The sequence below is a fragment of the Pseudomonas sp. GW821-FHT01D09 genome (assembly GCF_059422465.1).
Genome location: NZ_JBWKWY010000001.1, coordinates 371,543 through 429,213, shown reverse-complemented (window position 1 = coordinate 429,213; position 57,671 = coordinate 371,543). Strand labels below are relative to the sequence as shown.

General features: G+C 61.6%; 44 protein-coding genes and 2 riboswitches (2 of these 46 running past the window's edge). Of the genes, 15 read left to right on the top strand and 29 right to left on the bottom strand.

All coding sequences use genetic code 11. The features are described from left to right. A protein-coding gene (gene nhaB, locus AC07W7_RS02045) for a sodium/proton antiporter NhaB (RefSeq protein ID WP_169864062.1) crosses the window boundary here: on the top strand, window positions 1–1,443 show its 3' portion. Its footprint begins 60 nt before the window's first position; 1,443 of the gene's 1,503 nt are visible here — the last part of the coding sequence; its start codon lies beyond the left edge, outside the window; it ends in the stop codon at window positions 1,441–1,443. Here the strand turns inward: nhaB and AC07W7_RS02040 are convergent. The 3 genes from AC07W7_RS02040 to gnd are packed head-to-tail and all read right to left on the bottom strand — an operon-like array spanning window position 1,431 to window position 4,752. Continuing rightward, window positions 1,431–2,255 carry an HAD family hydrolase gene (locus tag AC07W7_RS02040; protein ID WP_495038532.1) on the bottom strand — a complete coding sequence of 275 codons (825 nt, stop codon included), beginning with the start codon at window positions 2,253–2,255 and terminating at the stop codon, window positions 1,431–1,433. The genes nhaB and AC07W7_RS02040 overlap by 13 nt on opposite strands. After that, a complete protein-coding gene (gene zwf / locus AC07W7_RS02035; protein WP_495038531.1) occupies window positions 2,252–3,775 on the bottom strand; it encodes a glucose-6-phosphate dehydrogenase in 1,524 nt (507 codons plus the stop codon). The genes AC07W7_RS02040 and zwf overlap by 4 nt, the downstream gene beginning before the upstream one ends. Next, window positions 3,772–4,752, bottom strand: coding sequence for a phosphogluconate dehydrogenase (NAD(+)-dependent, decarboxylating) (gene gnd / locus AC07W7_RS02030; protein ID WP_076961063.1), 981 nt, complete (start codon window positions 4,750–4,752; stop codon window positions 3,772–3,774). The genes zwf and gnd overlap by 4 nt, the downstream gene beginning before the upstream one ends. 279 nt (window positions 4,753–5,031) lie before the next feature. Here gnd and AC07W7_RS02025 point away from each other — a divergent pair, with 279 nt between their 5' ends. The 3 genes from AC07W7_RS02025 to AC07W7_RS02015 all read left to right on the top strand — a co-directional run bounded on the left by AC07W7_RS02025 (window position 5,032) and on the right by AC07W7_RS02015 (window position 7,436). Continuing rightward, window positions 5,032–5,181 (top strand): DUF6026 family protein, encoded by a 150-nt coding sequence (locus AC07W7_RS02025; protein WP_222936214.1) that lies wholly within the window; start codon window positions 5,032–5,034, stop codon window positions 5,179–5,181. A 114-nt stretch (window positions 5,182–5,295) separates the two neighbouring features. Beyond that, the gene (locus AC07W7_RS02020; protein WP_076961064.1) at window positions 5,296–7,041 is read left to right on the top strand and encodes a phosphoethanolamine transferase CptA; all 1,746 of its coding nucleotides are present in this window, start codon (window positions 5,296–5,298) and stop codon (window positions 7,039–7,041) included. A gap of 173 nt (window positions 7,042–7,214) precedes the next feature. Further along, on the top strand, window positions 7,215–7,436 hold the full coding sequence (locus tag AC07W7_RS02015; protein ID WP_495038530.1) for a hypothetical protein: 222 nt from the start codon (window positions 7,215–7,217) through the stop codon (window positions 7,434–7,436). A gap of 140 nt (window positions 7,437–7,576) precedes the next feature. Here the strand turns inward: AC07W7_RS02015 and AC07W7_RS02010 are convergent, their stop codons facing one another. The 8 genes from AC07W7_RS02010 to AC07W7_RS01975 all read right to left on the bottom strand — a co-directional run bounded on the left by AC07W7_RS02010 (window position 7,577) and on the right by AC07W7_RS01975 (window position 15,838). Continuing rightward, window positions 7,577–8,068: a GNAT family N-acetyltransferase gene (locus AC07W7_RS02010; RefSeq protein WP_076961066.1), complete on the bottom strand. Its 492-nt coding sequence runs from the start codon at window positions 8,066–8,068 to the stop codon at window positions 7,577–7,579. A 147-nt stretch (window positions 8,069–8,215) separates the two neighbouring features. Next, window positions 8,216–9,325 carry a cell division protein ZapE gene (gene zapE, locus AC07W7_RS02005; protein WP_495038529.1) on the bottom strand — a complete coding sequence of 370 codons (1,110 nt, stop codon included), beginning with the start codon at window positions 9,323–9,325 and terminating at the stop codon, window positions 8,216–8,218. Continuing rightward, complete coding sequence (gene pepN / locus AC07W7_RS02000) at window positions 9,322–11,979, bottom strand: aminopeptidase N (RefSeq protein WP_495038528.1); 2,658 nt, start codon at window positions 11,977–11,979, stop codon at window positions 9,322–9,324. The genes zapE and pepN overlap by 4 nt, the downstream gene beginning before the upstream one ends. Before the next feature lie 13 nt (window positions 11,980–11,992). Beyond that, a complete protein-coding gene (locus AC07W7_RS01995; protein WP_186353227.1) occupies window positions 11,993–12,823 on the bottom strand; it encodes a DUF2797 domain-containing protein in 831 nt (276 codons plus the stop codon). After that, window positions 12,820–13,080, bottom strand: coding sequence for a YeaC family protein (locus AC07W7_RS01990; protein WP_029291449.1), 261 nt, complete (start codon window positions 13,078–13,080; stop codon window positions 12,820–12,822). The genes AC07W7_RS01995 and AC07W7_RS01990 overlap by 4 nt, the downstream gene beginning before the upstream one ends. Before the next feature lie 30 nt (window positions 13,081–13,110). Continuing rightward, window positions 13,111–13,980, bottom strand: a complete 870-nt coding sequence (locus AC07W7_RS01985; protein WP_495038527.1) for a rhomboid family intramembrane serine protease — start codon at window positions 13,978–13,980, stop codon at window positions 13,111–13,113. Continuing rightward, the gene (locus AC07W7_RS01980) at window positions 13,977–14,951 is read right to left on the bottom strand and encodes a metallophosphoesterase (RefSeq protein WP_495038618.1); all 975 of its coding nucleotides are present in this window, start codon (window positions 14,949–14,951) and stop codon (window positions 13,977–13,979) included. Before AC07W7_RS01980 ends, AC07W7_RS01985 begins: the two co-directional genes overlap by 4 nt. Beyond that, window positions 14,948–15,838: an NAD(+) kinase gene (locus tag AC07W7_RS01975; RefSeq protein WP_010210870.1), complete on the bottom strand. Its 891-nt coding sequence runs from the start codon at window positions 15,836–15,838 to the stop codon at window positions 14,948–14,950. Before AC07W7_RS01975 ends, AC07W7_RS01980 begins: the two co-directional genes overlap by 4 nt. Window positions 15,839–15,992: 154 nt before the next feature. Between AC07W7_RS01975 and AC07W7_RS01970 the strand changes: the two genes are divergently transcribed. Beyond that, window positions 15,993–16,940 (top strand): DUF1853 family protein, encoded by a 948-nt coding sequence (locus AC07W7_RS01970; RefSeq protein WP_495038526.1) that lies wholly within the window; start codon window positions 15,993–15,995, stop codon window positions 16,938–16,940. A gap of 125 nt (window positions 16,941–17,065) precedes the next feature. Here the strand turns inward: AC07W7_RS01970 and AC07W7_RS01965 are convergent, their stop codons facing one another. The 4 genes from AC07W7_RS01965 to cobW all read right to left on the bottom strand — a co-directional run bounded on the left by AC07W7_RS01965 (window position 17,066) and on the right by cobW (window position 23,674). Next, the gene (locus tag AC07W7_RS01965; RefSeq protein WP_495038617.1) at window positions 17,066–17,668 is read right to left on the bottom strand and encodes a vWA domain-containing protein; all 603 of its coding nucleotides are present in this window, start codon (window positions 17,666–17,668) and stop codon (window positions 17,066–17,068) included. A 53-nt stretch (window positions 17,669–17,721) separates the two neighbouring features. Next, a complete protein-coding gene (locus AC07W7_RS01960) occupies window positions 17,722–18,720 on the bottom strand; it encodes a magnesium chelatase ATPase subunit I (protein WP_495038525.1) in 999 nt (332 codons plus the stop codon). Between the two features lie 127 nt (window positions 18,721–18,847). After that, on the bottom strand, window positions 18,848–22,609 hold the full coding sequence (gene cobN / locus AC07W7_RS01955; RefSeq protein WP_495038524.1) for a cobaltochelatase subunit CobN: 3,762 nt from the start codon (window positions 22,607–22,609) through the stop codon (window positions 18,848–18,850). Between the two features lie 3 nt (window positions 22,610–22,612). Further along, window positions 22,613–23,674, bottom strand: a complete 1,062-nt coding sequence (cobW, locus tag AC07W7_RS01950; protein WP_169864075.1) for a cobalamin biosynthesis protein CobW — start codon at window positions 23,672–23,674, stop codon at window positions 22,613–22,615. 93 nt (window positions 23,675–23,767) lie between these two features. Then, a riboswitch (cobalamin riboswitch) is annotated at window positions 23,768–23,967 on the bottom strand. A 200-nt stretch (window positions 23,968–24,167) separates the two neighbouring features. On the opposite strand from cobW, the gene AC07W7_RS01945 reads away from it, so the two are divergent. The 5 genes from AC07W7_RS01945 (at window position 24,168) to cobM (ending at window position 27,175) form a co-directional block, all read left to right on the top strand. Further along, a complete protein-coding gene (locus tag AC07W7_RS01945) occupies window positions 24,168–24,635 on the top strand; it encodes a hypothetical protein (protein ID WP_495038523.1) in 468 nt (155 codons plus the stop codon). A 131-nt stretch (window positions 24,636–24,766) separates the two neighbouring features. Further along, window positions 24,767–24,972, top strand: a riboswitch (cobalamin riboswitch). A gap of 96 nt (window positions 24,973–25,068) precedes the next feature. Next, window positions 25,069–25,257: a CbtB domain-containing protein gene (locus AC07W7_RS01940; protein WP_495038522.1), complete on the top strand. Its 189-nt coding sequence runs from the start codon at window positions 25,069–25,071 to the stop codon at window positions 25,255–25,257. Window positions 25,258–25,268: 11 nt separating this feature from the next. Beyond that, window positions 25,269–25,970 carry a CbtA family protein gene (locus AC07W7_RS01935; protein ID WP_099169756.1) on the top strand — a complete coding sequence of 234 codons (702 nt, stop codon included), beginning with the start codon at window positions 25,269–25,271 and terminating at the stop codon, window positions 25,968–25,970. Then, a complete protein-coding gene (locus tag AC07W7_RS01930; protein ID WP_169901480.1) occupies window positions 25,967–26,359 on the top strand; it encodes a cobalamin biosynthesis protein in 393 nt (130 codons plus the stop codon). Before AC07W7_RS01935 ends, AC07W7_RS01930 begins: the two co-directional genes overlap by 4 nt. A 69-nt stretch (window positions 26,360–26,428) precedes the next feature. Further along, entirely contained in the window at window positions 26,429–27,175 is a 747-nt protein-coding gene (gene cobM / locus AC07W7_RS01925) for a precorrin-4 C(11)-methyltransferase (protein ID WP_076961080.1), read from the top strand. A 203-nt stretch (window positions 27,176–27,378) separates the two neighbouring features. On the opposite strand, the gene nfuA is transcribed toward cobM, so the two are convergent. Further along, entirely contained in the window at window positions 27,379–27,963 is a 585-nt protein-coding gene (gene nfuA, locus AC07W7_RS01920; protein WP_003190728.1) for a Fe-S biogenesis protein NfuA, read from the bottom strand. Between the two features lie 86 nt (window positions 27,964–28,049). Next, complete coding sequence (locus tag AC07W7_RS01915; RefSeq protein WP_495038521.1) at window positions 28,050–30,341, bottom strand: fatty acid cis/trans isomerase; 2,292 nt, start codon at window positions 30,339–30,341, stop codon at window positions 28,050–28,052. 165 nt (window positions 30,342–30,506) lie between these two features. Here AC07W7_RS01915 and metH point away from each other — a divergent pair, with 165 nt between their 5' ends. Then, the gene (metH, locus tag AC07W7_RS01910; protein ID WP_495038520.1) at window positions 30,507–34,217 is read left to right on the top strand and encodes a methionine synthase; all 3,711 of its coding nucleotides are present in this window, start codon (window positions 30,507–30,509) and stop codon (window positions 34,215–34,217) included. A 34-nt stretch (window positions 34,218–34,251) separates the two neighbouring features. On the opposite strand, the gene AC07W7_RS01905 is transcribed toward metH, so the two are convergent. Next, entirely contained in the window at window positions 34,252–38,895 is a 4,644-nt protein-coding gene (locus tag AC07W7_RS01905; RefSeq protein ID WP_495038519.1) for an NEL-type E3 ubiquitin ligase domain-containing protein, read from the bottom strand. Between the two features lie 62 nt (window positions 38,896–38,957). Further along, window positions 38,958–41,318 (bottom strand): dermonecrotic toxin domain-containing protein, encoded by a 2,361-nt coding sequence (locus AC07W7_RS01900; RefSeq protein WP_495038518.1) that lies wholly within the window; start codon window positions 41,316–41,318, stop codon window positions 38,958–38,960. A gap of 113 nt (window positions 41,319–41,431) precedes the next feature. Here AC07W7_RS01900 and AC07W7_RS01895 point away from each other — a divergent pair, with 113 nt between their 5' ends. Then, complete coding sequence (locus tag AC07W7_RS01895; protein WP_076961084.1) at window positions 41,432–41,647, top strand: DUF2970 domain-containing protein; 216 nt, start codon at window positions 41,432–41,434, stop codon at window positions 41,645–41,647. 6 nt (window positions 41,648–41,653) lie between these two features. Here AC07W7_RS01895 and AC07W7_RS01890 read toward each other — a convergent pair whose 3' ends face one another. Further along, window positions 41,654–42,733: an ABC transporter substrate-binding protein gene (locus AC07W7_RS01890; protein WP_495038517.1), complete on the bottom strand. Its 1,080-nt coding sequence runs from the start codon at window positions 42,731–42,733 to the stop codon at window positions 41,654–41,656. Window positions 42,734–43,185: 452 nt separating this feature from the next. Here AC07W7_RS01890 and AC07W7_RS01885 point away from each other — a divergent pair, with 452 nt between their 5' ends. Next, window positions 43,186–44,844 carry a nitrite/sulfite reductase gene (locus tag AC07W7_RS01885; RefSeq protein ID WP_495038516.1) on the top strand — a complete coding sequence of 553 codons (1,659 nt, stop codon included), beginning with the start codon at window positions 43,186–43,188 and terminating at the stop codon, window positions 44,842–44,844. Next, the gene (locus tag AC07W7_RS01880; RefSeq protein ID WP_076961087.1) at window positions 44,828–45,322 is read left to right on the top strand and encodes a DUF934 domain-containing protein; all 495 of its coding nucleotides are present in this window, start codon (window positions 44,828–44,830) and stop codon (window positions 45,320–45,322) included. The genes AC07W7_RS01885 and AC07W7_RS01880 overlap by 17 nt, the downstream gene beginning before the upstream one ends. 112 nt (window positions 45,323–45,434) lie before the next feature. Here AC07W7_RS01880 and AC07W7_RS01875 read toward each other — a convergent pair whose 3' ends face one another. The 9 genes from AC07W7_RS01875 to AC07W7_RS01835 all read right to left on the bottom strand — a co-directional run bounded on the left by AC07W7_RS01875 (window position 45,435) and on the right by AC07W7_RS01835 (window position 56,667). Next, window positions 45,435–46,127 carry an outer membrane protein gene (locus AC07W7_RS01875; protein ID WP_099169749.1) on the bottom strand — a complete coding sequence of 231 codons (693 nt, stop codon included), beginning with the start codon at window positions 46,125–46,127 and terminating at the stop codon, window positions 45,435–45,437. Beyond that, window positions 46,124–46,600 carry an SRPBCC family protein gene (locus AC07W7_RS01870; RefSeq protein ID WP_495038515.1) on the bottom strand — a complete coding sequence of 159 codons (477 nt, stop codon included), beginning with the start codon at window positions 46,598–46,600 and terminating at the stop codon, window positions 46,124–46,126. The genes AC07W7_RS01875 and AC07W7_RS01870 overlap by 4 nt, the downstream gene beginning before the upstream one ends. Before the next feature lie 29 nt (window positions 46,601–46,629). After that, window positions 46,630–50,043, bottom strand: coding sequence for a beta-ketoacyl synthase N-terminal-like domain-containing protein (locus AC07W7_RS01865; RefSeq protein WP_495038514.1), 3,414 nt, complete (start codon window positions 50,041–50,043; stop codon window positions 46,630–46,632). Between the two features lie 66 nt (window positions 50,044–50,109). Next, complete coding sequence (locus AC07W7_RS01860) at window positions 50,110–50,826, bottom strand: hypothetical protein (protein WP_495038616.1); 717 nt, start codon at window positions 50,824–50,826, stop codon at window positions 50,110–50,112. Window positions 50,827–51,073: 247 nt separating this feature from the next. Continuing rightward, complete coding sequence (locus tag AC07W7_RS01855) at window positions 51,074–52,828, bottom strand: FAD-dependent monooxygenase (RefSeq protein ID WP_197881153.1); 1,755 nt, start codon at window positions 52,826–52,828, stop codon at window positions 51,074–51,076. Between the two features lie 3 nt (window positions 52,829–52,831). Further along, window positions 52,832–53,443, bottom strand: coding sequence for an HAD-IB family hydrolase (locus AC07W7_RS01850; RefSeq protein ID WP_099169744.1), 612 nt, complete (start codon window positions 53,441–53,443; stop codon window positions 52,832–52,834). Continuing rightward, window positions 53,433–54,950, bottom strand: a complete 1,518-nt coding sequence (locus AC07W7_RS01845; RefSeq protein WP_495038513.1) for a class I adenylate-forming enzyme family protein — start codon at window positions 54,948–54,950, stop codon at window positions 53,433–53,435. The genes AC07W7_RS01850 and AC07W7_RS01845 overlap by 11 nt, the downstream gene beginning before the upstream one ends. 76 nt (window positions 54,951–55,026) lie before the next feature. After that, window positions 55,027–56,040: an SDR family oxidoreductase gene (locus AC07W7_RS01840; protein WP_495038512.1), complete on the bottom strand. Its 1,014-nt coding sequence runs from the start codon at window positions 56,038–56,040 to the stop codon at window positions 55,027–55,029. A gap of 225 nt (window positions 56,041–56,265) precedes the next feature. After that, entirely contained in the window at window positions 56,266–56,667 is a 402-nt protein-coding gene (locus AC07W7_RS01835) for a MerR family transcriptional regulator (protein WP_099169741.1), read from the bottom strand. A 72-nt stretch (window positions 56,668–56,739) separates the two neighbouring features. On the opposite strand from AC07W7_RS01835, the gene AC07W7_RS01830 reads away from it, so the two are divergent. Further along, a protein-coding gene (locus AC07W7_RS01830; protein WP_495038511.1) for an NADH:flavin oxidoreductase/NADH oxidase family protein crosses the window boundary here: on the top strand, window positions 56,740–57,671 show its 5' portion. The gene runs 292 nt beyond the window's last position; 932 of the gene's 1,224 nt are visible here — the first part of the coding sequence; the start codon lies at window positions 56,740–56,742; its stop codon lies off the right edge, out of view.

Below are 57,671 nucleotides of genomic sequence, written 5' to 3'. Positions count from 1 at the left end.
TACAAGGCCAGCATCCTCGCGTTCCTGATCCTCAACCCCCTGGTGCTCTGGGCTTTCGGCCCGGTCGCGGCCGGCTGGCTGCTGGTGGCGCAGTTTATTTTCACCCTGGCCATGGCGCTGCACTGCTACCCACTGATGCCCGGCGGCCTGTTGATGGTCGAAGCGCTGTTGCTGCGCATGACCACGCCCCAGGCACTGTACGACGAGCTGCTGCATAACTTCCCGGTGATCCTGTTGCTGATGTTTATGGTGGCCGGCATCTACTTTATGAAGGACTTGCTGCTATTTCTGTTTTCACGCCTGCTGCTGGGCGTACGCTCCAAGGCGCTGTTGGGGCTGATGTTCTGCTTCTTGTCGGCTTTCCTGTCGGCCTTTCTCGATGCCTTGACCGTCACTGCGGTGATTATCAGTGCCGCCGTGGGCTTCTATTCGGTGTATCACCGGGTGGCTTCAGGCAATGATCCACGCCAGGACAGCGCGTACAGCGACGACCATCACCTGCCCACCTTGCACCACGCCGACCTGGAGCAATTTCGCGCCTTCCTGCGCAGCCTGTTGATGCACGGCGCCGTCGGCACTGCCCTGGGGGGCGTGTGTACCCTGGTGGGCGAACCGCAGAACCTGTTGATCGGCCACGAAATGGGCTGGAACTTCAGCCAGTTCTTCCAACAGATTGCCCCGGTCTCGCTGCCAGTGCTGGCGGCGGGCCTGGTTACCTGCGTGCTGCTGGAAAAGCTGCGCTGGTTTGGCTACGGCACCCTGCTGCCGGACAACGTGCGCCAGGTACTGGCCAACTACGCCCGTGAAGACAACGCCGAGCGTACCCCGCGCCAGCGGGCGGCGCTGATTGTCCAAGGCCTGGCCGCACTGATCCTGATCGCCGGCCTGGCCTTTCATATCGCCGAGGTGGGCTTGATCGGCCTGCTGGTGATCGTGCTGATCACCGCCTTCACCGGGATTACCGAAGAGCACCGCATCGGCAACGCCTTCAAGGACGCCCTGCCCTTTACCGCCTTGCTGGTGGTGTTTTTTGCGGTGGTCGCGGTGATTCATGACCAACAGCTATTTACCCCGCTGATCCAGTGGGTGCTGGCCCTGCCCGCCGAACAGCAACCGGGCATGCTGTTTATTGCCAACGGCCTGCTGTCAGCCATCAGCGATAACGTGTTCGTGGCAACGATCTATATCACCGAAGTCAAGCAGGCGTTTGTATCCGGCCATATGAGCCGCGAGCATTTCGAGACCCTGGCCATTGCGATCAACACCGGGACCAACCTGCCCAGCGTGGCGACACCCAATGGCCAGGCGGCGTTCCTGTTTTTGCTGACGTCGGCGATTGCGCCGCTGATCCGCCTGTCCTACGGGCGCATGGTGTGGATGGCGCTGCCGTACACCGTGGTGATGGGCGTACTGGGCTGGTACGCGGTCAGTTACTGGCTGTGAAGGATAAACCGCTCAATCGCTTGGGCCGCGCCGTCCTCGACATTGCTGGCGGTAACCACATCGGCCTGACGCTTGACCACCTCTTCGGCCTGGCCCATGGCAATCGATAACCCGGCCACCTGGAACATCGCCGGGTCATTGCCGCCATCGCCGATAGCTGCCGTCTGCTCCAGCGCCACCCCAAGGTGAGCGGCCAGGGTTTTCAGGGCATCGCCCTTGTTGGCCTGCATCGCCGTGATATCGAGATAGACCGGCTGCGACCGCGACACCTGGGCCAGACCCGCGACCTTGGGCTGCAACTGGGCCTCCAGCTCAACCAGCAACGCCGCATTGGTGCTGGCCGCGACGATCTTGTCGATCCGCCCCAGGACCGGCTCGAAACTCTCCACCACCACTGGCGCATATCCCAAGCCGTGCTGCTCCCGGGGCACCATGGGGCCCGTGGGGTCTCGCAGCAGCCAGTCGCCATCGGCAAACACCCAGATTTCCACCTCTGGCTGATCGCTTAACAGCGCCAAGGCGATCAACGCCGCCTCTGCGGGCAAATGGTGCGCAACCAGGATGCTGCCATCGGGGTTGACCAAGGTGCCGCCATTGAACCCTGCCGTGGGCACATCGACGCCCAGGGCTTCGATCTGCTGCAGCATGGCCCTGGGCGGCCGCCCGGTGGCCAGGCTGAAAAACACCCCGGCCTCGCGCAATGCCCGCACCGCATCAATAGTGCGCTGGCTCAAACTGTGATCGGGCAACAGCAAGGTGCCGTCCATATCACTCAATACAAAACGGATGGGTTGGATCGCGTCTTCACTCATCCGAGGCGATGCCAGGCGCGGCCATCGCGGGCCAGTAGCTCATCGGCCGCCGCCGGGCCGTCTTCGCCGGCCTTGTAGGCCTGGATCCCGTCGTCTGCCTGCCAGGCATCGAGAAACGGTTGCACCGCACGCCAGCCGTTTTCGATGTTGTCCGCGCGCTGGAACAGCGTCTGGTCACCGGTCAGGCAGTCGTAGATCAGGGTTTCGTAGCCGGTGGAAGGCTGCATCTCGAAGAAGTCCTTGTAGGCAAACCCCAGCTGGATGTTGGCCATGTCCAGGGTCGGCCCGGGCTTTTTCGCCAGCAGGTCGAACCACATGCCCTCATTGGGCTGGATCTGGATCTTCAGGTACGTCGGCTTGACTTCATCGACCTCGGTGTCGCGGAACTGCGCATAGGGCGCCGGCTTGAAGCAGATGACGATTTCGGTGTCGCGCACGCTCATGCGCTTGCCGGTGCGCAGGTAGAACGGCACGCCGACCCAGCGCCAGTTATCGATCATCACCTTCAGTGCCACAAAGGTCTCGGTGCTGCTGTCCGGGGCCACATTGGCTTCTTCCCGGTAGCCCGGCAGCGCCTTGCCGCCGATCTCGCCGGCGGTGTACTGGCCACGCACCGAGTTGGCCCGCGCATCTTCCGGCGACCAGGGGCGCACGGCCCCGATCACCTTGGCCTTCTCGCCACGCACCGCGTCGGCGCCAAAGGCCGCCGGCGGCTCCATGGCAATCATCGCCAGCAACTGGAACAGGTGGTTGGGCACCATATCGCGCAGGGTGCCGGTGTTTTCAAAGAAACTGCCCCGGGTTTCCACACCGACCGTTTCCGCAGCGGTGATCTGCACGTGGTCGATGTAGTGGTTGTTCCAGAACGCCTCGAACAACACGTTGGAGAAACGGCTGATCAGAATGTTCTGCACCGTTTCCTTGCCCAGGTAATGGTCGATCCGGTAGATCTGCTTCTCGCTCATGACCTTGAGCAGGCAGGCGTTCAGGGCCTCGGCCGTGGCCAGGTCGGAGCCAAATGGCTTTTCGATCACCACGCGGCGGAAAGCCTCGGGGCTTTCCTCCAGCAGGTTGGCCCGCCCCAGGCGCTGCACCACTTCACTGAAGAAGCGCGGCGCGGTAGCCAGGTAGAACACTGCGTTGCCGGTGCCGCTGTCGGCGATTTTGCGGGCGATGTCGGCATAAGTGCCGTCATCCAGAAAGTCGCCCTGCACGTAGCTGATGCCCTTGGCCAACTGGGCCCACAAGCGTGGGTCCAGTGCATGTTCGGCATTGCCCTTGACCTTGCTCGCTGCTTCGCTGCGGATGAAGTCTTCGAGTTTCTTGGCGAAGTCGGCATCGCTGATAGCGTTGTGATCCACCCCGACAATCCGCAGGCCCTCGCCCAGCAGGCCATCGCGACTGAGGTTGTACAGCGCCGGCATCAGCAGGCGCTTGACCAGGTCGCCATGGGCGCCAAACAGGAACAAGGTAGTGGGTGGAGCGGGTTCGGCCTTGGGTTTCTTGCCGTTGACCGTCATTTTTTGGAAGTCTCCACATGGCCGCCGAAGCCAAAGCGCATGGCCGACAGCAGTTTGTCACCGTAAGTGCTTTGCTGGCGCGAGCGGAAGCGGGCGAACAACGAGTTGGACAGCACCGGCACCGGCACCGATTGCTCCATGGCCGCTTCGATGGTCCAGCGCCCTTCGCCGCTGTCAGCCACGGAGCCTGAGTAACCGTCGAGCTTGGGGTCGGTCGCCAGGGCATCGGCGGTGAGGTCCAGCAGCCAGGAAGAGACGACGCTGCCGCGACGCCAGACTTCGGCGATATCCGCCACGTTCAGGTCGAAGCGCTGTTCTGGCGGCAGGTTTTCCGAATTCTTGGTCTTGAGGATGTCAAAACCTTCGGCAAAGGCCTGCATCATGCCGTATTCGATGCCGTTGTGGATCATCTTCACAAAATGCCCGGAGCCGGCCGGGCCCGCGTGGATGTAGCCACGCTCGGCACGGTCGTCGGTGGCGGTGCGGTCCTTGGTGCGCGGGATATCGCCCAGGCCCGGGGCCAGGGTGGCGAAGATCGGGTCCAGGTGCCTGACGGTCTCGGCGTCGCCGCCAATCATCATGCAGTAACCGCGTTCCAGGCCCCACACGCCACCGGAGGTGCCGACATCGATGTAGTGCAGGCCTTTTTCCGCCAGGGCCTTGCCGCGACGCACGTCATCCTTATAGAAGGTGTTGCCGCCGTCGATGATCACATCGCCGGGTTCCATCAGTTCGCTCAGGTCGTTGATCGTGGTTTCGGTGGGCTCGCCCGCCGGCAACATGACCCAGACGGCCCGTGGTTTTTGCAGGCCGGCGACCAGGGCGGCCAGATCGGTAACACCGGTCGCGCCCTCGTCGCTCAAGCCTTTGACGAATGCTTCATTGCGGTCGTAGACCACGGTGGTATGCCCATTGAGCATCAAGCGGCGCGCAATATTCCCGCCCATGCGGCCTAGTCCGATAATCCCCAGTTGCATGTATTGATGCTCCCAACTACAAAATAAAAAATGTGTGACACAGTTTATAGCGCAATGACCCATTAGTCCGGCGCCAATCGCACAAGTTTCATCACAAAAATGGCCATCGTTTCACCATTACTGGCTGAAAAGTCACAGCGACCTTGAAAAATAAAAAAGTTCCCTTGCACAGAAAAAGAAATCAGAATTGCCCCTGACTCCTGCCGAGGGCCTCGATTCAAGCGCTCTGGTACCGCGATACACCGGCTATTTGCGAGGTAAGCAATGCGCACTGCACAGATGACACGCCCGCCACAGACCCTTTACGTCACCGTCCGCCGCGACGAGCTGCGCCAGTTGAAAGACGAGCGTGAGCAGTTGCAGCAGGAAGTCATCCGCCTGCGTGCGCAATTGCAGGCCCAGCTCACGAATCAAGCCATCACCTGCTAAGCCCCTGGTCCAACTCACAAACTTTTCACCAGCCCTTCCCGATAATCCCCCGCCAGAACGCCGCCTCACGCATGGGCGTTGGCGACCGGGACAATTATTGGGTTGGAGCGCTGCATGGCGATGTTCAAACGCAGCACGAAGTCTGCAAAAGGGTTTGATTGGGCCGGCCTTGGCTGGATGTTCCTGTTTTTCTGGTATTTCTCCGGCATTACTCAACTGCTGATCCAACTGACCGGCACCTCCGGCTTCAGTGGGTTCCGCCAGGCGTTCTTCATGAGCGCGCTGTGGTTGGCGCCGATGCTCCTGTTCCCGCGCCGCGCCCGGCTGCTCGCCGCGTTGATCGGTGTGGTGCTGTGGGCCTGTTCCATGGCCAGCCTGGGCTATTTCTTTATCTACCAGCAGGAGTTTTCCCAGAGCGTCATCTTCATCATGTTCGAGTCGAACATCTCTGAAGCCGGCGAATACGCCACCCAATACTTTGCCTGGTGGATCGTGCTGGCCTTCATTGCCCACACCGCCCTGGCCATTTTCCTCTGGACCCGCGTGCGCCCGGTCTATCTGCCCAAGGCCCGGGCGATGGTCGCGGCGACGGTCATTGTGCTGGCGATTGTCGGCTACCCGCTGGTCAAGCAGATCGCCACCAACGACACCCTGGAGCGGGCCATCGATGGGTTTGAAACCCGTGTCGAACCTGCCGTGCCGTGGCAGATGATCGTCGCCTATCGCCGCTACACCCAACAGTTGAACAACATGCAGGGCATGCTCGACAACGTCAGCAAGATCCCGCCCCTGAGCAACTTCAAGGACAGCATGGCCGGCCAGCCGTCGACCCTGGTGCTGGTGATCGGCGAGTCTACCAACCGCCAGCGCATGAGCCTCTACGGCTACCCGCGCAAGACTACCCCGGAGCTGGACAAGCTGCGTGACCAACTGGACGTGTTCGACAACGTCATCACCCCGCGCCCCTACACCATCGAGGCGCTGCAACAGGTGCTGACCTTTGCCGACGAAGAGCACCCGGACCTGTATCTCAAGACCCCGTCCATCGTCAGCATGATGAAACAGGCCGGCTACAAGACCTTCTGGATCACCAACCAACAGACCATGACCAAGCGCAACACCATGCTCACCACGTTCTCCGAACAGGCCGACGAGCAGGTGTACCTCAACAACAACCGCAACCAGAACGCCCGCCAGTACGATGGCGACGTGCTGGAGCCGTTCACCAAGGCCCTCGCCGACAAGGCCGAGCGCAAGCTGATCGTGGTGCACCTGCTGGGTACCCACATGAGCTATCAGTACCGTTATCCACCAAGCTTCGACACCTTTACCGACCGCCAGGGTGTCCCGGACGGCGTGAACGACGACCAGTTGCCCACCTACAACAGCTATGACAATGCGGTGCTGTACAACGACTTCGTGGTGTCGAGCCTGATCAAGGACTACGCCAAGACCGACCCCAACGGTTTCCTGCTGTACCTCTCCGACCACGGCGAGGATGTGTTCGACTCGGCCGGCCACGGCACCCTGGGTCGTAACGAGGGCAAGCCGACGGCGCCGATGTACACCATCCCCTTCATGACTTGGGCCTCGCCGAAGTGGCGCGCCACCCACGACTGGAATATGCAGGGCGATGTGCAACGGCCTTACAGCAGCTCGCAGTTGATTCACACCTGGGCTGACCTCGCCGGCTTGAGCTTCGACGAGCTGGACCGCAGCCGCAGCTTGGTCAGCGACAGCTTCAAGCCACGGCCGCTGCTGATTGGCGATCCCTACCAGCGTCCGCAAAAGGCCCTGATCGACTTCAGCCTGATCAAGCCCAAGGCCAGCACTGTGCCGGCCAACGTCGTCGTGCAGTAGTGTTTGAAGGCTCGGATTTCAGGCGTGCAACGCGCTGGAATCCGAGCTCAATAGCCGCTTCAACCCTGCAAGCACCCCGTTAACGCCCATTTAATAAGCTTCCTACAGACTCTTCCCTTAAATCTGATCAGGGACGGTGCAGATACCGATCACTTTTAATGGGAGTACATGCAATGAAACTTTCAACCTTGATGCTTGCCGGCCTGATGAGCCTGACTTCCGTGGCCGCCTTCGCCGAAGGTGGCTCGGAGCGCGTGAAGGAGTATTTCAACGACTTCAGTTTCAGCCAGAAGCAAATCCACGACGATGCCGAACACACGGCGTCGGTCGATACCAAGGATGCCAAATCCGGTTCTGTCGAACAGGCGCAGGACACTGAACAACCCAAGAGCTGATGCCCTACTGATCGTTCCCACGCTCCGCGTGGGAATGGCTCCTGGGACGCTCCGCGTCCCGCTCTCAAGGGCAAACGCAGAGCGTCCAGGGCGGCATTCCCACGCGGAGCGTGGGAACGATCACGATCAGGCAGGCGTAATTAGAGGGCTTTGCTCCAGAACAACATGCGGCCATGGGCCGGGTCGAAGATCGAGTCATCAAACCCGAACTTGCGATACGACGCCTGCGCCACTGGATTACCCTCCAGCACTTCCAGGGTGATCTTGCAGCAACCCCGCTGGCGGGCGATTTCCTCGACCTTCTGCAGCATTTTCTGGCTCAGGCCCAGACCGCGGAACGGCTCCTTGACCACCACATCATGCACATTGACCAGCGGCCGGCAGGCGAAGGTCGAAAACCCCTCGAAACAGTTCACCAGCCCGGCCGGCTCCCCGCCGACAAAGGCCAGCACACTGAAGGCATGGGCGCGCTTGGCCAGCTCTGCCGGCAATTGTTGCAGCAGGTCGGCGGACAAGCCGTGGCCGCCGCCCATGGGGTCTTGTGCATAGTGATTGAGCAACAGGCCAATGGCCTCGGCATGTACAGGGTTGCTGTAGCTGGCTTGCAGCACCAATATTTCTGCGGCTTCCATTTCCTTCCTCGATAACGGCCCGGCAGGGATGAGCTCCCCGCAAAAGCTCGATTGTAAGCGCGGTGTAGGCATTAGATGAAGGAGATTAGCTACAAGTTGGCGCGGGAAAAGGTCAACAGGCCGCCGGTTGCGCCCATGACCCGCCAGTCATCGTTGGTCAAAACGTTGCAACTGCATCTCCTGCAGGCGACTGAGGGTGCGGCGGAACGCAAAGGCCAGATAACCCTCGGTGTAGAGCGCGGCCAGAGGCACCTTGGCTTCGATGGATAATGGCACCTTACGGTCGTAACACTCATCGACCAGGGCGATAAAGCGCCGCACACTGTCATCGTGCACGGACAACGCCGGCAACTCACGGTCGCCCGCCTCCACGCGCCGGGCACCATCCTCGGTGCCGCGGGCAATCCGTCCGGGACGTGTCGAAGCACTCAAACCGGGCACTTCGCCGAGTAAAATGGCGCGATAACGATCACATAGCTGCATGAAATCCATGGCCGCCAGTGGCTGCTCGCACAGGTCGGCGTAGCGGCACCACAGGATGGTTTCGCTGGACTGCACCGTGACAATCACCCGCGAGCCGACGATCACCGGTTCACTGCTGCGGGCCTGGCCCTGGCTCAACTCCTCAAAGACCCTGGCCAGCGCCTCGGGTTGGTCCACCCAATAGCGCTGCACGGCGGTGCCCGGGTGCAAACGGTGATCCTCCCGGCCGTCGACCGCCACCACCTGCATATGCGCCTGGATCGCCGCGATGGCCGGCATAAAGCGCTCGCGGTTGAAACCATCGGCGTACAACTGCCCCGGCGGCTGGTTGGACGTGCAGACCATCACCACCCCTTCGTCGAACATCACCTGGAACAGGCGCCCGAGGATGATCGCATCGCCAATATCATTGACGAACAGTTCGTCGAAACACAGCACCCGCACCTCCCTGGCCAATTCACGGGCCAGGGCTCGCAACGGGTCGGGAGTGCCGGTCAGCTGGAACGAGCGCTGGTGGACCCAGCCCATGAAGTGATGAAAGTGCTGGCGTCGCGCAGGCACCCGCAGGCTCTGGTAGAACTGGTCCATCAGCCAGGTCTTGCCACGGCCCACCGGCCCCCAGAGATAAACCCCGGTGACCGGCGCACTGGCAGCTCGATGCAACGCCTCATGGCACACCTGCAAAGCGTTTACCGCCTGGCGTTGCGCAGCGTCGGCCACAAAACCATTGGCCAGGGCCTGTTGGTAGGCGACCAGTGGTGAGTCCGTCGTCATGCGAGGCTTTTGCTGACCACCTCGAACACATCGCTGGACAGCTCGCCCGAACCGCGGATGCGTTCCAGCTCAGCCTTCATCAATGCCTGACGGGCGCTGTCGTATTTGCGCCAGCGGGTCAGTGGCGCCAACTGCCGCGAGGCAATCTGCGGGTTGAAGGCATTCAGCTCGATGACCAGGTCCGCCAGGAAGCGATAACCCGAGCCATCGGCGGCGTGGAAGTTGATCAGGTTCTGCCCGGCGAAGGCCCCCACCAACGCACGCACCTTGTTCGGGTTCTTGATAGTGAACGCCGGGTGCTGCATCAGCGCCTTGACCCGCGCCAGCCCGCCCGGCAACACGCTGGCGGCCTGGACGCTGAACCATTGGTCCATGACCAGCGGGTTGTCCTTGAAGTTCTCGGCAAACACTTGCAGGGCCTTGGCCTTCTCGGCCTCGAACGGCGAGTTGACCAGCACCGCCAATGCCGTCAGGCGTTCGGTCATGTTGTCGCACGCGTCGAACTGTTCCAGGGTGGCGGCCAGCACTTCTGGCTTGCCGCTGAGCATCAAGTACGACAGCGCGATGTTCTGCAGGGCGCGACGGGCGAAGTGCTCGGCCGTGGCCACGTAAGGTGTGCGGCGCGACAGGTCGCGGTTGGCCTGGTAGCGCAGCCACAGGGCCTCGAACAACAGGTCGGCCAACTGCTTGCGCGCAAACTCGCGGGCGGCGTGGATCGCATCGACATCCGCCACTTCGCTGATTTCGGTGAGGTAGGCTTCGCCCGGCAACGACAACATTTCCGCGACCATGGCCTGGTCCAGGCTGTCGTCGCTCAACACGCTGCGCAATGCATTGACCAGCCGTTGATCCAGCACCAGGGCCTGGCCCTGCTGGTGTTGGCTGATCAGGTCCTGCAACACCTGCACCGCCAGTTGCTGGCCCGCCTCCCAGCGATTGAAACCGTCGCTGTCGTGCTGCATCAGGAACATCAACTGGTCACGGCTGTAGGGGAAGCTCAGCTTCACCGGCGCCGAGAAGCCCCGCAGCAGCGATGGCAATGGCTGTTCAGCGATATCAACGAAGGTGAACGTCTGCTCGGCTTCCGTCACCGACAATACCCGCGAGGTGCCCTGCGCCGCCGCTTCACCGGCCAGGCGCAACGGCAGGTCGGCACCATTGGCATCCAGCAGGCCCAGGGCCACGGGAATCACGAACGGCAGCTTTTCTACGTTGTCCGGGGTTTGCGGGCAGCTCTGACGGAAAGTCAGGCTGTAGGTCTTGGCCGCGGCATCGTAGGACTCGGTGACGGCCAACCGTGGCGTACCGGCCTGGCTGTACCAGCGCTTGAACTGGGTCAGGTCGGCGCCGTTGGCATCTTCCATGGCCTTGATAAAGTCGTCACAGGTCACGGCCTGGCCGTCGTGGCGCTCAAAGTACAGGTCGCTGCCTTTGCGGAAACCTTCGGCGCCGAGCAAGGTGTGGATCATGCCGACTACTTCCGAACCCTTTTCGTACACGGTCAGGGTGTAGAAATTGGAAATCTCGATAAAGCTGTCCGGGCGCACCGCGTGGGCCATGGGCCCGGCATCTTCGGCGAATTGGTGGGTGCGCAGGTAGGCCACATCCTGGATCCGCTTGACGGTAGCCGAGTTCATGTCGGCGGAGAAGTGTGAGTCACGGAATACCGTAAAGCCTTCCTTGAGCGACAGCTGGAACCAGTCGCGGCAGGTCACGCGGTTGCCCGACCAGTTGTGGAAGTACTCGTGGGCGACGATGGCCTCGACCCGCTGGTGCGCAGCGTCGGTCGCGGTCTCGGCGCGAGCCAGCACGGCGCTGGAGTTGAAGATATTCAGGCCCTTGTTTTCCATGGCGCCCATATTGAAGTCGTTGACCGCGACGATCATGAAGATATCCAGGTCGTATTCGCGACCGTAGACCTCTTCATCCCAACGCATGGACTTCTTCAGGCTGTTCATGGCGTGCTGGCACTTGTCGATGTTTTCCGGCTCGACATAGATGCGCAGCGCCACGGTGCGCTGGCTCATGGTGGTGAAGGTGTCTTCGACGCACCACAGGTCACCGGCCACCAGGGCAAACAGGTAGGCCGGCTTCTTGAACGGGTCTTCCCAAGTCGCCCAGTGCCGGCCATCTTCGCCGGGGCCGCTGGCAATCGGGTTGCCGTTGGACAGCAGTACCGGATAGCTGTGCTGCTCGGCGATCACCGTGGTGGTGAACGTGCTCATCACGTCCGGGCGGTCCAGGTAGTAGGTGATCTTGCGAAAGCCCTCGGCCTCGCATTGGGTGCAGAACATGCCGCCGGACTTGTACAGGCCTTCCAGGGCGGTGTTGGTTTGCGGGTGGATGCGCACGCTGGTATCGACCGTAAAGGTGTCGCTGGTCGGGTGCAGGGTCAGGTGGCTGTCAGTCAACTGGTAGTCGGCGACGCTCAGCTCCCGGTCGCCCAGGGTCACGCTCAACAGCTCCAGTTGCTGGCCGTCCAGTACCAATGGCGGCAAGCCGGCGCCGCGCTCGGGATTGCGGCGCATCACCAGCTGCGCGTGGACCAGGCTATGGTCCTCGAACAACTCGAAGGTCAGGTGGGTCTCGTCGATCAGGTACTCGGGCGCCTGATAGTCCTTCAGGTAAATCATCTTCGGTTGTTCGGTGCACATGCGTGAAATCCTTCTACTGATGCACGGCGAGCTGGTAAGCCGTGTATTTACGAATATTGATAACGCCGGTATCGAAGATCAGGTATTGGCCCTTGACCCCCAGCAGCGTGCCTTCGGCAATCGGGTTCTTGTCCAGGTTGAAACTGACGATCTTGGCCGGATAATGCTCCACCGGGTAGCGGATTTCGAGGGGCTCGATATCGGTTACCGGTTGGATGGCCTGCAAGCCAAAGCGTTCCTGCAATTGCAACAGGCCGTCGGCGCAGGAGACGAACAACTCGTCGCGCACCTGCGCAAGGTCCACCGCCACGGCATCGCCCTTGAGCAAGGCACGCCAGTTGGTCTTGTCGGCGACCTGGCTGCGCAGTACATCCTCGACGAAGCCCGATTGCTGGCGTGTGGCCACGCGCATGATCGGCAATGCCTGGCTCGCGCCCTGGTCCAGCCAGCGCGTGGGCAACTGGCTGGCGCGGGTGATGCCGACCTTGATCCCCGACGAGTTCGCCAGGTACACCACATGGTCGGTCATGCAGAATTTTTCGCCCCAGGCCGGGTCGCGGCAGGTGCCGGCATCGAAATGGCAGCGCTCGGGGCTCATGATGCACAGGTCACACTGGGCCAGCTTGGTCATGCACGGGTAGCAATAGCCCTGGCTGAAGCTGGTCTTGGTCTTGCGTCCGCAATGGGTGCAGTGGATCGCACCGAGGTATTCCAGGCGTATATGAGTGCCAATCAACGGGTTGACCGGCACCTCGCTGTCGCCCAGGCGAAAAGCGTATTGGACGGTCGGCGAACCCAGTTGCGCCGACATCTTGCTGACTGCACCACGGCCAATCTCAATCAATGGATGGCATCCGACTTGAACAGGATGTTTTCCACCGGGGTCGACTTCGATTGGCATTCCTGCGGGCCCATATAACCAGTGCGCTGGTCCTCCGGCAGGTTCTGCAGTTCCCAGGCGATCATCGCCTGCAACGACAGCTCGCGCTGTTCGGCAGTGAGCTTGCGGCCGTCGGACCATTTGCCGATTTCCACGGCGAGCTTGAGGCTCTGGTAGATATCCGGGGTGATGTTTTCGATCATTTCAGCAAAAGAGGACATAAGACTCTTCCTTAAAGAATGGGCAGAGATTCAAGCATGACGTTTATGGCGGCTGTACAACCCGCCGAGCAAACCGGTGATACAACCTGCCACCAGGCCGCCGACATGGGCCGCATTGGCGATTTCGCCGAAGCCGATCATCGAGACCAGGCCCGACAGGCACAGCACCAGCCACACCAGCATCATCACCAAGACGCCGCGCGGCAGGCGATACGTCGGGTTGGGCGCGAGCATCTGGTAGATCCAGCAATGGCCCAACAGGCCGTACAGCACGCCGGACAAACCACCGAACAGGCCCGGCCCGCCAAAGGTGTATTGCGCGTAATTGGATGCCAGGCTGAACAGCAGGGTCAGGCCCAGCAGGTTGATACTGCCCTGGCGCGCCTCGATCCGCCGCCCCAGCTCCCAGTACCACATGCCATTCATGGCCAGGTGCAGGATGCCGAAGTGGATCAGCATCGGCGTCACCAGCCGCCACCACTGCCCCGCCGCCAGACTATCGGCCAGGGGCGTGAAGTACAGGTATTCACCGGCCACATGGAAATTGAGGAACGTCAGCCAGCTCATGGCTTGCAGGTTGTCGCCGAGCATCGTAACCGCACCGACGATCAGGCTCAGCAGCAACACACCGGCGGTCAGCGGGCTGTGGCGCAATTGCTGGAGAAAACCTGCCCGCTTGGTGACCTGCGCCTGGGGAATCTCCAGCTGCTGGTCCGGGTCACCGGCCGGGAAACGCTGATACAGGCTGCGCACGTCCTCGCTGATGGCTTCGGGCGCCCACAGCACCTGCTCGCCGGCTTCCTCGCTGACACGATGGGGCACTTGCATGCGCTGCAACAGTTTGACGAAGCCCGCCAGGTCCACATTCAGCGGCAGGCGTAAAACGGCCACGCTACTCATGAAATCACCTCGGGGCGCTCGACATCGACCCACACGAACTTGTTCGGGTCGAGGCGGGTTTCCTGGTCCAAGCGATAGGCCACCAGCTTGCCATAGAGCACTGCGCTGTAGTCCAGGCAGGCCAGGTTCGGGCGCAGCGGCGCCGGTTTGCCGCTGCGCCAGTAGTGGCCGACAAACAGCAAGGGCTCATCGACGCCATAGCGCAGCAGGGCGTTTTTCTCGATCGAAGACAACGGCATGCGGGCCACCGGATCGGGCAAGGCATCGGGCTGGAACACGATATCGCCGTAGGTCTTCGGGTCGTCTTCCCAGAACTTGGTGCGGAAGAACGAACGGGTCAGGCCATCGCCACCGGTCAGCGTCAGGCCATCCGGCAGGCGCATATCGGTGCCGCGCAGCAGGCGGTCGAAGGCGTTGCAGGCAAAACTGCCGGGCACGGCGGCGGCCTGCAAGAAATGCTCGTCGATGCAGCCGTCGGGGAATTGCCCGCGCAACGGCTCGATCAGCCCCCCATCCCAGCAGGCATGCACCACGCGGAAACGCCCGGCATCGACAAACAACGGCATGTCGTAGAACCAGGCGAGGAAGTCGTGCCAGTCGCCAGGATGGTGCTCGAACTGGGTCAGGGTCTCGTGGAGCAACCGCGCATGGCGTGGCGTATGTTCGCGCACGTACTGCTTGCCACTGCCCGGCGGCGCCAGGGTGCTCCAGCCCAGGGCGTTGAACTCATGGTTGCCCATGATGCACAGCGCCTGGCCGGCCTCGACCATGTCATGGACGATATGCAGCGCCTCGCGGATCCGTGGCCCCCGGTCGATGATATCGCCAAGGAACACCGCCATGCGGGAAGGATGGCGCCAGGTGCCGCCCTGCTTGTGGTAACCCATCTGGTCGAGCAGGTGCTCAAGGGTATGAGCGCAACCGTGCACGTCCCCAATCAGGTCGTAGCTACGCGCGGGATCGAGCATCAGTCGCCTCCACCCCCCAAGCGGCTGCCCCAGCCCAGCTTGGTGCGACACACTTCGTAGTAGTTGTGATCCAGCGGGTGGATCAACCGCAGCTTCTGTGCCTTTTTACTCACGGTGATGGTGTCACCGGGGGCGCAAGTAAAGTGGTTCTGCCCGTCACAGGAGACTTGCGGGTAGATCTGCATGTCTTTGGAGACCACGATTTTCAGCTCACTGTTGCCATCGACCACAATCGGCCGGCTCGACAACATATGGGGGTACATCGGCACGATCACAATGGCATCGAGCTTGGGATGCATGATCGGCCCGCCCGCCGACAGCGCATAGGCCGTGGAGCCGGTGGGGGTGGCGACGATCAGGCCGTCGGCCTTCTGGCTACAGACGAACTGGCCGTCGATATACAGCTCGAACTCGATCATCCGTGTCGACTTGCCGGGGTGCAGCACCACATCGTTGAGGGCATCGCCCTGGCCAATGGCTTCGCCATGGCGGCGCACTTCGGCTTGCAGCAGGAAGCGGTTTTCCACCAGGTAGTGGCCGTCCAGCACCTTGGCCACTTCGACTTCCAGGTCATCGGGGCGGATATCGGTGAGGAACCCCAGGCTGCCCCGGTTGATCCCCAGCACCGGCACGTTATGCCGCGCCAGGGCCCGGGCCGCACCCAGCAGGCTGCCGTCGCCGCCGACCACAATCACCATGTCGCAGACTTCACCGAGCATTTTGCGCGATGAGGTTTGCAGGCCGTGGCCCGGCAGAATCTCGGCGATGGTGTCTTCGAGGATCACATGCAGGTGGCGCTCAAGCAGAAACTTTTTCAGCCGGCGGACCGTGTCCAGAACCTGGGTACTGCCCAGGCGACCGATGATGCCGATATTGCGAAATTGCTCCATGGGGCTCCTGCAGGGTTTGGGTCTGGCAAAAAAGAACGATTATGGGCGAAAGGCCGCATTAGACAAAATCCTTTGTCGCCGCAGGGCCAGACAACAACGGTTCTCAACACCCACCACGGTCCCGCAGCGAGTAGGAAACAGCTATGCTCGGACCATGAATCCGTTTCCCGACCTGCACCATTTGCCCCGTCAATTACGTCATCCCGAGGTGCGGGACCTGGCGTGGGTGATCCTCGCCCCGCCGATGCTGGAACAAACCCCTTGGCCGCAACGCCACCCCCTGGCCGGCAGCGACTGGGTGCAGCAACCTGCGGCACTGGAGCAATGGCTGCGGCAACTGGACCAGGACAGCAGCCCCCTGCTGCATTGGCTGAGCCTGGCGCGTACCCGGCGCCTGGGCCTGTATTACGAACGTCTGTGGCAGTTTGCCGTGCAGCATGCCCCGGGGGTGGAGTTGCTGGCGGCCAACCTGCCGATCCGCCAGGCCGGGCACACCCTGGGTGAGCTGGATATGCTGCTGCGCGACCGGGATGGCGTGCATCACCTGGAACTGGCGATCAAGCTCTACCTGGGCCCGCAAGAGGGCGACGGCCGTGATACCGCGCAATGGCTGGGCCCCGGTTGTCACGACCGCCTGGACCGCAAGCTGGCCCATCTGGCCGACCATCAACTGCCCATCTCGGCGAGCGCGCAAAGCCGGCAGATGCTGGCGGCCCTGGATATTAGGGATTTCACCGCCCATCTGTGGCTCGGCGGCTACCTGCTGTACCCCTGGCCCGGCGAGGCCGAACCGCCCCTCGGCGCCCATCCACAGCATTTGCGTGGGAGCTGGTTGCATCAGCGCGATTGGCTGGATTTTATCAATGCCAGCCCTCCGGGCCGCTGGCAACCCCTGCCCCGCCATGCCTGGCTCGCGCCGGCGCATTACCCGGCAGGGGAAATCTGGAGTGAGGAGCAGATGCAGCGCTGGCTGGCCGACCTTGATCCGATGGCGCCGGCGCAGTTGTTGGTGCGCATGATGCAGAGCGGTGGGGATTGGCAGGAAGCGGAGCGGCTGTTTCTGGTGGCGGATCTTTGGCCGAATGTACCGGGGGCTAGCTGATAGTTTTGCGGTGGGTTTGAGGGCCTTATCGCAGGCAAGCCAGCTCCCACATTCAAGCGCATTCCAAAGGACCTACTCGGTCAACTGTGGGGGCTGGCTTGCCTGCGATAGCGGTAGCAGCAGCGCTACAGGCTATCAATATGCCGATAATCCACCTGCAACCCGGCGGCCAGCTCCCGCGCCCGCCCCAGCCGGATCGGCCCACGTTCGATATCCACCAACAGCCCCAGGCAATCCAGCACCGGCAAGTGACCGATATCTTTGAGCCGGCCATCGGTAATCACCAGCAACCGCTGCTGCTCAGCCGGATACCGCTTGCGCCGCGCCGCCAGCCAATGCCCAGCCTCGGTCAACGCCGCCAGCAGTGGCGTACCACCGCCCGCGCCCAGCCCATCCAACCAACGCCCCAGGCCTTTCGCCGCTTTCAAGCCTTGGACCTGCCAGTTCGGCACCTGCCCGCTGGCCGTCAGCAGCGCCATGCGCGCCCGCTGCCGATAGGCGTCGTCGAACACCTGCGCGAGCAAGCCCTTGGCATCGCTCAAGGCCTGGTGCCGCCGAGTGGACGCTGACGCATCGACAACTACCAACCAAAGCTCATGGGCCGAGCGGCTGCGCAGGTGGTAGCGCAAGTCTTCACGGAATTGCGGCCGCCCCCCCAGCAGGGTGCCCGGCCAGTTGACCGAGCCCTGCTGCGCGCTGCGCGCCTTGCCCTGGCGGCCCCTGTCCAGTCGCCCTGCTTTGGGACGGGCATCCGCCCCCGTATCAGGTCGGGGGCGGATGCCTAGGGCTTTTTTGGCCAGCTAGGCACTTCTCGGCGAGCACCCGTGGGCAATGCGGGTGCGGGCATGTCGCCCCACTGGCCCTGGCCGGACGCGCTATCTGAAGGCTGGGGCGCCTGGCCCTGATCGGGCCTGCTGGCAGGCGGTGCTTGCTCCTGGCGACGATGGCGCAGGGCAAATTCGGCAACGGCCTCTATATCTTCTTCAGCGATGGCCGCAACCCCACGCCACGCCGCATGGGCCCGCGCACCGCGCAACCACACCAGATCGGCACGCAGGCCGTCGACACCGGCGGCAAAGCAGCGCTCGGTAATCTGCGCCAGGGCCTGGTCATCCAGGGCGATGCTTTCCAGGCGTGCACGGGCCTCGGTGCAACGCGCACGCAGCGCCGCTTGCTGGTCGGCCCATTGCGTGCAGAACGCGCTGGGGTCGCTGTCGAAATCCAGGCGCCGGCGGATGATCTGCCCGCGCTCGGTCGGCAAAGTCTGCCCGCTCAATGCCACGTTGAAACCAAACCGATCCAGCAACTGCGGGCGCAACTCGCCCTCTTCCGGGTTCATCGTGCCGATCAGCACAAAACGCGCCGAGTGCCGGTGGGAGATGCCATCGCGCTCGATCAGGTTGGTGCCACTGGCGGCGACGTCGAGCAACAAGTCCACCAGGTGATCGGGCAGCAGGTTGACTTCATCCACGTACAACACGCCGCCGTCAGCCTTGGCCAGCACGCCCGGGGAAAACTGCGCACGGCCTTCGGCCAGGGCGGCGTCCAGGTCCAGGGTGCCCACCAGGCGTTCTTCGGTGGCGCCCAGGGGCAAGGTGACGAACTGCCCGCTGGCCAACAGGTCCGCCAGGCCACGGGCCAGGGTGGACTTGGCCATGCCGCGCGGGCCTTCGATCAGCACGCCACCGATCTTCGGGTCGATGGCGGTCAGGCACAGCGCGAGTTTCAGGTGGTCGGCACCGACCACGGCCGACAGTGGGAAATGGGGGGTATCAGTCATAGTCAACTCTAAAGGGCTCGTTCCCACGCTCCCGCGTGGGAACGCCTCACTGGACGCTCTGCGTCCGCTCGTGTGACGCCGAGCGTCACGGGCTGCGTTACCACGCAGAGCGTGGGAACGATCAGCATCAACTGTCTTCTTCTATGTCCAGCAACAGGTTTTCCAATGCCTCGCGGTAGGCCCCCGGCTCCTGCCACATGCCACGCTGCTGGGCTTCCAGCATGCGCTCGGTCATGTCACGCAGGGCGGCGGGGTTGTGTTGTTGCACAAACGCCCGGGTGTCGGGGTCGAGCAGGTAGGCATCGGCCAGCAGTGCATATTGGTGATCGTCGATCAGCGCAGTAGTAGCGTCAAAGGCAAACAGATTGTCCACCGTTGCCGCCATCTCGAACGCGCCTTTGTAGCCGTGGCGCTTGACCCCTTCGATCCACTTGGGATTGGCCGCGCGGGAGCGGATCACCCGGTTCAGCTCTTCCTTCAGCGTGCGGATCTTCGGCAGGTCCGGCTGGCTGTGATCGCCATGATAGCTGGCAGCCTTGCTGCCACTGAGGGTTTCCACGGCGGCAAGCATGCCGCCCTGGAATTGGTAGTAGTCATTGGAGTCGAGCAAGTCGTGCTCGCGGTTGTCCTGGTTCTGCAACACGGCCTGCACCTGGCTCAGGCGCTGGGCGAACTGTTCACGGGCCGCAGTGCCTTCATCAGAGCCACCATAGGCGTAGCCGCCCCAATTGAGGTAGACCTCGGCCAGGTCTGCGCGGCTTTGCCACAGGCGACCGTCGATTGCGCCCTGCACCCCCGCGCCATAGGCCCCGGGCTTGGCCCCGAAAATACGCCAGCCGGCCTGCCTGGCCGCCGCCTCTTCATCCAGCCCAGCCTTGCGCAACGCCTCGCGCTCGCTACGCACCTTGGCGGCCAGCGGGTTCAGGTCGTCCGGTTCATCCAGCACCGCTACCGCTTGCACAGCGGCATCGAACAGGCGGATCAGGTTGGCAAAAGCATCGCGGAAGAACCCCGACACCCGCAGCGTGACGTCAACCCGTGGGCGGTCCAGCAGGCTGATGGGCAGGATTTCAAAGTCATCGACCCGCTGGCTGCCCGTGGCCCACACCGGGCGCACGCCCATCAGCGCCATGGCCTGGGCGATATCGTCACCGCCGGTGCGCATGGTCGCGGTGCCCCACACCGAAAGCCCGAGCTGGCGCAGATGGTCACCATGGTCCTGCAAGTGCCGCTCAAGCATCAGGTTGGCGGACTGGAAGCCGATCCGCCAGGCAGTGGTGGTGGGCAGGTTGCGCACATCGACGCTGAAGAAGTTACGCCCGGTCGGCAACACATCGAGGCGCCCACGGCTCGGTGCGCCGCTAGGTCCCGCCGGTACGAAACGACCGTCCAGAGCATCCAGCAAACCGCGCATTTCCGCCGGGCCGCAGGCATCCAGGCGTGGCGCGACGACGATGCGCAGGCTTTCGATCACTGATTTCACCTCCTCCCAGCCGGGCTCTTCAAGCTGTTCGAGCGGCCCTTCCAGCGCCTGCTCGATCAACCGTGCTGCATACAGCTCCAGGCGCTCGCGGGTATCGCCGGCGGTGCGCCACAGCTGCCCGTCGAGTTGTTGCAAGACCTCGGGGCGGCGCCCGGTCCAGGGTTCGGCCAGGGCGCAGTCCAGCGGGTCAAAGCCCAGCTCGAAGGCCTTGGCCAACACGCGCAGCAGGCTTGATTGCGGGCCGCGCCCGTCGCCACGCGGGATGCGCAGCAGGGCCAACAAGGTGTCGATACGCAGGCGGCCTTCGGGCGATTCGCCAAAGATATGCAGGCCGTCACGGATCTGCGATTCCTTCAAATCGCACAGGTAGGTGTCCAGGCGCGGCAGCCACACGGCCGCGTCGGCCTGGTTATCCAGTTCCAGCTCTTGGTCGATACGGGTTTCGCGCACCAGCTTGAGGATGTCCTTTTGCAGCTCCAGTGCGCGGCGCGGGTCGAGCAACTGCGCCTCGTAATACTCATCGGCCAACACCTCAAGGTTACGCAGCGGGCCATAGGTCTCGGCGCGGGTCAGCGGCGGCATCAAGTGGTCGATGATCACCGCTTGGGTGCGGCGCTTGGCCTGGGCCCCCTCGCCCGGGTCGTTGACGATAAACGGGTAGATATTGGGCAGCGGTCCCAGCAGCGCATCCGGCCAGCAGTTTTCGGACAGCCCGACGCCTTTGCCCGGCAGCCATTCCAGGTTGCCGTGCTTGCCCACATGGATCACGCCATGGGCGCCGTAGGTATGGCGCAGCCAGAAATAGAACGCCAGGTAGGCATGGGGCGGCACCAGGTCCGGGTCGTGGTACACCGCGCTGGCATCCACCTGGTAACCCCGTGCCGGCTGAATGCCGACAAAGGTCAGGCCCAGGCGCAGGCCGGCGATCATCATGCGCCCGTCGCGGCACATCGGATCGTTATGGGGCGTGCCCCAGCGTTCCAATACAGCCTGGCGGTTGGCCTCGGGCAGGCGATTGAACATCGCCTGGTAAGCGTCCAGGCCCAGGCTTTGGTGACAAGGGCGCAGGTCGAGGCTGTCGAGGTCGTTGGTCACACCGCCGAGCAGTTCGTGGATCAAGGCGGTGCCGCTGTCTGGCAGTGTTGGCGGCAGCGGATAACCTTCGGCTTGCAGGGCGCGCAGGATATTCAAGGCGGCGGCCGGGGTATCCAGGCCCACGCCGTTACCGATGCGCCCATCACGGGTCGGGTAGTTGGCGAGGATCAGGGCGATGCGCTTGTCGGCATTGGGCACCCGTGCCAGCTCGACCCAGCGCCGCGCCAGTTCGGCCACGAAGTCCATGCGTTCGGGGGCTGCGCGGTAGCACACCACATCCGACTGGCTGCGCTCGCTGCGCCAGGCCAGGTCCTTGAAGCTGATCGGGCGGCTGATGATGCGCCCGTCCAGTTCCGGCAAGGCGATATGCATCGCCAGGTCGCGCGGGCCCAGGCCCTGCTCGCTGGCTTCCCAGCCGGGCTGGTTGTCCTGGGCACAGATGGCCTGGATCACCGGGATATTGCGGCGAAACGGCCGCAGATGGGGCGCTTCGGGGCTGGATTGGGCAAAGCCGGTGGTGTTGAGAATCACCGCCGCCTGCACCTCATCCAGCAGGTCCTCGACCACCGTCAGGCAGCCGGGCTCCTTCAAACTGGCCACCGCCATTGGCAGTGGATTAAGGCCCGCCGCCTGCAAGCGCTGGCAGAACACATCGATAAAAGCGGTATTGGCCGCCTGCAAGTGCGAGCGATAGAACAGCACCGCCGCCACCGGCCACCCGGCGTTCCAGTCTGCCTGCCAGTCATTGAGGCGCGCATTGGCCTTGTGCGGGTGATAGATCGCCGTGCGCGGCAGGGTTTGCGGCTCGGCCCACGGGTAATCGCGGCCCAGGTAGCAGCTGGCCAGGCAGGCATAGAAATCCAGCGCATTCCCCAGCCCGCCCTGGCGCAGAAAGTGCCACAGGCGGTCGCGCTCTGCGGCGCTGACGCTGCTCAAGCTGCTGAGTTCGGGATCGGGGCGATCGTCCCCCGGCACCAAGATCAACTGCACGCCCTGCCCGGCCAGCTCCACCAGGCGCTGGATACCATAACGCCAATAAGCGATGCCGCCGTGCAGGGAAATCAGGATGACCTTGGCGTGGCGCAGCACCTCGTCCACATACAGGTCCACCGAGGCATGGTTCTGCACCTGCATCGGGTTGGCCAGGCGCAGGCTCGGGTAGTCGTCGGGCAGTTGCTGCGCCGCTTCGGCCAGCAACGCCAGACTCGAATCGCCGCTGCACAGGATCACCAGCTCGGCGGGGGTTTGCCCAAGGTCGGCGATGTTGTCATCGGAGACGAAACCTCCGGGCTGGGTCCTGAGCAGATGCACGGGTTAAACGCTGAGCGCAGCGCGCAATTGCGCTTCGAGGCCTGCTGCGTCCAGGTCCTGGCCGATCAGCACCAGGCGCGTGATGCGTGCTTCGTCAGCGCTCCAGGCACGGTCGAAGTGTTTGTCAAAACGCGTGCCCACGCCCTGGATCAGCAGGCGCATCGGCTTGTTCGGGATCGCCGCGAAGCCTTTGACCCGCAGGATGCCGTGCTGCACCACCAACTGGGTCAAGGCGTCGAGCAGCAGCGCTTCGTCAGCCTGTGGCAGGTCGATGGAGATGGAATCAAACGCATCGTGATCGTGATCGTCCTCACCTTCGTGGTGGTGATCGTGATGGCTGTGGCGCCCGTCGATATGCTCCTCGGAACCGGCGCCCAGGCCAATCAACACATCCAGGGGCAGGCGGCCGCTGCTGGCTTCGACGATTTTCACCGCGGGCGGCAGTTCTTCGGCGACTTCCAGGCGTACACGGGCCAGGTCTTCGGCGCTGATCAGGTCGGTTTTATTGAGGATCACCAGGTCGGCGCTGGCCAGTTGATCGGCAAACAGTTCGTGCAGCGGCGATTCGTGGTCCAGGTTCGGGTCCAGCTTACGCTGGGCGTCGACCTGGTCCGGGAACGCGGCGAAGGTGCCAGCGGCCACGGCCGGGCTGTCGACCACGGTGATCACCGCATCAACCGTGCAGGCGCTACGGATTTCCGGCCACTGGAAGGCCTGGACCAGCGGCTTAGGCAGGGCCAGGCCAGAGGTTTCGATGAGGATATGGTCAAGGTCGCCACGGCGCGCCACCAGTTCACGCATCACCGGGAAGAACTCTTCCTGCACGGTGCAGCATAGGCAGCCGTTGGCCAGTTCATACACGCGGCCGCTGGCTTCTTCTTCGGTGCAACCGATGGAGCACTGCTTGAGGATCTCGCCGTCGATACCCAGCTCACCGAACTCGTTGACGATCACCGCAATGCGGCGGCCCTGGGCGTTGTCCAGCATATGGCGCAGCAAGGTGGTTTTGCCCGAGCCGAGGAAGCCGGTGACGATAGTAACGGGGAGTTTGGCCAGTGTTTTCATCGGATGCCCTGTGGGGCGGGCATACGGGACGACAGGCCCTGCGACGGCGCGCAGGTGCAGGATTCGTCACCGGATCACCCCGCCCGGTTGAAATGGAAAATCGGTGACGAGGCAGGTCTCCTGGCTTGGGGCTTGCCGGCCTTGCGGCTGGCGCTGGCTGCGCCTTCCCACCGTATTGGCAGTGGCGTGGCAGTCAGATAAACCCTTTACAGTTGCGGGGGCAGCCGCGGCTTGGACCGCGTTCCCTTCTTAGCTTCGACCGGGGCCGAAGAACCTCGAAGGTGCAAGGCTACGCAGTGCGAGAGGACGGGTCAATGTCGGCAAACCCGGATCAAGTATTTACCCCACGGCACTCGGATAAAAAACCTGTATCACTTTGCACACCCCGGCGGGGAACGCGTTTGATGTGGACACCACACAGATATCGATTCATCAATTTGCAGCCCTGTCGACACTACTCAAAGACGTTCATCAATAAATCCGAGGATCTGTCATGACACTTTCAATATTTCCATCCAACAACTTCAACTTGCCGCCGATCACACAGGACCACAACCAAAGGGCGGATGATGCCGGAGATAACGGCCGCACAACGCGGGCAACGCCAAGGGCATCAAGTACAACACGCGATCCCTCGCGCTACACCAACAAGCAACTGATCAAGGAGGTAAAAAAGCACTTTGAGGAGTACGCAGCGGGGGCCGGTGACAAATACGTCAATTTTAACGAATTAAAAGAAGCCGCCGGTCAGCGTCCAAGCACTAGAACCTTTTCTCAGCAAGCATCAGCAGTTGCAACTGAGCTGCTCAAACGCGAGCGCTTGCTTAACCAGTTGGATATAGGGGTCGGGGCTGAAGCTCAAGGACGGGGCTTGAAAGACCAAAGGTTTGACCATGACAACCTTAACTACATGATCAGAGTGTCGTCTGACAAACCCAGAGTCAGGTTTAATGAATCCTAAGGATCAACCTGTTGAAACAAGCACCTACGCTCACCAACCATCGGGATATCTGACGATACCGCGATCAAGCAAACACCTTGAGCCTCGACAAGCGCCCAAGGTGTTTGACGCCCATCCCTCGCACATGCTCTCCTAAGCACCTTGTTTCGGGTGCCCTTGATTGGGTGAAACGGGAAACCGGTGAGCCATAGTCTTATGGCAATTCCGGTGCTGCCCCCGCAACGGTAAGCGAGCGAAGCGTCACAGCCACTGTGCTTTTGGCATGGGAAGGCGATGCTTTCAGGCCCTAGAAGAGCCCCTCGCAAGCCCGGAGACCGGCCCGAACCATCAGATAACAAACCCGCGGTGGGCGGGCGCTGTTCAGAACCCTGCGGGCCCGGCTCGCGGGGTTTTCATGCGCTCGTGTCACCCTGCCACTCGAAAGGGACGTGCCATGTCGATCATCAGCAGCACCTCACACACCGCCAGCACCAACGCCACCTTGAGCCAACGCCTGACTGTCGCCATCGGCGCGTCGATCCTCGGTGCGTGCCTGGTGTATTTCGCCGGGTTCTCCCATATCGAGGCGGTGCACAACGCCGCCCACGATACGCGCCACAGCGCCGCCTTCCCGTGCCATTGAGACCTGCTGCCATGATCAAGCGTATTGCGCAAACCGCAGGGTTCACCGGCCTGCTGGCCGCCCTGTTGCTGACCCTGCTGCAAAGTTTCTGGGTAGCCCCGCTGATTCTGCAGGCGGAAACCTTTGAAAACGCCCCGGTGGTGACCGAGGTGCATGAGCATGCTCCAGGCACTGCGGCCCACAGCCACGACGCCGAAGCCTGGGCGCCGGAAGACGGCTGGCAGCGCCTGCTGTCCACCACCGGCGCTAACCTGGTGGTCGCCGTAGGTTTTGCCCTGATGCTCGCCGGCCTCTACACCCTGCGCGCGCCGACCCGCACTGCCCAGGGCCTGCTCTGGGGCCTGGCCGGCTACGCCACGTTTGTGCTGGCGCCGACCCTGGGCTTGCCGCCTGAGCTGCCCGGCACGGCGGCGGCGGACCTAGCGCAACGACAGGTCTGGTGGATCGGCACGGCAGCGTCCACCGCTGCCGGCATTGCGCTGATTGTGTTTGGCCGCAACTGGCTGCTGAAGATCCTTGGCGTCGCGATCCTGGCCGTACCCCATGTGATTGGCGCGCCACAGCCCGAAGTGCACTCGATGCTCGCCCCGCAAGCTCTGGAAGCGCAGTTCAAGATCGCCTCGCAGCTGACCAACGTTGCGTTCTGGCTGGCGTTGGGCCTGATCAGCGCTTGGTTGTTTCGCCGCAATCGCGACGTTCAATACGCAGCATGATCCTGACGGTCGGCCTGGGTTGTCAGCGTGGCTGTCAGGTTGAGGCTCTGCTGGAACTGTTCGGCAGCGCCCTGGCCGAGGCCGGTATCGACCCCGGCCAGGTAAGCGCCTTGGCCAGTATTGCCCACAAGCGCGATGAACCGGGCATGATCGCCCTGGCCAAGGCCCTGAATCTGCCATTGCAGTGCTTTGATGCACAACAACTGCTCGATTACGAAGGGCGCTTGAGCCACAGGTCGAATGTGGCCTTCGCCCATACAGGGTGCTACGGCATTGCCGAAAGTGCCGCTTTGGCCTTGGCAGAACAGCTAGCCAATGCCCCTGCCCGACTGCTGATCACCCGCAAAAAAGCCGCCAGGGCCACGTTTGCGTTGGCCTGCGCTGGCTAAAGTCCGATAATTGCCCTTCTCGATCATGAGCCGTGCTCATGCTCGCCCGCTTTTGCACAGGATTTTTCCATGACCGTCTTCTTCATCGGCGCCGGCCCCGGCGACCCGGAACTGATCACCGTCAAGGGCCAGCGGCTGATCCGCCATTGCCCGGTGATCCTCTACGCAGGCTCCCTGGTGCCGGCTGCCGTACTCGAAGGGCATCGGGCCGAACAGGTGGTCAACAGCGCCGAACTGAACCTGGAGCAAATCATTGGCTTGATCAAGGTCGCCCATGCAAAAGGCCAGGACGTGGCGCGGGTACATTCCGGCGATCCAAGCCTGTATGGAGCGATTGGCGAGCAAATCCGCCATTTGCGCGCGCTGGGGATCCCCTTCCAGATCATTCCCGGGGTCACGGCGGTGGCCGCTTGTGCCGCGTTGCTGGAAACTGAATTGACCCTGCCGGATATCGCCCAAAGCGTGATCCTGACCCGTTATGCGGACAAAACCACGATGCCCGCCGGTGAGGCATTCGCCAGCCTGGCCAGCCATGGCACCACCATGGCCGTGCACCTGGGGGTCAATCACCTGGAAAAAATCGTCGCCGAACTGCTGCCGCATTATGGTGCCGATTGCCCGATTGCCGTGGTGCACCGGGCGACGTGGCCGGATCAGGATTGGGCCCTGGGAACTTTGGCGGATATTGCCGGGAAAGTGGCAGCCAAGGGGTTCAGGCGTACGGCGCTGATTCTGGTGGGCCGGGTGCTGGCCAGTGACAGCTTCAGCGAATCTTCGCTGTATCGGGCGGGGCATGCCCACCTCTACCGCCCCTGACACTACGCAGGACAACCTGTGGGAGCTGGCTTGCCTGCGATAGCGGTGAAACAGTCGATAGCTAAGTCGCCTGGCACACCGCTATCGCAGGCAAGCCAGCTCCCACAGTTAATTTTTTTGTTAGATAGTTCGTGTAACTCATTAATTTAAATCAATAAAAAACGGCGCTCACGGGGCGCCGTTTTTTGTTTGCAGCGAACACCTTAGTAGTAGGCGTTTTCTTTCTGCGTATGGTCAGTCACGTCACGTACACCCTTGAGCTCGGGAATCCGCTCCAGCAACGTGCGCTCGATCCCTTCGCGAAGGGTCACGTCAGCCTGGCCGCAGCCCTGGCAGCCGCCACCGAACTTAAGCACGGCGATGCCATCGTCCACCACGTCGATCAGGCTGACCTGGCCGCCATGGCTGGCCAGGCCCGGGTTGATCTCGGTCTGCAGGTAGTAGTTGATGCGCTCGTTGACCGGGCTGTCGGCATTGACGTTCGGCACCTTGGCGTTGGGCGCCTTGATGGTCAGTTGGCCGCCCATGCGATCAGTGGCGTAGTCGACCACGGCGTCGTCAAGGAAGGCTTCGCTGAAGGCATCGATGTACGCGGTGAAGCTCTTGAGCCCCAGGGCGGTGTCTTCAGGCTTCTCTTCCCCCGGCTTGCAGTAGGCAATGCACGTCTCGGCGTACTGGGTGCCAGGCTGGGTAATGAAGACGCGGATGCCGATGCCCGGGGTGTTCTGCTTGGACAGCAGATCAGCCAGGTAATCGTGGGCGGCGTCGGTAATGGTTATGGCAGTCATGGGAACTCCTCACAGGCTTGTCGGCAGTTTACGCCAATCGCCTCGGCGGTACAAAGTCCTAGTATTTTTGTCAGGCAAATCCACGGCTACAGGTTCTCGTAGCGGTTCATATCCAGCACACCCTCTTCCACCGGCGTGGTTTCGCGCAGGTACTGCGACAAATCGTGGAAATACACCCAGAACTGCGGGTGACTGCGGCGAATGCCCCAGCGCTCGACAATCCGCTCAAAACGCTTGGCATCCCTGGCCAGCTCCATGTCCTCGACGAACTCAGGCACGTCCTCGGCCGGCACATTGAAGATAAAGTTGGGGTAGCTGCTGAGCACGCCCGGGTAGATGGTCAGGGTATCCAGGCCCGGTTGATAGCGATAAGCCTCGCCCAGCATAAACGCCACGTTACTGTGGGCGCGGTTGCGCAGCAGGCTGTAGACCTCGCGCTGGCCGCTGCGGGTCTGGATACGCAGCATAGTGGCTTCCGGCAATTGTTCGATGACCTTGAGCCCGGCCGCCGGCCTGGAGGTCAGGCGGCTGAGGGTTTGTTCGGCGTCGCGCAGTTGCGGGTCGAGACCGGGACGCGAGCAATAGGCGCTGATGCACCGGTTGATCGGGTCCGGGCTGGCATTCAAGCCGCCATAACGGGCCAGCAGTTGGTTGGCAAAATCGCGTTTGGGGTCCTTATCATCCAGTTTCAGGCCAGTGGGCTTGTCATTGTCGATGGCCTCATAGTCCAGCCACAGCTTGACCTTGCCGCTGTTCTGGTACCAGTCATCGAGGTATCCATCGCGCGAATCCGCCGGCATCAGGCGCAGGAAGTTCTGTTCGGCGCCATTGCGGATCAGGTCGAAATACAGGCGGGTCTGGGCCTGGTGCGAGACATTGCCAAACACGTCAAAGTTGACCGCCAGTTGGTAGTAGGTGCGCTCCAGCAACGGGTAATCGAACAGCCACAAGGTTTGCGGCACCTCGCCAATCAGGCCCTTGCTCACCGAGGCGCTGTCAAAATGGCGGAAGATGCTCAGCAAGGCATTGTCATTGCCGGCCCACAGGCTCGACCAGCCCGGCGGCGGCAGGTCAGCGTAGCTGTCGCGGCGCAGAGCCTCGTATTCATTGCGTTTGTCGCGGTATTTGAGCCACAGGCCGAGCACACTGCCCACATCATCGTTCTGCCCCGGCATCGCCAGCAGCGGCGTAGCCTGGCCGCGATAGCGCGCATCGGTGATGTACAGGTCGTGCTCCGGGTCCTGGAACAGGGTCCAGAAGTTGTCGCGGATCACGTCCGTGGCAATCTGCCCCCGGCACACCGGCCCGCGGATAAAGGTGCGCACGAAGTATTCGGCGTTATCCAGCATGAACTGGTAGCGCGCCTTGGCCGGGATCGCCTCGAAGGTTTCAAACGGGTTGGCCCGGTGGCCAGGACCGTAGCCCGGCAGCGCCATGGCCTGCCAGTCACCGCTGTAGAACAGCGCCTTGATCCGTGTCATCTTCGCCGCGCTGAACGGGTACGTGATATGGGTCTTGTGCACGATCACCCCTTGCACCGGCCACAGGCGGTAGTACACCTGGGTGCCCGGGTCATCATTGGGGCGCCGGGTGTTGATCAGGTCGATGGGCTGGCCGCTGGGCGTACGCGAGCGTACCCACTGGAAATAATGCCCCGGCTCACCCCCCTCGAAATAGATATGGGCCAGGAACAGATGCTCGAACAACCAGCGCGCCACCAGGTTTTCCCGGGCGCCGGGCTGGTTCAGCAGGTTTTCCCATTGCTGTACCTGCAAGGCTTCCTGGGCGCTGGGCGCCAGGCCTTGCTGGTCAATCGGCGCGCCGGAGGCCAGCCAGCGTTGCAGGGTCTGGTATTGCTGGTCGGTCAGGCCGGTGACGGCCAGGGGCATGCCTTCCTTGGGGTGCGCGCCGGCGTAGGCGTCGAATTCCCCCGGCAGCGGGCACATGTTCTCGCGGTTCAGGCCCAGCACGATCTCCTCGGGCAGCTTGGCATTGGGCGCCAAGGGGGTTGTGTGGCCCAGTTCCAGCATGCGCGCCATCAGCCCGGCCTGGGAGCCCTGGGCATCCAGGACCGAGGCAAACCCCTGGCGCTGCCAGGCGGCCTGGCCAAAGGCGTCATAAAACAGCCGGGTCGGCTGCGCCGCCTGGCTGCGCTCGCCGTCATACACCGCCACCTTGCTCGCGCCGCGTGCCGCCCCCTCGCCACTGCCCAGGTTGAGCTGGCAGGCCGAGTCATAGCAGGCATGGCAGGCCACGCATTTCTCGGTGAAGATGGGCTGGATGTCACGGGTATAGGAAAGCGCCGGGGCGGGTCCGTTGGCCTGTGCAATGCAGGCGACCAGGGCCAGGGCGGCGCTGGTAATGAGGCGAAGTGACATGGATCCGGTCCCGATTCAATGCGTGCGCTGAAAAATTGCGCCGATTCTACCGGTGTCAACGCCCCTTCAACATGAGCGATATTCATGCAAAACCCGAACATGCTCCAAAAGCGCACAGGTTTGCTATGATCCAGGCCCTCCGTAATGCCTGATTAGAGTAGTCCCATGTCCGATCGTAGCACTCGCCTGCAAGCCCTCCATCAAGCCCTCAAGGAACGCATCCTGATCCTCGATGGCGGCATGGGCACGATGATCCAGAGCTACAAACTGGAGGAAGAAGACTACCGTGGCAAACGCTTCGCCGACTGGCCCAGCGACGTCAAGGGCAACAACGACCTGTTGATCCTGAGCCGCCCGGACGTGATCGGCGGGATCGAGAAAGCGTACCTGGATGCCGGTGCCGATATCCTCGAAACCAACACCTTCAACGCCACCCAGGTGTCCCAGGCCGACTACGGCATGGAGGCGCTGGCCTACGAGCTGAACCTGGAAGGCGCACGCCTGGCCCGCCGGGTCGCCGATGCCAAGACCCTGGAGACCCCGGACAAGCCGCGTTTTGTCGCCGGCGTGCTGGGCCCCACCAGCCGCACCTGCTCGCTGTCGCCCGACGTGAACAACCCCGGCTACCGCAACGTCACCTTCGATGAACTGGTGGAAAACTACACCGAGGCCACCCAAGGCCTGATCGAAGGCGGTGCGGACATGATCCTCATCGAAACCATCTTCGACACCCTCAACGCCAAGGCCGCGATCTTTGCCGTGCAAGGAGTGTACGAAGCACTGGGGGTCGAGTTGCCGATCATGATTTCCGGCACCATCACCGACGCCTCCGGCCGGACCCTGTCGGGCCAGACCACCGAAGCGTTCTGGAACTCCATCAGCCACGCCAAGCCGATTTCCGTGGGTTTGAACTGCGCCCTGGGCGCCCGTGAACTGCGGCCGTACCTCGAAGAGCTGTCGAACAAGGCCGACACCTACGTGTCCGCGCACCCCAACGCCGGCCTGCCCAACGAGTTCGGCGAGTACGACGAGTTGCCGGCGCAAACCGCCAAGGTCATCGAAGAATTTGCCCAGAGCGGCTTCCTCAATATCGTCGGCGGCTGCTGCGGCACCACGCCGGGGCATATCGAGGCCATCGCCAAGGCCGTGGCCGGCTACGCGCCGCGCCCGATCCCGGACATCCCCAAGGCCTGCCGCCTGTCAGGCCTGGAGCCGTTCACCATCGATCGCCAGTCGCTGTTCGTCAACGTCGGCGAACGCACCAACATCACCGGCTCCGCCAAGTTCGCCCGGCTGATCCGCGAGGACAACTACACCGAAGCCCTGGAAGTGGCCCTGCAGCAGGTGGAAGCCGGCGCCCAGGTGATCGATATCAACATGGACGAGGGCATGCTCGACTCGAAGAAGGCCATGGTGACCTTCCTCAATCTGATTGCCGGCGAGCCGGATATCTCCCGTGTGCCGATCATGATCGACTCCTCCAAGTGGGAAGTGATCGAAGCCGGCCTCAAGTGCATCCAGGGCAAGGGCATCGTCAACTCCATCAGCATGAAGGAAGGCGTCGAGCAGTTCATCCATCACGCCAAGCTGTGCAAGCGCTACGGCGCCGCCGTGGTGGTGATGGCGTTCGACGAAGCCGGCCAGGCCGACACCGAGGCGCGCAAGAAAGAGATCTGCAAGCGCTCCTACGACATCCTGGTCAATGAGGTGGGCTTCCCGCCGCAAGACATCATCTTCGACCCGAATATCTTCGCCGTGGCCACCGGTATCGAAGAGCACAACAACTACGCCGTGGACTTTATCAACGCCTGCGCCTATATCCGCGATGAGCTGCCGTACGCGCTGACCTCCGGTGGCGTGTCCAACGTGTCGTTCTCGTTCCGTGGCAACAACCCGGTGCGCGAGGCGATCCACTCGGTGTTCCTGCTGTATGCGATCCGCAACGGCCTGACCATGGGGATCGTCAACGCCGGCCAACTGGAGATCTACGACCAGATCCCGGCCGAGCTGCGCGATGCCGTGGAAGACGTGGTGCTCAACCGCACCCCGGAAGGCACCGACGCCCTCCTCGCCATCGCCGACAAGTACAAGGGCGATGGCAGCGTCAAGGAAGCCGAGACCGAGGAATGGCGCGGCTGGCCGGTAAACAAGCGCCTGGAACACGCGCTGGTCAAGGGCATCACCACCCATATCGTCGAAGACACCGAAGAGTCCCGGCAGTCATTCGCCCGCCCGATCGAGGTGATCGAGGGCCCGCTGATGTCCGGCATGAACATCGTTGGCGACCTGTTTGGCGCCGGCAAAATGTTCCTGCCGCAAGTGGTGAAGTCGGCGCGGGTGATGAAGCAGGCCGTGGCGCACTTGATCCCGTTTATCGAACTGGAAAAAGGCGACAAGCCGGAAGCCAAGGGCAAGATCCTCATGGCCACAGTCAAGGGTGACGTGCACGACATCGGCAAGAACATTGTCGGCGTGGTGCTGGGTTGCAACGGCTACGACATCGTCGACCTGGGGGTGATGGTGCCGGCGGAGAAGATCCTGCAGGTGGCCAAGGAGCAGAAGTGCGACATTATCGGCCTGTCCGGGCTGATTACGCCGTCCCTGGATGAAATGGTGCACGTGGCCCGCGAGATGCAGCGCCAGGACTTCCACCTGCCGCTGATGATCGGTGGCGCCACCACCTCCAAGGCGCACACGGCGGTGAAAATCGAGCCCAAGTACAGCAACGACGCAGTGATCTACGTCACCGACGCCTCGCGCGCGGTGGGCGTGGCCACGCAGTTGCTGTCCAAGGAGCTGAAGGCCGGGTTTGTCGAGAAGACCCGCCTGGAATACATCGACGTGCGTGAGCGCACCTCCAACCGCAGCGCCCGCACCGAGCGCCTGAGCTACGCGGCGGCCATTGCCAAGAAGCCACAGTTCGACTGGAGCACCTACACCCCGGTCAAGCCGACGTTTACCGGGGCCAGGGTGCTGGACAATATCGACCTCAAGGTGCTGGCCGAATACATCGACTGGACGCCGTTCTTTATCTCTTGGGACCTGGCCGGCAAGTTCCCGCGCATCCTTACCGATGAAGTGGTCGGTGAAGCAGCCACCGCGCTGTACGCCGATGCCCAGGAAATGCTCAACAAGCTGATCGACGAACAACTCATCAGCGCCCGTGCGGTGTTTGGCTTCTGGCCGACCAACCAGGTGCAGGACGATGACCTGGAAGTCTACGGCGACGACGGCCAACCGATTGCCAAGTTGCATCACCTGCGCCAGCAGATTATCAAGACCGATGGCAAGCCGAACTTCTCCCTGGCCGACTTCGTGGCGCCCAAAGACAGCGGCGTGACCGACTACATCGGTGGTTTTATCACCACCGCCGGCATCGGCGCCGAAGAAGTGGCCAAGGCCTACCAGGATGCCGGCGACGACTACAACTCGATCATGGTCAAGGCCCTGGCCGACCGCCTGGCCGAGGCTTGCGCTGAATGGCTGCACCAGCAAGTGCGTAAAGAGCACTGGGGCTATGCCCGGGACGAACAGCTGGACAACGAGGCGCTGATCAAGGAGCAGTACAGCGGTATCCGCCCTGCCCCCGGCTACCCGGCGTGCCCGGATCACACCGAGAAGGCCCAGTTGTTCCAACTGCTGGACCCCGAGGCCCGCGAAATGCACGCCGGGCGCAGCGGTGTATTCCTCACCGAGCACTACGCGATGTTCCCGGCGGCGGCGGTCAGCGGCTGGTACTTCGCCCACCCGCAGGCGCAGTACTTTGCCGTGGGCAAGGTCGACAAGGACCAGGTGACAAGCTACACCGCACGCAAGGACCAGGACCTGGCCGTGACCGAGCGCTGGCTGGCGCCGAACCTGGGTTACGACAACTGAGGGTTGCCTGCGGGGCCTGGTTTCTACAGGCCCCTTAACTGTCCAGGCCCGCCAGCTCCTGGCGCGTCAGGCGGATCGCCAGCGCCATGCGCTGCTCCTTGCTCCAGGTCCCCAGCACGGCATAGTCGCGCAGGTACTCTGAACCGTTGTCGGGATAGCGTTCATCCAGGCCATCGGTCTTGTGCTCCAGTTCGCGGGCCAGGGCCGCGAAGTCCGTGGCGTATTTTATCTTCAGGTAATTGAGCCAATACTCAAGGCCCACCAGTTTTTCCTCGAAGCCCGGCGTGCTTTCACTTTGCACAATCGTGGTGTACGCACGGTCGAGGTCAGCCTGGGTCACCTCCGACAATTGGCTGTACAGCATGCCAGAGGGCTGCCTGGGCAGTTCCAGGCGCTGTGCCAGGCCAATGCGCAAGGCCAGGCGGATTTCCGCCGGATCGATGTCTGGACGGTGCTTGATGGTCGCCTGGGCAATGCCTTCTACCGCTTCGAGGCGGATCATGCCGCGGGCGAACTTCAATAAGCCGGCGCCGCCCTCTCCCCGCTCGGCCATTCTGAGCGCATCGAACTCCAGGACACGCATTTCAAACTCGTTGAACATCAGGATCCGCCCATCCCCACAGGTGACCTCAGGCATCAGCGCCGTCGCCCTGGCAAACAGGTCCCGCCGCATGGCCGGGTTGCCGTCGATTGCCTCCAGCACCGTCCACACGCGCCGGGTCAGTTCGGCGGGCGCCTCAAGGAAGTCCTCGGTATTGCGCAGTTGCGACAGGGTAAAGAAGAAATCGCCGCTCCCCTCCAGGGCATGGAGCCGGTCCCAAATCCGGTGTTTTGACGAATAGGGTGGCACCTCGTAAAACCAACGGGCCTTCTGTTCCTGGGGCGTTTCGACATCGGGATGATTCAGCGAATAGTCAGGGGAATCAAAAGCCCCCCTCTCATCGTCCTCTCGATACCCGCGAAGCAGGGTCTCCAACTGCTCGTCGGAAAACCCCAGGCCATTGCCGGTCTGGGCCAGGTAGACCTGCAAGCGCTCACAGCTTTGTTGCTCAAGCCGGTTGCCCGCCAGGTTGGTGCCCGCCATCAATTGGCGATGTTGGGGCTCGAAGGCTGCCGCAGGCAGGGTCTCGATCCAGTTGTCATGTAGATCCAGGGTGTGCAAGCGGGGCAGCTCAAAGACTGCCGCAGGCCATTCATCAAGCAGGTTACCGTGCAGAGACAGCGTCTCAAGCCGGACCAGGCCACTGAGGTCCAGCTCGCTGAGGACGTTCTCACCGAGGTCCAGCCATTCCAGTTCCGGCATGTGCCCCAGGTATTCCTGCAACTGGGCGGCGTTGCGCAGTTCATTGACGCCAAGGTCCAGCCTGCGCAAGCCATGGAACTCACCGATGGCCTGCGGTACAGCGCCTAACCCGTTATGGCTGAGCGTCAACGTGCGCACATGGGTGAAAGCCCGCAGGAACCCGTTGGAGCCCTGGGCCGTCAGTTTGACGCCGCTCAGGTTCAGTTCCGTGACGTGCGCAAAATACCGGGGCAGCCTCGGCAGATCCCCCAACGCCAGCCCCGAAAGATCCAACAGGCCGGCGCCGTTCAATCCAGCCGGGGTGGGCCTGGCGCGCAGGGTGTGGCGCCAGCTCTCCAACAATCGGTCCGCCGCGCGGCGCCGGTCCAGTGCACTGATCCAGCCGCCGTCCAGGTAGCCGTGCACATCGATCCAGTCATTGAGCGGGCGCACCCACTGCGCGTATTGCCCCTCCCATTCAGCGAGCCGGGCCTGGACCTGCCGCGTGTCGAGGCCGCTGGCGTGCAACTCGGCAACCCGCGCCGCCGCCTGCAAGTCGTCCAGGGCCGGGGCCAGGCGTTGCAGGCGGGCCGTCGGGGTGTCGGTGGCGACTGTCGTGGGCAGCGCCACCAGCAAATCAGGGCGGCGCAACACATCTTCGGCAAAATACTCAGGCTCCCCGCCCGTCAGGCCTTGGGCAAGCAGTTCACGGGGTATGCCCAAGGGGCTTTCCAGGGCAACCGCCGGGTGTTCACGGGCATAGCGCCGGGCAAAAATCCGCGCCTCGGCACGCGCCGTCACGCTCAGGCGACAACCACGCAGCTGGGTGATGGACAGCAAGCGGTCATGCCCACTCAGCGCCGCTTCGGGGATCGCGGTCACGGCACTGTGGCTCAGATCCAGGCGCTGCAAGGCCGCCAACTCAAGCACCCCTTGCGGCCATTCACTGATCGCACTGTGGCTCAGGTCCAGGATGCGCAGGCCATGGAGCCCGCTGACGTCCAGGCGCCTGATCGGGTTGTACTGCAAGCGCAGGGATAAAAGGCCGCTCATGCGGCTCAACTGCGCCTGTATCACGGGGGTGATGTTCAACCAATTGTGCGACAGGTCCAGGTGGCGAAGGGACGGATGCCCATCCAGGACCGCCGGAAGCGCGGTCAGGTTGTTACGGGCCAGGCTCAGCGTCTCGACCTCGGGGAACTGGCCAAGCCAAGCATTGATGCCGTCAAGCGACACGCCGATATCATCCAGATTCAAGCGGCGCACATGGCTAAAGCCGCTGGCCGGCAAGCGGGGCAAGTCAACCAGGTGGGCGCCTGACAGATCCAACCCTCCTGTAAGAAGCACCCCGCCTTCCGCTACAAAGCGCCGCGCAAGGCCCTGGCGCCAGCAATCCAGGAGTTTTTCCGAGGCGACCTGGCGCTCCACCTCAACCCGGCCAATGCTTGAATCGCGGTCCGACCATTGCTCCAGTTCATCGACCAAGCGGCGGTACTCTTGCTGCACGGCGTTGACACTCTCCAGGCGCTGGCGGGAGCTCAGCCCTCGGGTTTTGAAGCTGGCCATGACGTTATCGACAAAGGCCCGGTCGCCGGTTTGCAAGCGGCCCAAGGCGCCTTCGCAGTAGGCCTGTACCAGCCGCAGCTCATCGACCAGATGGGCCGGGTGGTCATGCAGGTATGCATAGACCGGCATGAAATCCTCCGGCTCATACGCTGACCAGTTCATCTGCAGGCCGCGCCACAAGCACTGGTGCCCCACAAACATCTCGGCGGGCACGGCACGCAACTGGGTCTGGGCCAGGTCGATAAACTCAAGATGTTCAAGTGCCAGGATCCCCTGCGGCCAGGTGCCGAGTGTCCCGGACACCGTTAACCGACGCAACGCTGTCAGCCCGCTGACATCGAGGGTTTCCAGACTGCCCGCCAGGGACAACTGCTCAAGTGCGGCCATGCGGTTCAGAGGCCGCAGCACCTCAGGCGAATAGATCAGCCCGGGGCCGGTGAGCGAAAGCTGGGTGATGCCCGGGGCATTGGCCAACCGTTCAGTGGCCTCGCCCAACTGCCCAGGGTGCACATAGAGTTCCAGGTGCTGCACGTTGGCAAACGGCTGAAGCAGCTCCGTGGCGTCCTGGGCCAGCCATCGGGCGCCTGACACATTCAAGGAGCGCACATGGGAAAAGTCGGCCTCCAACTTGGGAAGCGCCTGCTCGCCACGCAAAACCAGGGTCGCATGGGGCGCCCGGTCCCGGTCAAAACCCTGGCGCCAACAGTCGATAAGATCAGCGACTGCGTGCAAGCGTTGCTCATCGGCGCCGGCCCATTGCTCAAGCGTGCTCCGTAATGTCAGCCGTTCACGTTGGCGGTTGGCAAATAGCCGCCAGATCTGCTGGGTGCTTTCACCGTCGCGCCGGCGGGCGGATACGAGCGCTTGTGCCTGGGCATCGCTGATATTCGGATACACGCTGCGCACATGGGCGACCAGGGGACCGTCCGTTGCAAACGGTCCGCCTCGCCCCGACAACGCATACCCCAGGCGCCCGTCCGGCAGGCGAAACGCCGGCCTGGAGCGAGGTTCATGCAGCTTCAAGAGGTCACGGGCGATCATGTCGCGGTGGCGCCTGGCATAGGCCGCCACCGCTTGCTGCAAGCCCACCCCTTGTGCGCTCAGCGCTCGATGCGCCGGCTCGGGCAAGGCGTCGCCAATTGCCTGGAACAGAGTGCGCCCCTGACCCGGCATGCGCTTGAGTACGTTGCCGGCGTCATCCTGGGCCTGGAAACTATCGCCGCGCTTGACCAGGTATCGGCGCATGGCCGCGCCCTCATCCCCCAGGCTATCGACCAAAGGGCCTTGAAGGCTGTCTATACGGATCTCCAGGCGCAGGCCCTGAGGCCATCCGGGCAGGTGTTCCAGACAGTGCAAGGCTAAGCGGTCGCTGTCGGCATTGGCCAGCCGGTCGCGGTGCAGGCCACTGATCGCCCGGCTTAGGCGCCCTTGCTGCACGCTGATCCGGGCCTGGTGGTCCAGACGCCCGCTGACGCGCCCGTGGTCGCGCAAATGCCTGAGCTCATGGGGGCTGGCGGTCTGCAGCAGTTCGTCGTGGGCGCGCCTGGACAGCGAGGGAAACCGCCGTTGCAGCGGCCCCCTGTCGAGGGCCAGCTTGCCATTGGCCTGTAACCGGGCGGCGAACAGCGCCGCTTGTCTCTGGCGCGCATAGTCGGCCAGACGCTCGTTGAACACCTGCTCCCTGGGCGTCTCGCCCCAACTGGATGGGCTTCCCAGCAAACGGGAGATTTCTTGCTCAGTCAGGCCACCCAGCACCGCCTGGGCGAATTTGCCTTGCTGCAAGTCGGCGCGGCTGATTTTCAAGGGTGGGCGGCTAACGTGCGCAGGCACCGGGCTGCCATAGCGAATAGAGTGCCCAGCCGGTTCCCAGTGGCCAGCGGCCCACTCGTCGGTCAGCGGGGTCCCCGGCTGATCACCACGCCCAAGGGGACCCAGCAGGCGCCGGCCTCGTCCTCGACCAGCCCCGCCGGGCTGCGCACAGGCCCCACAAAGACAAGCGTCTCAAACACTTCCACGCTCCGCCCGGGCGGCCAACCCGGCATTTCCACCGTGAGGGGCAAGGCGTACTCGTGGCGGCGCTCCAGGCCGGCGCCACGGCGCAGCCGCCCCAGTAGGTCATCGACGTCCTGGTCGGCCCTGAACTGCTCCAGCGTATCGGCCAGCACCGCCGGCACCGGCAAGCCATCCACATGGACTTTGCGCAACCGATCGTCATCAATGCCACTCACCTCGCCGATCATACGCAAGGTCTCATCCGAGAACCCCTCGGTGATGGGCCCCAAGCGACGCAATAGGGTCAGGCGATCCCACGCCAAGGGGTGTTCATGCCGATGACGCCAGGCACCGGCCCGGTTGTGCTCAAGGATCGGTTGATACGCCCCGGGGTCGCGGGGGTGCTTGATTCGCCATTGATTGAGGTGCGGGTCGAAGCGCTTTTCATAGAACGCGCCATCAAGGTCAATATGCAGTTGGCCATCGACCTCGTATTGCCCCAGAGCATTGGGCTGGCTTCCAGGCGCAAGGGAGATTGGCTTTTTGTACGCGTCGAGGTCAGGCCTCCACAAGCGCACCTGGCCATTTGGCAGCTTCACCGCCGACAAACCTTCGATCACCGGCTCCGGCCTGAGTTGGCGCAAGGCCTTCCCGCCGCCCGCCGTCAGGCCGAGCAAGGCAAGGTTTTGCGCCAGGTCGATCAAGTGCGCCCGGGCAGCCTTGCGATCGCCCGCGCTCCACTCCCGGGTCGCTTCAATCACCGCCGTCAACAATTGCTCGGCCATCACCGCCATCATGAGTTCCCCCAGTACCGGCACGAACCCCGCCACGGCACTGAGGGCGAACATTTCGAGGTTGAGCAACAGGGCCAGTTTCTGCTGGCGCACCCGGGCATCGACAGCCGCCGTGGGCACGGCATGGCCGGCCGCATCGGCGATGCACTTGTGCTGATGTCGCTCATACAGGTAGCTCCACAGATCGACCTGAGTGCTACCAAACACCTGGCCTTGGAACGCCAGCGCCAAGGGCGCCAGATACGGGTCCGGGTTCGGCACCTGCGGGGCAAGGGGCAAGGGCGGGAAGTTCTTCAGCCTGAAGGGGGTCAGTTGGCTGATCAGTTCATACATCTGCCCTATGCCGGGGAAATTCGAGCCGACTCTCTCGCGCAAGGTGGCATCGGCCGCATCCTGGGTGAACTGGCTGAAGTAATGAGGACGATCGGCATACTCGACAAACTGGCTGAAAAACACCTGGTACGCCGTTGGCCGACTCACCCGGACCGAGGCCGGGCCCGGCGTGGTGAAACGTTGCTTGAGGGTCGCCAGCAGCTGGGCATGGTCGCTATAGCGTTTGAGGGGATGATGCGGGTCCTGGGGGATGTACAGGATGGGGGAATCCAGATGTTCGTCATCGAACGCCAAAAACAGTACGCAGCCGGTCATGCGCAGCTTCATCAGGCCGAGGTCGCAGAGCCACACCGGTTGCCCGCCGATCTGCGGCGCGCGTTCGCCGTCGATCACCGACAACACCATGGTGTAGTCAGCCTGGGTAATATCCTGGCGCAACAGGGCCAGCTCGGCGGCGGCCCGCAGCGCGGCCTTCTGGCTGGCAATAAATTGCGCGCGCAGGGTGGCCTGGTGGGTGGCAAAAAACCCCGTGATGTAGGCCTGGTACTGCCCACCCAGGTCCAGGCTGCGGCACAACCCCAGGAATTGATGGACCTTGAGCCCGCCCAGGCGCACGGGCAGCATGGAGTCGGTGCTGCCTGCCACCTGCCAGCGGAAGCCGGACGACGGGTGAAAAGCCCCTTCCGCGCATTCGGACGCCTCGAAGTTATGCAGCGCGGCCTGCAACAGCTCCAGCTGCAAAAAGTCGTAGGTTTGGACCCCGATCTTCAGATCACTCACTTGCAGGGCCTTTCGCAGGTTCAACCAGGTGGCAACGTTAGGCGCAAGGGTGACGCCATACTGATCCTTGAGCGCCTGGAGCAACAGCGGCCGGGCAAAGGCCTCGATGCCCTGCAAGGCAGACAGGCTCTTGTCGAGGGCGGTCTGGGCAATGAAACTCGCGGTAAAACAGTCGTGCAGTGCCTGGCGTTGCTCGGGGGGCGCTTGCCAATAGGCCGGGGGCAACGGGGTATCGGCGTGTTTGAGCGCCATACGGCGGGACGCAGTGCTCTGGACCAGCCATTGCGGCATGGCGCGGATCAATAGCGGTCGATGGATACTGGGCGTTGCCGGCAACGCGGGCAAGTCGGTCATGATGCGGCTCCAGGAAAAGGAACCCAGCACATCACAAGGTCCAGGGCCGACAACGGTAACTACGTCTATTCTGTTGGGAGTTGTAACCTCCCCCAGACCTCGCAGGAGGACTCATGGACACACCGGACAACAAACCGCCAACCTTCTGGCAGATGCTGCATAGCGTGATGGCTGCCGCTTTTGGCGTGCAGAGCGGCAAGAACCGCGCGCGGGACTTTACCCACGGCAAGCCCAGCCATTTTGTGGTGCTGGGGATCCTGTTTACCGCCGTGTTTGCCCTGACGCTGTTTGCCATCGTCAAGCTGGTGCTGCATGTGGCTGGGGTCTAGGCCCGTTTATTTCAACAGCATCTGCAGGCTGAAGGGATACTGGTAGGCCGCCGGTTTATCCAGGGCCGACAGCGCATGAAAATCCACGCCGTCGCCCTCATGGTTGCACAGGTCCAACAAGCGCCGGGCCTGTGGCTCGTCAATCAATTGAAATAACCGCACCTGGCGCTCGCGCCCGCCATGGCGCTGGATATCCACGCCTGCTGCGTCGTCGTGCAGCAGCACCATGGCCCAGCCACCCACCGTAAAATGCCCGGCCACCAGGGCACTGATCCGTCCCTGCAGGTGCGCTTGCAGGACATCGGGCGAGCTGTTGACAGCGCTGAACAACACCTCCTTGCCGGGGGTGCGTGCGCTGCCATCCAGGGCCTGCATGGCCCCCAGGGCCATTTCATCATTGGCCGACCAGACCAGCGCGGTCTTCGGGTAGCGCTTGAACATCTGGGTGGCCTGCTCAAAGGCGCGCTGGCGGCTCCATTCGCCGTAGACCAGCTGGCGCAGATGGACTTCGGGGTGCTCGCGCAAGGCCCGTTGCAGGCCCTGCTCGCGCGCCTGGGCGGTCGGGGTGTGCTTGGCCCCGGAAAACGCCAGCAGGTCCAGGCTCTCGCCCGCCGGGACCGGCCCCCGTTGGCGCAACAACTCCTTGAGCATCAGGTAGCCGCCCTCCTCGTCGTTGGCCGTGATACTGCCCAGCCAATTGGGGTATTTGCCCGCGTCCAGCAACTGCGTCTGGTCAGGGGTCAGGGCGTTATTGACGATCAGCAGCTTGACCTGGCTGCCCTGGGCCATCCGTAAAATCTGCGGGGCGATATATTGCTCATTGACCAGCACCAGGTAATCCGGGGGCTGCGGGCCTTGCAGCGCTTCGCGGGCCTGTTGCAGGGTGTTTTGCCGGTCGCGCTCGGAATAGCGCACACGCAAATCCAGGCCGAGGTCCCTGGCCGCGGCCTGCATGAATTGCGCATAACTGACCCAGAAGGTTTCCGTGGACAGACCGGGGTTGAGAAACACCACCGACGTGGCATGGGCCATCGTCCCGAACATCATCCCCACCCACCACAAGCACCCGCAGAGAACCTTCAACATTGCTGCCCGAACCCTGAAAATTGACAGATCATGATAGTGGCAATAAGCCTTTTGATCTTGGCTATTTGTCAGCAGCGCGAACAGCTTCGTCGCGGTCAGTTCCCCCTATTGGTGGCTGACCCAGAACACGGCGGTACACACCACCAGGATAATCAGGAACAGAATCGCCCAGGCGTCCACGGTACTGTCGGGTTTACGGGCTTTGGTTGGATTGCTCATCGCATCGCCTCTTGTCGGTTTTATGGCTGATTGCATTAAGACTCGACCACAGTAAAGTCGATGATTGCCCGTATGACAAATGTGGGTATCGCGATAACCGTTCTCATTAGGTTGTTTGGTTATTTGCATATGCTAAAACATCACTTTTGCGCATAAACGCAAGCTGGTATCGTGCGCCGGCTCCGTTGCGAGTGCGCGGCCGTGCGCGCAGATTTGCCGAGAACAGGACCTATATGTACGTATACGACGAATACGATCAGCGCATCATCGAGGACCGCGTCAAGCAGTTCCGTGATCAGACCCGACGCTATCTGGCAGGCGAACTGAGCGAAGAAGAGTTCCGCCCTCTGCGCCTGCAAAATGGCCTTTATGTTCAGCGCTTTGCGCCGATGCTGCGGGTGGCCGTGCCTTACGGCCAACTGACTTCGCGCCAGACGCGCATGATGGCCAAGATTGCCCGCGACTTCGACAAGGGCTATGCCCATATCAGTACCCGCCAGAACGTACAGTTCAACTGGCCGGCCCTGGAAGACGTGCCGGACATCCTGGCTGAATTGGCCACCGTGCAGATGCACGCCATTCAGACCAGCGGTAACTGCCTGCGCAACGTGACCACCGACCAGTTTGCCGGCGTGGCCGCCGATGAAGTGATCGACCCGCGCCCCTGGTGCGAGATCGTTCGCCAGTGGACGACGTTCCACCCAGAATTTGCCTACCTGCCGCGTAAATTCAAGATCGCCATCAATGGCTCAGCGTCCGACCGTGCCGCGATCGAAGTCCACGACATCGGCCTGGAGCCGGTGTACAACGCCGCCGGCGACCTGGGTTTCCGGGTCCTGGTGGGCGGCGGTCTGGGGCGTACCCCGGTGGTGGGCGCATTCATCAATGAATTCCTGCCCTGGCAAGACCTGTTGAGCTATCTCGACGCCATCCTGCGTGTGTACAACCGCTATGGCCGTCGCGACAACAAGTACAAGGCGCGCATCAAGATCCTGGTCAAGGCCCTCACCCCCGAGGTGTTTGCCCAGAAAGTCGATGCCGAGATGGAGCACCTGCGCGGCGGCCAGACCACCCTGACCGAAGCCGAAGTGCATCGTGTGGCCAAGCACTTTGTCGACCCGCACTACAAGGCCCTGGGCAACCAGGACGCCGAACTGGCGGCACTCGACCAGCAACATCCGGGCTTTGCCCGCTGGCGCACCCGCAATACCCTGGCGCACAAGCAGCCGGGCTATGTGGCGGTGACCCTGTCGCTCAAGCCGACTGGCGTAGCACCTGGCGATATCACCGACAAGCAACTGGACGCCGTTGCCGACCTGGCCGAGCGCTACAGCTTCGGCCAACTGCGCACGTCCCACGAGCAGAACATCATCCTCGCGGACGTTGAGCAGAGCCAACTGTTCACCCTCTGGGGCGAACTGCGCGAAGGCGGTTTTGCCACGCCGAACATCGGCCTGCTGACCGATATCATCTGCTGCCCGGGTGGCGACTTCTGCTCCCTGGCCAACGCCAAGTCCATTCCCATTGCCGAATCGATCCAGCGCCGTTTCGACGACCTGGACTACCTGTTCGACATTGGCGAGCTGGACCTGAACATCTCCGGTTGCATGAACGCCTGTGGTCACCACCACGTCGGCCACATCGGCATCCTCGGGGTGGACAAGAAAGGCGAAGAATTCTACCAAGTGTCCCTGGGCGGCAGCGCCAGCCGCGATGCGAGCCTGGGCAAGATCCTCGGCCCATCCTTCGCCCAGGAAGCCATGCCTGATGTGATCGGCAAGCTGATCGACGTCTATGTCGAACAGCGCACCGAAGATGAGCGCTTCATCGACACCTACCAGCGCATTGGCATTGACCTGTTCAAGGAGCGCGTCTATGCAGCGAATCATTAAGAACAACCAAGTCGTCGACGAAACCTGGCACCTGCTGCCCAAGGATGCGAGCTTCGATGGCATCTCCAACTGCGACGACCTGATCGTGCCGCTGGCCCTGTGGCGCGAGCATGGCCACGCCCTCAAGGCACGCGATGGCGGCCTGGGCGTGTGGCTGGACGCCGATGAAGAAGCCGAAGAAATCGGGGATGATGTGGCCCACTTCCAGGTCATCGCCCTGAACTTCCCGGCCTTCACCGACGGGCGCAACTACTCCAACGCACGCCTGCTGCGTGACCGCTATGGCTACAAGGGCGAGCTGCGGGCAATTGGCGATGTGCTGCGCGACCAGCTGTTCTACCTGCACCGCTGCGGCTTCGATGCCTACGCCTTGCGCGCGGACAAAGACCCGTACGAAGCGCTGGAGAGTCTCAAGGACTTTTCGGTGACGTACCAGGCCGCGACGGATGAGCCGTTGCCGCTGTTTCGCCGGCGCTGAAGCCAGCCGATAAAAAGCCCTGACATGTCAGGGCTTTTTTTGGGGTGGTACGCCGCGCCGGTCAGGCGCCTGCGGGTGCCCCTCCTTCGCGGCATCAGCCGTCAGCCATCACTCAGAAGCCATAACGCAGACCCAGCATCAAGGACTGCGCGCCATAGGTCATGCTCACATCGCCTGGGGGTAGGCCTTGAATGTCACCAAAATGCGCAGTGCGAGTCTTGAGGTAGCGGTATTCCAGGAGCATGGCCCATTGCTGTGACAGCTCATAACCGAACCCTGCGCCCAACTGGTAGGCCATTACGGTGTCACGATGGGTGCCACCAAATGAGACACCTCCGGCTTTCAGGCCGCTGACGCTCAGGTCAATGTAGCCCACCCCACCGCCAATATAAGGGCTGAACCGACTGAAGGACGCCGGGAGGTTAAAACCTTCATACCAAAGGTTGGCCATCAGACTGCTAGCACGCTCTTCACCTTTGGCGTCGATGCTCCCGCCGCCATCGTAGACCCGGTTATTGAAGCGGACCAGGGCGTTTTTGCGATAACTCAACTCCAGCTCGGGCCTGAGCCCGACGGGAAATCGCCAGCCAACCGCCAGCCCGCTCGCGAGGCCGGAGTGCAAAGACTCGTCCAGCTCCACCTCGACAAAATTGACATTATTCTGGTTGAGGTCATGGGGAGCAACCCAGTTCAGCCCCCCCATTATCGTGACATACGGACCGAACGTTTCAGCGCACGCTGGAACGGTGAGTCCCAGGCCAATGACGCCCATCACCAGGCGCTGAGTGTTTTTTCTTAAGTTCATACTCGCTCCAAATAGGTTGCCGATAGCTCATGCTCGGGATGAGTCAGGGCATTTGTCCGCTGCTCAGCCAACGCCCGCAGGTTGTCCAGTGCGGTGGCCATTACGGCAGTAAGCATTTTGCGTAACAGCCCCCGGTACAAAAAACTCAAGGGCCCGCAGATCTTCGCGCTGTGGATGACCTCGGTTTCCTGCGGGGAGAGCCGGTGCATCCGGTGGTCAAACTCAAGGTTGATCCACAGCAGCTTTGCCGTGTTCCGATAGCTCTCATGCAGCGTTACCGCCTCAATGGTCAGTGGCATGCGCAGGCCATTTTTGAGGATGCATTGACCTCGGGTTCCAGGCTGGAAAAGACCAGCAAGCTCACAATGGCTGACGTCGGTATCCCACAATGGCGCCTCGGAAAAATTGCTCCAGATCTTCCATATTTCACACGGGGGGGATTTGACGCGGATTTTCACAGTGACATCGTTCACGGTTTCACCTGGGTTAAGCGGAGGCGCTGTCATGCGCCAGAGTGAGCGCGACTCAGCAATTGCGCGGTAATTTCGGATTGACCGATCTTTGCTCCCTGGTTGAACAGGTCGATACAGATACGGTAGGTTTTGAAGGACTGCTCAGGTGCATCAACGTTGATGCGTGGTGCCAGTAACAGCGGGCTGTTCGTCGGGATCGGTCGATCCAGGGTGAAACTCAAGGCCAGCAGGTTCATCGGGGTGCCCACAGGGATGCGCCGGTGGCTGTGGGCGATCTGCATGAAGCACTGGCGGGCGACTTCCAGGAAATACACCATCGAATAGTGCTTGGGGCCGCCCTGCTGGAAAAAGTGCTCGTCAGCCGGCTTGAGGGTTTCTACGCTCAGGCCCTGGGCGATATCGCTCATGTCACTGACCAGCACGTTTTCTTGCCTGGCCTTGTGCAGCAAGGCCTTGTCGCGGCAGGCGGTCGCAGTGAACCGAGCGGCGGGCAACGCCTCGTGCACCGAGTGGTAGGCCATGCCCAGGGTGCAGGTGCACATGAGCTTGCCATCTTGGCGGACCGTGGCGCGGAATACCGGCAGGTCTTTGTCTTGCTCCAGCTGCAGATCAATCGCCCCTTCTTTTTGGACATAGCGCTGGAACTTGATATCCAGGGTGTTGACATAAGCAACCCGGCCACTGCGTGGAGGCATGGCGAGCTCGGCCAATTGCAGCACGCCCTCGATCAATAAAATGCCGGGGACGTGATCAAGTGGGTGATCAAAAAAGTAGGGGTGCGCTTCATTCACCACCAATTGAGCGTGCAGTGCCTGCGTACTGCGGCGGACATGACTGATCACGATGTTTTCCGGGCTGCGCTGCCAGTGCTCGGCCGGCCTGGCATGAGCGTCATGGTGCAGGGCAAACAGCTCTTCGATGGCCCGGCCCCTGACGCGTAGCGCCGCGAGCAGTGTCTCTGTCAGCCGGTCGCTGAGTTCCAGCATACCGCTGTCATCGCTTGGCAAATCAGCCACAGGGCTGACAGGACAGCCAGGCCCGCTGAAGGGCTGCAATGGCTGAGGCGTCGGGTGAGCGAAGCGCAATTCAAAGGGACGCTTGATGGCTGGGGCGCATTCAGGGGCTGTCGCGCCCCACTCCCGCAGTTTTTCAGTGAATAACCACATCACGGGCTCCCCGGCCTTGCGAACCTCGATCACCGAGTGAACCGCCGCCTTCATCATCACGGCCAACAGGGTTTCGACACCCGTGGCTTCAGCCAGGCAACCGGTTATCGCTTGCCATGAGCCGCCGGTACACGCTGCCGTTGGCTGCAACTCGCACACCTCAATATGCTGAACATCGCTTCGCACCTGGCCCAGCTGTGCGCACGCCTCTTCCAGCGAGGATGCGGCATGCCCCAGGACCGCTGCGCGGATCACCAACAACGGTGTGTCACTGGCGTCCGGTCGATAGGGCCGCAAGGCAAACACCCCCACCCCTTCCCCCTGGAACGTCGATGACTGCCGGATGCGTGCGAGCTCGGCAGGCGCACTGACAAAGCGCCCCGCGCCGAGCAAGAGCGTCGTGATACCTTCCTTGAACCATTGTTGCGCGGCCAGCAGGGCGTGCCAGAACAGCCCCGGTGTGCCGGCCAGCGTCTGATGAAACCCCTTGAAGTCAAAAATTTTCGCCGGATAGCCAGACAACATACTGGGCAAACCGGTTGCCACGTCCAGCGTATCCTGCCCAGGAGGGATGCCTTGTACCGGGCCCAAAGCATTGTGAACACGGCTGTAGACGTTGCTGAAGTGCTCTCCGCCCAGGTTGCAGCACATCACCATCGCGGCGCCGGATGAACCGGCCACCCCGGGCAGGCGGCGCAGTAAATGATTGACGCGATCGGTGATCAACAGTTTGAACGGATCGACACTGGCCAATAGTTTGGGCCCCATGCCGAAGCCATCGATCTCAATCACATGATCCTGCGCCAGGAATCGCCCGGGCAACGGCTGAGCCGAAGCGGCCGCGCCATCAACGAAGCGGCCATGGGGAAAACCAACCAGGGGAGCTGCCGGCTGATCAAGTTGTTGCTTAAGTGAATGTAGCGAGAAGTGGCTGCCAATCGCCGCTTCCGCCTCGACAATACCCAGGTCCAGCCTCAACACGCCGGGGCTGACTCGGGGGGCAATGGGCCGGTTGTCGGGCAGGTATTGATCCACCACCAGGTGCGCGTTGGCACCGCCAAAACCAAAGCTGGAGATGCCGATCCGAATCGCCGACTGACGGTCGGCCAAAGGCTGCCCCTGCCCGGTCGCCAGTTGCAGGCAGGATTCATCGAGCTTTGCGCTGGGTGAGTAGTCGGGCTGGGGGGGAATGGTTTTTTGTCGCAGTATCATCAACGTCTTGGCCAGCGAGGCACCGCCTGCCGCCGCCAGAGGGTGCCCGATCACCGATTTGATCGAGCCTATGGGTATTTTCTTACCGTCAGTGCAATAGGCACGCAAGAAGCTGCTCAACGAGTCGAGTTCGGTCGCATCCCCTAGCGGTGTACCCGTGCCATGGGTCTCGATGTAGTCCACCGTGCCGGGGTCCAGGCCGATATAGGCCCGTTGGTACGCCGCATATTGGGCTTGTTTGCCAGGGGAAAACACCGAGCCCTCGGCGCCATCGGCCGACAGCCCCAAGGCCCGCAGGATGCCCAGGGGGCGGCGCTGCGCCAGCAGGGCCTGGGAGACTGGCTCGACCAGGAAAGCCACCGCGCACTCCCCCGGCACAATACCGTCCGCGTCGCGCCCGAACGCCTGCATCCGGGCCCTGGGCGAAAAGGCGGTCAACTGGGAAAACCCAAGGAACAGTGGCAGTGGCAGTACCGTGTTCAATGCCATGACGATTGCGCTGTCCGCCTGCCCGCTGTTGACCAGGGCCTGGGCCATGTTGAGCGCGTAGGGGAACGAACTGCAGGCGGTGTCGACTGACAATGCCGGCCCTCCCAACCCCAGCGCCGTCGCCAGTTCCGCCACTTGTTCAGCTGGCCCATAGTGTGGCCCATGGGCCTCTGCCGACATTGCCGGCAGGAAAAAACTCTCGTCGCTCCAGGACGTCGCCACCACCAACGCGGTGCGCTCCCTGATTGGCGCCGAACCTTGGGTTGCCAGCTGGGCCAGGAGTGACTGGAGCACTTTCTGGCCAATGGCGACCTGCCGTCCTTCATACCGTGAAGGGGTCGTTGCGCTGTCGACCAGGCAATAAGCACTGTCCAGGTAGGTGCGATTCTTTTCCCCGACCGTGGCCGAATAGACCGAGGCTTTATCTTGCTCCCAACGTGGCAGCATCGAATTCAGAGGGGCCACCTGCCCTTGCGCCAACAAGTGCCAAAGCGCATCCACTGATGGCGCGCCAGGAAACTCACCGGCCATGGCGCTGAAACAAAAATCCCCCTCGGGTGTCACCGTGCTCTGCATGTCCTTTCCTCCTGATTGCCAAAATACCGAGAGATCCAGATCCCCTTTCTTGCAGCGGATCGTGTCTCAGCTCAGTCTTTCCAAAAGCGACAAGGTGTCCCGCGGCGTACGACATGACATCAACGCTTCACCGGCAAACTGGCTGGCAGGGCACTGCTGTGCCAATGCCTGGCAAAACGCTTCGCGGGCAAAACCATTGAGGCCCAGCTCGGTAAAGGGCGTATCGATATCGAACGATTTGGGCTGGCCCGGGATCAGCGGTATCAAGGTGTCGAACAGCCGTTGGCGCAAGGCTGGCTCGGCGCTCTTGGCCTCAGGCGCTTGCGCTTCGGTGGCCGGGGCCGACTCGGGCGCGGCCAGGGCCGCGTTGATCAGGGCAATCGTGTGTTGCGGGCACTGGGCGTTGAGCAGTTCAGTGCCGCTGGCTCTGAGTTGCGGCCACAGGTCGACGAGCGACTCCAGGAAGTCCATCTGCACCAGGGAGTCCAGGCCCAGGCTTTCATAGGGCAGCGCCTGGTCAATCTGGTCTACGGTAAAACCGGTGATCGTCGCCAGTTGCTCCAGCACCAAGGCCTCGACATCCATGGCCGGCACCTGCGCACGGCTTGCCTCGTCAATGGTTACCGTTGTGAGCGGGACCGCGTCCACAGGCGAAGTCTCAAGCTGCACAAGCGCAGGGTTGAGCGGTGCCTCAACCCGACGGGCAAACACGCCCTCAAGGACTTGTTTATGGGCATTGAAATACTCCACCGTGACAGTTTCGGCCTGGGCCAGCAAACGCATCAATATTGATTCTTTCGCAGAATCCGAGTCGCACAGCGAATCAATGATTCGTTCTGAAAGAGAGAAATAACTCTGGGCCATTTTTCCATTGGCCACGATAAATTCCTGAATAACATTGCCAAGTTCAAAGCGCATGGAACTCTCCTAAGCAAAATTGCTTTACGTTATTTCAAACAGAGTATTAGTTCATGGCCAACCCTGGCCTTGTGCAAACCAATAAGCCGCCCGGAACTAAGTGTGAATAACTTTAAAGTTGTAATACCGCTGAATCAGTCGCGCAGGCTGCTGTTCTTTTGGCGCCCTTGAGCAGCCCGGACCTCAAGTGCAGATACGTCATGAGCGTGGTTGCATCCGGCCCCTGAAAAGCGATATAGCCATCAGGCCGAATCAGCATCAATGTGCCCGCTCGCGCGTGATAACGCTTGTGCAGTCGCCAATCCGGGTCCAATAACGTCGAATGCTCAAGCGGCGCCTCGGCACTGCTGAGAGCATCGATAACACAATAGGCCTTGATGCCCGGGTAATCCTGCTGCACGGTATCAGCCAGCGCGTAATAGCCCGGCAATAAAGAGGAAAACTGATCGGCCGCACTAAAAATCAGTAACGTGAACGTGCCGTGGAACAGGTCGATCAAGTGTCTGGGTGGCGTACCCGGCGCTTGCCATAATTCAACATCGGGAGCCAGTTGGCCGGCACGAGGCACCGCAGTCTTGAACCGTAACTTCCTGTCTTTTTTATGCCAATGCGTGCGCTGCTTTTTTGTCAGGGACTCTTGAATATAATCACTTTTAGCGTAGCTGTAATGATGACCGGAAACCATTGAGGGCAACTTGCGCTGAACCGTACGCCAACGACTCAACAGCGGCAGGACATTATCCCGCAGCCAAACAAGCGCCCGGTGCTCAAGGGTAATCAGTGTGGTCAGTCGATGTGCCATGCTCTCGGCTTGCAAGGCTACCGGGTAGCGCTCTTCGTTATAGCTTTGCAGCAATGAGGGGGCTGCCAGGCCCTGATCGACATAGGCGATTTTCCACGCCAGGTTATACACCTCACTCATCCCCAGGTTCATCCATTGGCCCCCGATAGGGCTGCCGATATGGGCCGAATCGCCTGCCAGGAACACCGCACCGTGATGCAGTGACTGCACGCGACGATGCTGGAATGCGGCAAGGGTGGTCGATGTAATGTTGGACAGCGTCATCTTTTGCCCACGCCCTTCACACAGCTGCTGAAAGCTTTCCAGGCTCAAGGAAGGACGTTCACCTTCCGCCGGCAGTGCATAGGGCATCTCGATAAACAGTCGATAACGCGATTGAGCGTTGATCGGCGCGACGGCCACATAACCTTCCCGCGCACTCAGGAAAAAAGCCCCCTCGTCCGGTTTTCCGGACCACTCGATGTCAGCATCGGCCAGCATGAAGAACCGCTCGTAGGACGCCCCGTCGAAGGAGAGCCCAAGGCACTGTCTCACGGTGCTTCGAGCACCGTCGCAAGCGACTGCCCAGCGAACGGTCAAGCGTTCGTCGCTGCCATCGCCATGACGAAGGCCCATCTGCACGCAACCCTGCTGGTTCTGCAGGTCGACCAGTTCGGTATTCCACTCGACACTCCCCCCTGATGCCTCAAGCCGCTCAAGCAGGATTTTTTCCAGCATCGGCTGTGGCAAGCTCAGCAACAAAGGGTAGGCGGCATCCAGGTAGGAAAAGTTGTAGTTCAGCACCCGCCTGGCATTCGACTGCAGCGAAAACTGGTTGACCGTAAAACCGTTGCTGATAGCTTGCTCAGAGAGCCCCAGATCCCGAAGAATCTCCAGGGTTCTCGAATGCACGGCCATCGCTTTGGTCTCGGTCGAAGGGCCGGTATTTTTTTCAATAATGCGAAAAGAAACGCCCCATTTCTGCAGCAGGTTTGCCAGTAGCAGGCCAACAGGCCCGGCGCCGACGATCATGACCGTCGCTGGCCCACCGGATTGCCTGGGGGTTGAAGTGTTCGATACGTCCATAAGTCAGTACCAGTTTTTGTAGAAGGGAGCGTTGGCAATGCCGAGCAGGGCATCGTCGCCGGGTGAGTCGCCGTAGGCGTAAATGTAGAAATCATCCAGGTTGCCCAGGCAGCCTCTGAGCCGCATGACTTTTTCCATCCCGACACAGTTGGTGCCTGAAACGCCCCCCGTCAGCCTGTCATTCTCGGTTTCCAGGCGTGTACCGCACACATAGTCAAACCCCACGGCAGCCCCCCAGGGCGCCAGGTAGTTCTCTGGCGAATTGCTGACCAGCGCAGTGACATGGCCCATGGACTGATGCCATTGCAACCGGCGCAGCGCCTCGGGCCTGAGCATGCGCGGCAAGTGCTGCGTCACGAAATGCCGTGCATGCTCGCGTTCTTGCTCAACCGACACGCCGCCCAGGTAACAGGCAATGAAGGCCAGTCGAGCCTGCATCAACGGCGTCACGCCCAGGATCACGCTGAACGCCTTGGGCAACAGGGGGATCAGCTTGAGCCAGAACCTGTTTGTTCCCGCGATGTAACGCATATAGCGCCAGAACGTATGCCGGTCAGTGAGCGTGCCGTCAAAGTCAAAAACCGCCAGCACCGGTTGCGCACCATCAGCTTGCATGGCTGGGCTCCTTGAGAACGCTGACCTCAATGGTCTTGGGCAGCTTGAACCCCGAGAGGTGCTGCGAGAGCAGCGTGGCGAGTACGCTTTGCGTCAGCGCGGTGTGCCCTTCAACACACAGGTGCAATGCGTTGATCTCTTTGTGGTCAGGCACGATGTAGGCTTTTGCACGCAGCACATCGGGGTGTTGCATAGCGACGGCTTCGATCTCCATCAAGTCGACCATTTGCGCTTTGATCTTTGAGATGCGTAAGCGTTGGCGATAGAAAAACACGTGCCCGTCGTCATCGCGCCAAACCAGATCCCCCGTGTGCAGCCAGCCATCACGGAAGAACCGCTTGTTGGCTTCTTCGGCATCGGCGTAGCCATCAATCACCATCGCGCCGCGTACCAGCAATTCGCCGATCCGCCCGGGTGCGACGTCTTGTCCTTGAGCATCGACGACACGCAGTTCCACCCCCCTGATCGGCTGCCCCATGGCCCCGCGCTGCGTCACACCCAACGTGCTCTGGAGAAGCACGGGCATGGTCTCGGTCAATCCGTAGCCTTGCACTACCGGCTTGCAGCCCAGCAACCGTCCCAATTTTTCGGCTTCGTCCGCGGGTAAATGGCTACCCCCCGAATAAATCATCAGCTTAGGGTGCATCGGCAACCGCGCGCCTTTGCGCTTGGCCAGTCGCGTATTGAAATAGCGAATGACATCGGGCACCAGGCAGGTAAAAGACACCTCATGCTGGGACAAGACCTCTGCCAGGTCCCTGTTGAGCAGGGTATTGGTCATCAACAAAGTGGCGCCCACGCTCAATGGAAAGACCATCATCGCGGTCAGCCCGAAGATCGCATGCAAAGGTAGCGTCACCAGATGAACGGAGCCGACCCCTTGTCGATGAATCTGCTCATGCATGCCATCGATTGCGTGTGTCATGTCGAGGTAGCGATGAGGAACTGCCAGCGGTTTGCCCATGCCCCGATAAGTGAACTGGATCGAGACGATTGGATTGCCTTCGGGCAACACCAGCGGTTCGCTGCGCTGCGCAAGCCCGGCCTCTGAGGTAGCATTTTCAGGCAGCGACGATGAGTCCCCGACCGTGTCCACTAACAAGGAGTGACGCACACCGTAGGTGAGCTGGAAAGTTTCGCGATGTTTTTCAAAAAGCGTTGCGGTGGTCACCACCAGCACAGGCCTGGCGCTGCCCACGACACTCGCCATTTCAAATGGCATCAACTTGTAGTTGAGGAGAACCGGAATTGCACCGCGCCCAATGATCGCTAAAAAGTAAGCGATAAACTCAACTCCACTGGGCAGTACAAGTGCAACTTTTTCGCCCGGAACAACATTCAATTCCTGGAGTGCGCCGTTGCATTTTTCGGCTTTTACTTGCAGCTCGCGATATGTAAAAACACCGGCATCGACATCCAGATCCTTGATAGCAATATGTTCAGGGAAAGACTCTGAAATCCCGAAAAGTCGGTGCAGAAAGCCTTCCTTACAGGGCAAGGATTGCATTTATAAATACTCCTGATTTTTCAAACCAGCGAATGAGACCAAAGCACCTTAGGCACAGGTACAGCGATGCGCTCGCTTATGCTCTTTTTGTATTATTTTCACGTAACCAATCCAGTGTATCGGCCATTGTTTCACTCACCGGGCGAAACTGGCAGCCAAGATCCCGCAGGCTTTTTTCATGACTAAAACGGGTACATCCTTGTTCCTGCGCTATGAGTTTGACGGCCGACGTACTGATGAGTACCGGCTTTTTAGTGAGTCGATAATAAACTTCATGCGCACAGGCAATTATTCGTAGCATGAACAAGGGCACTTCGCGCTCCGGCGCCTTCATGCCACTGACCTGAGAGAGCACCTGGAAAATACCTTTCATGTCCATGTGGTTGCCAGCGGCCAGGTAGCGCTCACCTGATCGACCCTGTGTCATTGCAGCCAATAGATGCTCCGCCACATCTCTGGCATCTACCACTGAAAAGGTTCCGGGCGGTATGCCGGGCATTCTTTGCCCGACAAAGTCGAGCAGGAACTGTCCAGATGAGGTCGGACCAAGGTCGCCGGGACCAAACATCCAGCCTGGCAATACCATAGCGATAAACATATCCGGGTGCTGCAACAGAAAGGCCTGGATTTTTTGTTCCGAGACAATTTTACTCAAGTAATAGTTGTCAGCGTCCTGTTCATTTCGCGACATCGTTTCGTCAATCAATTGATCTCTATTGCCTTTCAAAACGGCAATAGATGAAGTATGAACAGCCCGGCGAATGCCGGCGGCATAAGCGGCTTGCAATAGACGCTCAGTGCCAACGACATTTATTTGATGTAATTCTTTTGTATGCGTTCCGCCTTTGTAGTTATCGCGAAAATAAGCCGCTGTGTGAAATAAGGCATCGCACCCTTGCATGTGATGACTGAAAGCCTCGACATCCAGTAAATCGCCCACAACAAATTCGACAGGCAAATCGCCAAACTGTCTCCTGGCTTTCTCTGCGGAGCGAACCAGCGCCTTGACTTTGACCTTTCGGTTTACAAGTGCACGAACCACATTGTTTCCCAGCAGGCCAGTAGCACCTGTAACAAAGGCATAATTCATTGGATTCCAACTCCTGCGAGTTATCTCAAAGTGCTCAAAAACAAACGTTCAGCCAGGGATAGGCGAGCGATGGGATCTTACTCATCTGAAGCTTGAATACATGTAGGACACTTCGATGCCTAATGCCGAATTATCTTTGTAACACTTTTAAGTTCCTGGCAGAGGAACCCCGCCTCTCCTCTTTTTAACCAGTGAAACAGTGGTGCTCTTGAACAGGCTTCCAAGTCAACGGCTCTTGATTGACGACAGTACCGCCTGCTGCCCCATCGAACACGGCACGCCTTCCGGTTGCGCCCGCACCGCCTCGATCACGCCCAGCAACTGCGCCTTGCTGTGCGCCAACTGCGCCTGCATCACTTCGATCTGCAGCACTTTGCGTTCCAGCCCCTGGATCAACTCATCACGCTTGTGCTCGCCTTCGGCGGGCATCAACGCCTTGAGTTCCTGCAAGGTAAACCCGGCCTGTTGCGCGCTCTGGATCAGTTGCAGCGTTTGCAGCGCCTCGGGTGCATAGCGCCGATAACCGTTGGCCTGGCGCCCCACCTGGCTGATCAACCCTTGGGCTTCATAAAAGCGGATGCGCGACGCCGCCAGGCCACTCTGTCTTGCCAGTTCGCCAATATTCATCACACCGCCCCGCTTGACATTAAAGTTAAGTTTAAGCTTAGCCTGGGGTCTCCCCCGTTCAGGAGTCAACCCATGTCACCCTTTGAACCCTTGCAACTGCCCAACGGCCAGATCATCGCCAACCGCATCGCCAAGGCGGCGATGGAGGAAAACATGGCCGACAGCCAACAAGCCCCCTCCCACGCGCTCAAACAGCTGTACAAAGCCTGGGCTGACGGTGAGCCGGGCTTGTTGCTGACCGGTAATGTGATGATTGACCGGCATGCCATGACCGGCCCCGGCGGTGTTGCCCTCGAAGACGAGCAGCATCTGGACAGCTTTCGCGAGTGGGCGGCCATCGGCCGGGCCAGGGGCGTACATTTCTGGGTGCAGTTGAACCACCCCGGGCGCCAGACCATGGCCAACCTGGGCCAGCCCGCCCTGGCACCGTCGGCAGTGCCCCTTGACCTGGGTAGCTTCTCAAAGATGTTCGCCCATCCCAGGGCAATGACCGCAGAGGATATTCAGGATGTCATCACACGCTTTGCCACCAGCGCGCGCCTGGCCGAAAAAGCCGGGTTCAGCGGCGTGCAAATCCATGCCGCCCACGGCTACCTGCTCAGCCAGTTCCTCTCGCCCCTGAGCAATCGACGCGATGATCGCTGGGGTGGCTCGCTGGAAAACCGCGCCCGGCTGTTGATCGAGGTGATCAAGGCCGTCCGGGCGGTGGTCAGCCCTGGTTTTTGCGTGGCGGTAAAGCTCAACTCGGCAGACTTCCAGCGCGGCGGGTTTGATGCCGATGATGCGCAAGGGGTTGTGGCCATGCTCAATACGCTGCCTGTGGATTTGCTTGAGCTGTCCGGTGGCAGCTACGAGGCGCCGGCGATGCAGGGCGAGGCCCGCGATGGTCGCACCCTGGCCCGGGAAGCGTATTTCCTGGAGATGGCCAGCGAACTGGCGAAACAGGCCAACATGCCGGTGATGGTCACTGGCGGGATCCGCCGCTTGCCGGTGGTACAACAAGT

Bases quoted from the DNA above. Each gene is read 5' to 3' on its own strand.
- AC07W7_RS02040 (WP_495038532.1), bottom strand. From the start codon at position 2,255: ATGAGTGAAGACGCGATCCAACCCATCCGTTTTGTATTGAGTGATATG.
- zwf (WP_495038531.1), bottom strand. From the start codon at position 3,775: ATGACGGTCAACGGCAAGAAACCCAAGGCCGAACCCGCTCCACCCACT.
- gnd (WP_076961063.1), bottom strand. From the start codon at position 4,752: ATGCAACTGGGGATTATCGGACTAGGCCGCATGGGCGGGAATATTGCG.
- AC07W7_RS02025 (WP_222936214.1), top strand. From the start codon at position 5,032: ATGACACGCCCGCCACAGACCCTTTACGTCACCGTCCGCCGCGACGAG.
- AC07W7_RS02020 (WP_076961064.1), top strand. From the start codon at position 5,296: ATGGCGATGTTCAAACGCAGCACGAAGTCTGCAAAAGGGTTTGATTGG.
- AC07W7_RS02015 (WP_495038530.1), top strand. From the start codon at position 7,215: ATGAAACTTTCAACCTTGATGCTTGCCGGCCTGATGAGCCTGACTTCC.
- AC07W7_RS02010 (WP_076961066.1), bottom strand. From the start codon at position 8,068: ATGGAAGCCGCAGAAATATTGGTGCTGCAAGCCAGCTACAGCAACCCT.
- zapE (WP_495038529.1), bottom strand. From the start codon at position 9,325: ATGACGACGGACTCACCACTGGTCGCCTACCAACAGGCCCTGGCCAAT.
- pepN (WP_495038528.1), bottom strand. From the start codon at position 11,979: ATGTGCACCGAACAACCGAAGATGATTTACCTGAAGGACTATCAGGCG.
- AC07W7_RS01990 (WP_029291449.1), bottom strand. From the start codon at position 13,080: ATGTCCTCTTTTGCTGAAATGATCGAAAACATCACCCCGGATATCTAC.
- AC07W7_RS01985 (WP_495038527.1), bottom strand. From the start codon at position 13,980: ATGAGTAGCGTGGCCGTTTTACGCCTGCCGCTGAATGTGGACCTGGCG.
- AC07W7_RS01975 (WP_010210870.1), bottom strand. From the start codon at position 15,838: ATGGAGCAATTTCGCAATATCGGCATCATCGGTCGCCTGGGCAGTACC.
- AC07W7_RS01970 (WP_495038526.1), top strand. From the start codon at position 15,993: ATGAATCCGTTTCCCGACCTGCACCATTTGCCCCGTCAATTACGTCAT.
- AC07W7_RS01960 (WP_495038525.1), bottom strand. From the start codon at position 18,720: ATGACTGATACCCCCCATTTCCCACTGTCGGCCGTGGTCGGTGCCGAC.
- cobW (WP_169864075.1), bottom strand. From the start codon at position 23,674: ATGAAAACACTGGCCAAACTCCCCGTTACTATCGTCACCGGCTTCCTC.
- AC07W7_RS01945 (WP_495038523.1), top strand. From the start codon at position 24,168: ATGACACTTTCAATATTTCCATCCAACAACTTCAACTTGCCGCCGATC.
- AC07W7_RS01940 (WP_495038522.1), top strand. From the start codon at position 25,069: ATGTCGATCATCAGCAGCACCTCACACACCGCCAGCACCAACGCCACC.
- AC07W7_RS01935 (WP_099169756.1), top strand. From the start codon at position 25,269: ATGATCAAGCGTATTGCGCAAACCGCAGGGTTCACCGGCCTGCTGGCC.
- AC07W7_RS01930 (WP_169901480.1), top strand. From the start codon at position 25,967: ATGATCCTGACGGTCGGCCTGGGTTGTCAGCGTGGCTGTCAGGTTGAG.
- cobM (WP_076961080.1), top strand. From the start codon at position 26,429: ATGACCGTCTTCTTCATCGGCGCCGGCCCCGGCGACCCGGAACTGATC.
- nfuA (WP_003190728.1), bottom strand. From the start codon at position 27,963: ATGACTGCCATAACCATTACCGACGCCGCCCACGATTACCTGGCTGAT.
- AC07W7_RS01915 (WP_495038521.1), bottom strand. From the start codon at position 30,341: ATGTCACTTCGCCTCATTACCAGCGCCGCCCTGGCCCTGGTCGCCTGC.
- metH (WP_495038520.1), top strand. From the start codon at position 30,507: ATGTCCGATCGTAGCACTCGCCTGCAAGCCCTCCATCAAGCCCTCAAG.
- AC07W7_RS01900 (WP_495038518.1), bottom strand. From the start codon at position 41,318: ATGACCGACTTGCCCGCGTTGCCGGCAACGCCCAGTATCCATCGACCG.
- AC07W7_RS01895 (WP_076961084.1), top strand. From the start codon at position 41,432: ATGGACACACCGGACAACAAACCGCCAACCTTCTGGCAGATGCTGCAT.
- AC07W7_RS01890 (WP_495038517.1), bottom strand. From the start codon at position 42,733: ATGTTGAAGGTTCTCTGCGGGTGCTTGTGGTGGGTGGGGATGATGTTC.
- AC07W7_RS01885 (WP_495038516.1), top strand. From the start codon at position 43,186: ATGTACGTATACGACGAATACGATCAGCGCATCATCGAGGACCGCGTC.
- AC07W7_RS01880 (WP_076961087.1), top strand. From the start codon at position 44,828: ATGCAGCGAATCATTAAGAACAACCAAGTCGTCGACGAAACCTGGCAC.
- AC07W7_RS01875 (WP_099169749.1), bottom strand. From the start codon at position 46,127: ATGAACTTAAGAAAAAACACTCAGCGCCTGGTGATGGGCGTCATTGGC.
- AC07W7_RS01865 (WP_495038514.1), bottom strand. From the start codon at position 50,043: ATGCAGAGCACGGTGACACCCGAGGGGGATTTTTGTTTCAGCGCCATG.
- AC07W7_RS01860 (WP_495038616.1), bottom strand. From the start codon at position 50,826: ATGCGTTTGCTGGCCCAGGCCGAAACTGTCACGGTGGAGTATTTCAAT.
- AC07W7_RS01855 (WP_197881153.1), bottom strand. From the start codon at position 52,828: ATGGACGTATCGAACACTTCAACCCCCAGGCAATCCGGTGGGCCAGCG.
- AC07W7_RS01850 (WP_099169744.1), bottom strand. From the start codon at position 53,443: ATGCAAGCTGATGGTGCGCAACCGGTGCTGGCGGTTTTTGACTTTGAC.
- AC07W7_RS01845 (WP_495038513.1), bottom strand. From the start codon at position 54,950: ATGCAATCCTTGCCCTGTAAGGAAGGCTTTCTGCACCGACTTTTCGGG.
- AC07W7_RS01840 (WP_495038512.1), bottom strand. From the start codon at position 56,040: ATGAATTATGCCTTTGTTACAGGTGCTACTGGCCTGCTGGGAAACAAT.
- AC07W7_RS01835 (WP_099169741.1), bottom strand. From the start codon at position 56,667: ATGAATATTGGCGAACTGGCAAGACAGAGTGGCCTGGCGGCGTCGCGC.